Genomic DNA, 57,248 nt, shown 5'->3' on the forward strand with positions numbered 1-57,248 from the left:
CACCGGGGCGCCCTACCCCCTGGTCGGCGGGCGGCTGTACCGACCGTGAGGGGGGCTTTTCCCGCCGGACCTGAACAGCTGGTTACCAAGACTCGCGCCAACGCATCCCGGCTCATCACGCGGACGAGGACAGTCGGGCCATGAAATGGATCGCCGCAGGCCTGCCGCTGCTTGCCGCCGTCGTCGTGGCGCTGGGCATCGCGGTCATGGTCGTCGTCCTGGGCACGGACCGCCGACCGTCGGACGAAGCCCTGTTGAGCATCCTGGCCGAGCACCGGGAGGCCTTGACCCAGGTGGCGGAGGCGGTGCTGAACCGACGGGACGGCGCGCGAATCGACCTTGAGACTCGCGCGGTGGACCCAAACGACGCCTTGGCGGCCACGTTGCGCTCCACGGGGATCGGCCTGGCCGTGTCCGACCCGTCGCTCGGCGGCGTCGTGTTCCCGGTCTACGCGGCCGGGATCAGCATCTCGGGCGCCGAAAAAGGCCTGCTATACCGGGATCCCAACGGCGCGGTGACGCCGCGCGCCCGTTGGGTCCCCGACCTGGAGGACGCGTTCGCCGAGGCACGACGGACCCAGCCCCAGAACGAGGCCCTGAAGATCGTGCTGCTGCGCGCGGTCGATGACCGGTGGGCGCTGGTCCTGCAAACCTTCTGACCGGGGCCAGATCCCTTACCGGCCCAGTCCGTCCAGCCGGCGCCGTCGCTCGCGGGAACGCCACGGACCAGGAGCACGCCTCCCAGACCCACCGGAATGCCGACCCAGGTGCGAATGCCGCGTGGCGTGGCGCCGGAGGACGGCTGTCGCCCCCTGGCATTCCGCGCCGTGCCCGCTATCCTGGGGCGCCCCCTTGTTCCGAGTCGAGCCCGGCGGAGCCCGCATGACCCGAAAGCCCAAACAGCCCGGAAAGACCGGAAAGTCCGGAAAGGCCGGCACGCCACGCCCAGCCTCACCCTCGCCGGGACGGCCGGCGGGTCCCTCCGCCGGCGGCACGCTGGCGCACATGGTGCCGGGTGCCGCCCCGCCCGCGTCCTCGTCCGCCCCATCCGCCGCTTCCCCAGCCGACACCGCCCGGGCGCGCCGGCTGGCGAGCGAGGGGCAGCGAGCACTGGCCCAGGGCGACCTGCGCGCGGCCGAGGGCCGCTTCCGCCAGGCCCTGACCACCGATCCCCGGTGCGCCGCCGCGCTGGGCGGGTTGGGCGTCATCGCCGCGCGCACGGGCCACATGGAGCCAGCGGCGCGGCTGTTCGCCCAGGGCGCCGCCCTTGAGCCGCACGTCCCCGACCACGGCCTTAACGCCGGCAGCGCCCTGTGGCACCTGGGCCGCCACCGCGATGCGCTGGTGGTGTTGGCGGACACGGCCCACCGCGCGCCGCGCGATCCCCGCACCCGCATCGCCCACGGCAAGGCGCTGATGGAGACCGGCGACACCGCCGGCGCCATCAAGGAGGCCCGCGCCGCCCTCGCCCTGGCCGCCGACGATGGCCAGGCGCTGGCGCTGCACGGCCGCGCCCTGCTGCGCCACGGACGCCCGGCCGAGGCGCTGCCGGTGCTGGAGGCGGCCCGCGACAAGGCCCCCAAGGACCCGGCGGTTTGGAACGATCTCGCTTTGACGCTGTCGGGGCTCGGCCGCGCGGCCGAGGCCCTGGCCGCGCAGCGAACGGCCGTGGATCTGTCCGGTGACGGCCCCGGGCATGTGGACCGGGTCGTCACCCTGGCCGGGATGCTGATCGGTGACCAGCGCGCGGACGAGGCCGAAGCCCTTCTTGCGCCCTTGCGCGATCGCGCACCCGACCATGCCGGGGTATCCCTGACCCTGGGCGACGCCCTGCAGCGCCAGGGTCGCTTCGACGAGGCGCGGGCGGCCTATCGGACGGCGCTGGAGCGCGAGCCCGGCAACGTCATCGCCCTGCGCGGCCTGGTCAAGTCGGGCAAGGTGGCGGCCGGCGACCCGGCGCTTGATGCCCTGCGGCGGGCGGCGGCCACGGTCACGGACCGGGGCACGCGCACCGAAGCGCTGTTCGCGCTCGGCAAGGCGCTGGACGACGCCGGCGGCGACCCAGCCGAGGTGTTCACCGCCCTGTCCGAGGCCAACAGCCTGCAACGCCGGGGACGGCCGGACGACATCCCACGCCGCGACGCCCTGGTGGAGCGGTCGCGGGAGGTGTTCACGCCGGAGCTGTTCGAGTCCCTCGCGCCGCTGGGTCACGACAGCGAGCGGCCGGTGTTCATCGTCGGCCTGCCGCGCTCGGGCACGTCGCTGGTCGAACAGATGATCGCCAGCCACCCGGCCGTGGTGGGCGCCGGCGAACTGGGCCTGTGGCCGGCGATCCAGGCCGAGGTGCCGGCATATCCCGACGGCGTGGCGACCATGAGCCAAGACGCGGCGTCGGGCGCCGCCGGGCAAGTCTTGGCCGCGCTGGACGACGCGGCCGGCCGCGCCGGCAAGCCGGACGCCGCCCGGGTCAGCGACAAGCTGCCCGACAACGCCATGCGCCTGGGCCTGATCGCGCTGCTGTTCCCGAAGGCGCGGGTCATCGTCTGCCGCCGCGACCCGATGGATACCGCCCTGTCGCTGTTCCAGCAGAACTTCGCCGACGGCGTGCCCTACGCCAACGGCCTGGAGACCATCGGCCAGGCCATCCTTCAGCACGCGCGCATCATGGCCCATTGGCGCGTCGTGTTGCCGGCGTGGATGCTGGAGGTCGACTACGAGACCCTGGTGACCGACCTGGAGGGCGAGGGCCGGCGGCTGATCGATTTCCTCGGCCTGCCGTGGGACGACGCCGTGCTGCGCTTCCACGAGACCGAACGGGCGGTCTACACGGCCAGCAAGTGGCAGGTGCGCCAGCCGGTGTTCACCGGCTCGGTGGGCCGGTGGCGGCGCTACGCCGAACACCTGGCACCGGTGCGCGCGATGCTGGAGGAGGCGGGGCTGCTCGACCGCCCGGTGTGAGCCCCGCACCCATACCAAAGTTGGGCGCCAGATCACGCTTCAAGGCCTGGGCGGGGCACCACGAAGGCCGTGCCGAACGCCCAGACCAACGCCATGCCGCCGCGCGCAAGGCCCCCGCCGCCGTCCGTCCACGCGAACGGGCTTCTCCCATCCGGTCCATGATCCCTTCCCCTCCCCGAGTCGGTGGCTGGACTGCCTACGGTTTGAGCGCCGCATTGTGGCCGCCCATTTTTCTAGCTTAATTTCCCTTGTTTCCGTGTGGCAATGGGTTTTCTCGGCATGGCGGCAGGCGCGGGGCGGGCTGACGTTATACCGGTCCCCAACAGTTCCGCTTGACCGCCGGCGATCCTCGCCTCACCTGGACTCCGGGGCGCACCGCGCGGTAAAAGCGCACGGCGCCCCGGGGCTTATCCCGCACGGTGAACGGAACCACGCCAGACATGCAGACCACGACCCAGATCCGCGAGACCTTCATTGACTTCTTCCGGCGCGAGGGCCACGAGCACGTCGCCTCCAGCCCGCTGGTGCCCTTGAACGACCCGACGTTGATGTTCACCAACGCTGGCATGGTGCAGTTCAAGAACGTCTTCACCGGCAACGAGCAGCGGCCTTATAGCCGCGCCGTTACCTCGCAGAAGTGCGTGCGCGCCGGCGGCAAGCACAATGACCTGGACAACGTGGGGCACACCGCGCGCCACCACACCTTTTTCGAGATGCTGGGCAACTTCTCGTTCGGCGACTACTTCAAGGAAGAGGCCATCGATTTCGCCTGGCGTCTGGTCACCAAGGAATACGGCCTGCCGCCCGAGCGCCTGTTGGTCACCGTGCACTCGACCGATGAGGACGCCGCCGCCCTGTGGCGCAAGGTGGCCGGTCTGCCCGACGAGAAGATCCTGCGCATTCCGACGTCGGACAATTTCTGGTCCATGGGCGAGACCGGGCCGTGCGGGCCGTGCTCGGAGATCTTCTACGACCACGGCGAGCACATTCCCGGCGGTCCGCCCGGCAGCCCGGACGAAGACGGCGACCGCTTCATCGAGATCTGGAACCTCGTGTTCATGCAGTTCGAGCAGGTCACCAAGGACGAGCGCATCGACCTGCCCCGGCCCTCCATCGACACCGGCATGGGTCTGGAGCGCATTGCCGCCGTGCTCCAGGGCCAACACGACAACTACGACATCGACCTGTTCCGCGCTCTGATCGAGGCCATCGCGGCGGCCGGCGGCACCGATCCGGACGGCCCGCACAAGGTCAGCCACCGCGTCATCGCCGACCACCTGCGCTCCTGCGGGTTCCTGATCGCCGACGGCGTGCTGCCGTCGAACGAGGGGCGTGGCTACGTGCTGCGCCGGATCATGCGCCGCGCCATGCGCCACGCGCACATGATGGGCGTAAGCGACCCCATCCTGTATAAGCTGGTGCCGGTGCTGGTGCGCGAGATGGGCCAGACCTTCACCGAACTGGAACGCGCCCAGGCGCTGATCACCGAGACCCTGCGGCTGGAGGAAAGCCGCTTCCGGCAGATGCTGGACCGGGGCCTGCGCCTGTTGGCGGACGAGACGGCCGGGCTGGCCGAGGGCGGTACGCTGCCGGGCGAGGTGGCCTTCAAGCTCTACGATACCTATGGCTTCCCGCTGGACCTGACCCAGGACGCCCTGCGCGGCCAGGGCATGAGCGTGGACACCGCCGGCTTCGACGCCGCCATGGAGCGCCAGCGCGCCGAGGCCCGCAAGGCCTGGGCCGGGTCCGGCGACGCGGCCACCGAGAAGCTGTGGTTCGAGCTGTACGATGCGCACGGCGGCAGTGACTTCCTTGGCTACGCCACGGAAAGCGCCGAGGGCCGGATCCAGGCCATCGTCGTCGACGGGCAACCGGTCGACGCCGCCACGCCCGGGACTGAGGTCGCTGTCATTGCCAACCAGTCGCCCTTTTATGGCGAATCGGGCGGCCAGATGGGCGATACGGGTGTAATCTCGGTGCCCGAGAAGGGCCGCGTGCGCGTGCGCGACACGCACAAAAAGCTGGGCGAACTGATCGTCCACTGGGGCGTGGTGGAGGACGGCCCGATTTCGGTCGGCGACGAGGTCCGCTTCGACGTGGACGGCAAGCGCCGCTCCGCCCTGCGCGCGCACCACTCGGCCACCCACCTGCTGCACGAGGCGCTGCGCCGCGTGCTGGGCGAGCACGTGACGCAGAAGGGCTCGCTGGTGGCGCCCGACCGGCTGCGCTTCGACATCAGCCACCCGAAGCCGCTGCGCGACGAGGAGATGGCCCAGGTCGAGGCTATCGTGAATACGCAGATCCGCGCCAATGAAGCGGTGACCACCCGGCTGATGGAGCCGGACGCCGCCATCGAGGCCGGCGCCATGGCCCTGTTCGGCGAGAAGTACGGCGACGAGGTGCGGGTGGTCTCCATGGGCACACCGGAGGCCGGGTCCCGTCCGGTCTATTCGGTCGAGTTGTGCGGCGGCACGCATGTCGGCCGCACCGGCGACATCGGCCTGCTGAAGATCGTCGGCGAGGGCGCGGTCTCCGCCGGCATTCGCCGCATCGAGGCGGTGGTGGGCGACGCGGCGCTGGACTGGTTCAACGGCCGCAACGCCCTGCTGACCCAGGCGGCGGAGGCGCTCCGCACCGCGCCCGCCGACGTGCCGGGCCGCATCGCCGCGCTGGTCGAGGAGCGCAAGCGCCTGGAGAAGGAACTAGCCGAGACCCGCAAGAAGCTCGCCCTGGGCGGCGGCGGTGGCGGCGGTGGCCAGGCCGGCGCGGCCCCGGCCGACAAGGCCGTCAATGGCGTGACCTTCGCCGGGCGCCTGCTGGCCGACGTGCCGGCCAAGGATCTCAAGGGCATGGCCGACGAGATCAAGAAACAGATCGGCTCCGGCGTGGTGGCGCTGGTCAACACCGCCGACGGCAAGGTCTCGTTGGTCGTGGGGGTGACCGACGATCTGAAGGGCACCCATGACGCCGTGGCCCTGGTACGCGCCGGCGCGGCGGCGGTGGGCGGCAAGGGCGGCGGCGGCCGCCCCGACATGGCCCAGGCCGGCGGCCCCGACGCCGACAAGGCCGCCGAGGCGCTGGCGGCGATCGAGGCGGCGCTGGCCTCCGGCTGACCGCAGGCGGCACGCGCGGGCCACCGGCGTCCTTGACGGGTCCGCCGATTTGGCCTTTAACGATCATGGCGGTCGGCGAGGGGCGCACAAGCGTCGCGGGTGTGGGCCGCTTTCGGTCGCCAGAATGGGCGGTGCCTTCAGTCGGCTGCCCTTGGACCGCTCGGGATACGAAGGTTCGTCATGAAGTCTTGCCTGATCGTGGACGATTCAAAGGTCATCCGCATGGTGGCCAAGAAGATCCTTCAGGAAATGCGTTTCGAGACCGAGGAGGCCGAGGACGGTAAGGGCGCCCTCGAACTCTGTCAGGCTCACCTGCCCACCGCCGTTCTCCTGGACTGGAACATGCCCGTCATGAGCGGCATCGAGTTCCTGAGGGCATTGCGTGCGATGCCCGGAGGGGACAAGCCCGTGGTTGTGTTTTGCACCACCGAGAACGACATCGAACACATCCAGGAGGCCATCGAAGCCGGCGCCAACGAATACATCATGAAGCCGTTCGACAGCGAGATCCTGCAGGCGAAGTTCGCGCAGGTCGGCCTGATCGACGAGTGACGCGCGGTCCCGCCGACGTCCTGCCCACGGGGTGGCCCTTTGGGCCATTCGCTGGGGCGGCGGCCGAGGCCGGGACTGGAGCGCGCCGCTGATGGCACTGTGACATCTCCGGACGCGCCACCACGTGCGCGTCACCTCCCACCGACGGCAATCAAAGGGCTCGCTTTTTGTCTTCACCACCGTTCAGGAGCACCACGCGCACGCCCGGCGATGCGGATGATGGCCCAATCCGGGTCATGGTCGTTGATGATTCCGCCGTCGTGCGGGGCCTGGAAACGCGCATCCTGGAAAGCGATCCGCAGATCACGGTGGTCGCCTCGGTGGGCAACGGCCAGCTCGCCGTCCAGGCGCTCGACCGGCACGACGTCGAGGTGGCCATCCTGGATATCGAAATGCCGGTGCTGGACGGCCTGTCGGCCCTGCCCAAGCTGTTGGAGAAAGACCCGGGCCTGAAGGTCATCATGGCCTCGACCCTGACCGTGCGAAACGCCGAGATCAGCCTGCAGGCCCTGGAGGCCGGCGCCGCCGAATACCTGCCCAAACCCACCGCCTCGCGGGAGATCACCGCCGAGGGCGGGTTCAAGCACGACCTGGTGACCAAGGTGAAGGCACTGGGCCAGGCCCGCCGGCGCGAGAAGCGCCGCGGCGGCGGCGCGTCCACCTTCACCGCCGCCCGCGCCCGGCCGGCCGCGCCCGCCAAGCCGGCCGCCACGCTGCGGCCGCAGGCCGCGCCCCCGATCGTTCTGCGCAAGGCCCCGGCCATCGCCGAGGCCATCGACGTGATCGCCATCGGCAGTTCCACCGGCGGCCCCCAGGCCCTGTTTTCCGTTTTGGGGGCGCTGAAGGCGGCCGGCGGCGTGCGCCAGCCGATCCTCATCACCCAGCACATGCCGGCCACCTTCACCACCATCCTGGCGGGCCACATCAGCCGCGCCGCGGGCCTTGAGGCGCACGAAGGCAAGGACGGCGAGGCGATCAAGGGCGGCCAGGTCTATGTGGCGCCGGGCGACTATCACATGGTGGTCGAGGGGCGTGGCGCGCAAAAGGTGATTCGCCTCAATCAAAACCCGCCCGAGAACTTCTGTCGACCATCGGTTGATCCCATGTTTCGTAGCATCGCCAGTGTGTATGGCCGTCGCACGCTCGGCGTGATACTGACAGGCATGGGATCGGACGGGACCAAGGGGGGCGCCATGATCGTCGAGGCCGGAGGGACCATCATCGCCCAGGACGAAGCCACCAGCGTCGTCTGGGGAATGCCCGGGGCGGTCGCCCAGGCGGGGCTGTGTACCGCCGTGCTGCCGATCGGCGACATCGGCCCGTTCATCTCAAAAATCGCGAGCAAGCGCTAGTCTCATGAAACCGGACGACTTCGACTACGTCTCCAGGCTCCTGCGGGAGCGATCAGGGCTGGTCCTGACCCGGGACAAGGCCTACCTGCTCGAAAGCCGGTTGATGCCGCTTGCGCGCAAACGGGGCCTCAAGGGCCTGGACGACCTGATGATGGCGCTGAAGAAGCGGGACGCGGCGCTTGAAACCCTGGTGGTCGAGGCGATGACCACCAATGAATCGTTCTTTTTTCGCGACAACAAGCCGTTCGACCAGTTCAAGTCCATCGTCCTGCCGAACCTGATAAAGGCCCGTGCGGCCCGCAAGTCCTTCCGCATCTGGTCGGCTGCCTGCTCCTCGGGCCAGGAACCCTATTCGCTGGCCATGCTGCTGCGGGAAGAGTCGGCCCGGTTGAACGGCTGGAAGATCGATATCGTCGGCACCGACATCTCGCGGGAGATTCTGGACAAGGCCCGCTCCGGCACCTACAGCCAGTTCGAGGTGCAGCGGGGGATGCCCATGGCCCTTCTCGTCAAATACTTCAAGAAGAAGGACGAGAACTGGGTCATCGACCCCGCCATCAAATCCATGGTTCAGTACAAAGAATTGAACCTGCTGGGCGATCTGCGCGGGCTTGGCCAGTTCGATGTGGTCTTCTGCCGCAACGTCTTGATATACTTCGACCAGCCGACGAAATCCAAGGTTCTGAACGCCATTTCCCAGATCATGGCCGACGACGCCGTGCTGTATCTGGGCGGCGCCGAGACCGTGCTGGGCGTGTCGGACAAGTTCAAGCCGGTGCCCGGCCAGCGTGGCATTTACGCCCTGGCCAGGGGCGATGGCGCCTCCTCGCTGGGCGCGCCGCCGGGCTGACGCCCCGGGGTCTCGGGGGCCGCTTGCGTGGCCCTTCGCGCTGTCTTTTCCACCGCCAGCAGGGCGGCCGCCCATGACCGATCGCCCGTTCCCACCTATCGCAGCCTCCCAGCGCCCCGCCGGCGCGGGACCGGTCGGGGTTATTCTTCTCGATACACGGGTTCCCCGGCTCCCAGGCGATATCGGCCATCCGGATACCTTCGAGGGTCGCGCCCTGTACCGGTGCATCCGGAACGCGCGCGTGGGTCACGGCGCGGACGCCGTCGGCGCGTCGGTTGTCGAAGCGGTCGGCGAGGCCGCGCGGATGTTGGAGGCCGACGGTGCCCGCGTGATCGCCACCGGGTTCAGCCTCCCGCCCGACGCCCATTCCCGGCTGCGGGCGGCGGTGTCGGTTCCGGTGTTCACCAGCGCCCTGATGGTTCTGCCGCTGGTGCGCGCCACCCATGGCCCGACCGCTCACATCGGTATCCTGACCTTCGACTCCCGGACGCTGACGCCGGACCACATCGGGCTCCCGCCGGGGGACGCGACGGTCGCCATCGAGGGCATGGAGCTGTCGCGCGCGCTGTATCCGGCTCTGCGCGAGGACCGCCCGACCCTGGACGCCACCGCCGCCGAGGCCGACGCCGCCCTGGCCGCCCAGCGCCTGCGCGGCCGCGCGGGCGGACGACTCGATGCCGTTATTCTTGACTGCGCCGCCCTGGGACCGTTCGCCGCCCGCATCCGGCACGAATGCGACGCCCCCGTGTTCGATCTGGCCACCCTGGTCCGCTGGGTCGACACGAGCCTGCTCTGAGTGCCTGTCTATCGTGAGTCTTTCACCGGCCGACGACTGAAAGTCAGTTCATTCGTCGGCCGGCGGGCGCTCGCGACTCCAGGTGAGGCGAGGATCGCCGGCGGTCAAGCGCGACTGTTGGAGACCGGTATAACGTCAGCCCGCCCCGCGCCTGCCGCCATGCCGAGAAAACCCATTGCCACACGGAAACAAGGGAAATTAAGCTAGAAAAATGGGCGGCCACAATGCGGCGCTCAAACCGTAGGCAGTCCAGCCACCGACTCGGGGAGGGGAAGGGATCATGGACCGGATGGGAGAAGCCCGTTCGCGTGCACGGACGGCGGCGGGGGCCTTGCGCGCGGCGGCCTGGGTTGCCGTCGCGGTCGCTGTCCTCATCACTAGTGGGGCAACGGCGCACGCGGAGACCCTGGCCGACCTGCGCGCCGAGATGGAGGCGGCGCTCGCCGCCCAACAGGCCAGCATGGACCACATGTGGACCATGACGGCGGCCGCCCTGGTGTTCCTGATGCAGGCCGGGTTCCTGTTGCTGGAAGCCGGCATGGTGCGGTCCAAGAACTCCATCAACGTCGCCCAGAAGAACATCGCCGACTTCGTGATCGCCACCGTGGGTTTTTACGTCATCGGCTTCGGCGTCATGTTCGGCCCGTCGGTCTTCGGCGGCGGCTGGCTGGGCTGGGGCGGGCTGACGTTCGGCCAACTCGACGACTGGACCTACACGTTCTTCGTCTTTCAGGTGGTGTTCTGCGGCACGGCGGCGACCATCGTCTCCGGCGCGGTGGCCGAACGCATGAGCTTTTCGGCCTATCTGGCGGTGACGTGCTTCATCTCGATCCTGATCTATCCCGTGTTCGGGCACTGGGCCTGGGGCAACCTGCTGGACGGCGACAATCCGGCGATCCTGGCCGACATGGGGTTCATCGACTTCGCGGGCTCGACCGTGGTGCACTCGGTGGGCGGCTGGGTGGCCCTGGCCGGGGTGATCGTCATTGGCCCGCGCATCGGCCGGTTCGACCCGGAGACGGGCAAGCCGCTGCCGATCCACGGACACAGCGCGGTCCTGTCGACAGCGGGCGCGATCCTGCTGTGGGTGGGGTGGATCGGCTTCAATGGCGGCTCGACCACGACCGGAGACCCGGCGTTCGCCCACATCATTTCCAACACCATGTTGGCCGGCGCCTTCGGCTCCATCGCCTCGATGCTGATCGGCCGCCAGGTTGACGGCGTGTTCCGGCCCGACCGTGCCATCAACGGCGTGCTGGGCGGATTGGTCGGCATCACGGCGGGGTGCGACGCGGTGACGACCTACGGCGCGGTGTTCATCGGCCTGTCGAGCGGCGTGGTGGCGGTGCTGGCCGCGCACGCGTTGGAGCACCGGTTCCGCCTCGACGACTGCATCGGCGCGGTGCCGGTGCACGGCGTGTGCGGCGCCTGGGGCACCATCATGGCCGGCGCGCTGGCCACGCCGGACGCCCTGGCCGCCGCTGACCGCCTGACCCAGGTCGGCGTGCAGATGCTGGGCGCGGGCATGGCGTTCGTCTGGGCGTTCGGCACGGCCTACGTGTTCTTCAGGGTCCTCAACGCGACCCTTGGCATCCGCGTTTCGGCCGAGGAGGAACTGCAGGGCCTGAACGTGGCCGAGCACGGAACCACCCTCGGCACCGGCATGTTGCAAAAGGCGATGCTGGAACTGGCCACGGGCAGCGGCGACTTGTCGCAGCGCCTGGACGAGTCGACGGGGGATGAGGCGGGCGAACTGGCCGGTTCCTTCAATCTCCTGATGCAGAGGCTGCAGGGCATGGTCCTCAACGTGGCCGGCAATGCCCATGTCCTGCTGCAGTCCTCCATGAGCCTGCGCGGCATTTCCGACACCATGAGCCGCGACGCCGGCATCATGACCGACCGCGCCGGGCACGTCGCGGCCATGACCGACGACGTGTCCGGGCGCGTCGCGCACATGTCCGAGGGCGTCGGCAGTCTGAACGAAAACGTCCTCGACATCGCCAATGCGTCGCGCTCGATGTCCGGCCACGTGGTCGACGCGTCCAGCAATGTGGAGGAGATCGCGCGGGCCATCACGGCGATCGCCGACACCGCCCGGGCGGCGGCGCGGACCGCCGCCACGGCCTCGACGCGGGCCGGGGAAGCCGGCGGCGCGGTCGAAACCCTGAGCGGTGCCGTGGGCGAGATCACCAAGGTGGTCGACGCCATCCGTGCCATTGCCGCCCAGACCCGGATGCTGGCCCTGAACGCGTCCATCGAGGCCCAGCGCGCCGGCCCCGCCGGCAAGGGGTTCCAGGTGGTCGCCTCCGAGGTCAAGGGACTGGCCGACCAGGCCGCGTCCGCCGCCGACGACATCGCCCACCGGATCGACGCGGTGCGTGACGGCACGGCGTCCGCCGTGGCGGTCATCGACGACGTCGCGACGGTCATCGCCGAGGTCCACGCGGCCGTGGACCGGATCGACGAGTCCGTCGCCGTCCAGTCCCGCGGCACCGAGGCCATCAGCGGCGGCATGGCCCGGGCCGCCGAACAGGCGCGGACCATCTCGGACGCCATCGAGCACGTCTCCACCACGGCGCGCGGCGTTTCGGCGGACGCCCGCCACGCGGCGCAGGAGACGCGCTCGGTGTTTCATATCGTCACGCAGGTGAATGACGCCGCCCGCGAGAGCACCGCCACCGCCCATGACGTGCAGGAGGCCGCGCGCGAGGTGTTCCGCATTGCCCGCGACCTGGAGACCATGGTCGGCAAGCTGGGCGGCGCCCGCGCCGCCCTGGACCGCATGGATACCAAGGCGACGGCCCTCGCCGACCAGGAGACCACCGAGTCAGAGTGAGGGGGCGCCCGCGCCCGCCCTCGATCACGCGTCCAGATAGTCCCGGCACAGCACCTCGGCGATCTGCACGGTGTTCAGCGCCGCGCCCTTGCGCAGGTTGTCGGACACACACCAGAACGACAGGCCGTTGTCGACCGTGGCGTCGTCGCGGATGCGCGAGACGTAGACAGGGTCCTCACCGGCGCATTCGGCCGGGGTGACGTAGCCCTCGTCCTGGCGATGGTCGACCACGGTGACACCCTCGGCCGCGCGCAGGACGGTGCGGGCGGACTCGGCGTCGATCGGCTTTTCCGTCTCGATGTTGATGTATTCGGCGTGGCCGATGAACGACGGGATACGCGCGCAGTTGGCGTGCACCTTGATCTTAGGATCGAGGATCTTCCGCGTCTCGACGTTCATCTTCCACTCTTCCTTGGTGGCGCCGTCGTCCATGAAGACGTCGATGTGCGGGATGGCGTTGAACGCGATCTGCTTGGTGAACTTGGCCTGATGGTCACGCCACGGCTGGTTCATGAAGATGCCGCGCGTCTGGTTGAACAGCTCATCCATGGCCGACTTGCCGCCGCCGGACGTGGACTGATACGTCGAGACCACAACGCGGCGAATGCCGAACGCCGCGTGCAACGGCTTCAGCGCCACCACCATCTGGATGGTGGAGCAGTTCGGGTTGGCGATGATGCCCTTCGTGCGGAAACCGGCGATGGCCTCCGGATTGACCTCCGGCACCACCAGCGGCACGTCGGGGTCCATCCGGAACTGCGAGGTGTTGTCGATCACCACGCAGCCGGCCTTGCCAGCGCGCGGCGCGTGCACGGCCGAGACCTTGGCGCCGGGCGACGACAGGGCGATGTCGGTGCCGGTGAAGTCGAAGGTCTCCAGCGACTGCACCTTCAGCACCTGATCCTCGCCGAACGAGATCTCCTGCCCGGCCGAGCGGTCGGACGCCAGGGCGATGACCTCGCGGGCGGGGAAGTCGCGCTCGGCCAGGATGGACAGAATCTCGCGGCCGACGTTGCCCGTCGCGCCGATCACGGCGACGCGGTAACCGTCTTGTCGATATGCCATGGTCCTCTCGTGTCCTTTTGGCTGGGGGTCGTACCGGCAGTCGTGATGTGGCGCCGGTCCCGGATGGCCTGTGCGGAGCCACATACCGCACCCGGCCGGCCAAGGAAAGGGACCAGCGGGATCGGCGGGGCAGCGGCGCCCCCGCGTCAAATGGCCCGCGCCATACAGAAAGGGCGAACCGTGTTAGGCTCGCCCCGTCATCCCGGCCTGCCGGCGTTCCGGCGGCGCCGCGCGATCATCGATCGTTGGAGCGCGCCAACTGGTCCGTGGCTTGGTCCGATTGAGACCGGGCCTGCTCGTCCGTCCAGTCGGCGAAGGTCTGCGGCGGCGTGCCGGCCTGCAGAACGCGCGGGCCGGTCTCGCGATAGAAATAGTGATCGCCCACACGGGCCGCGAACTCCAGACGTCCGCTCCAGTCGGGATCAACGTTTCGGTTATGGTACCACAGGGCGCCGCCGGTCAGGTCGCTGATGGCGTTGTTGCGCGTCAGCAGGGACTTGGCCAGCAGGACCGACTGGCGCCACGCCTCGGTTTCCGTCGGTGTGTCGCTGCGGCCGTCGCAATACCAGGAGAACTGACACAGGCGCGGGCGGGCCGAGCGGTTCTCGGTCACGACGCCGCAGATGCTGTCCGGGTAGCGGGGATCACGGGCGCGGTTCAGCACCACCTGGGCGACCGCCACGCGGGCGCGGACGTCCTGGCCACGCGCTTCCCAGTAGTCGTTCAGCGCCAGGCACAGCAGTTCCTGCTTGGACACCACCATGCGGGTCCAGTCGACCCGCAGGTCGGAGGGGAGCGCCGCCGACGGGACGTCGGCCCATGCGGTCCGCGGGCCGGTCAACACCAGCACGGCCAGCAGCAGGGCGGCCAGGCCCGTCAGGAGATGATAGGGGTTCGACAGCAAACGCACCGGTCAACCTCGTGTCCTGGTGACCCCACACCGCAGAGCCCACACCGCCCCATCGTCGGCGGTTTCGGCCCGCTATGCGGGATCGTGCGGCAAACGCACCCTCTTGCGCGCCCGCTGGGGCAAACGCCAAGCACTGCCGTCACATTAAAGTCTGTTCAAACGTCCGCGTCGCGGGCGCCTGGCGCCCGATCGGTCAAGGTCAGGGGCCATTTTTCGACAGCGACACCCTTCTGCCCCAGACGCTGTGTATTCCGTCCGGCGTCTCGCCCCAGTCCTGTTCGCTTGGGTCCGCCACCCTTCTGGTCGAACCACACTGACCCTAATCATGCGGGCGGCGCATGGCTATCCCGATTCTTCTTGCGCCGCAACATGACAGATGGGAGGGGTCGGGGGCGAAACGCCACCCGGCATCGGCAAAAAAAATTTTGATGAAAATGCGTTCGACCCGAGTCTTGAACCCGCGTCGGGGAGGCGCGGACGCATCGGGCGGGCATCAGGGGCCGGTTGAACGGGCCGTGTCGCGGCCGCCTGTTGCCGCAGAGCAACACATTGCCAGATGTCCGGGCCAGATAGGCAAAATTTATGCGGGTATTTGGTGGGTGCCTTGGCTCGAATCGGGCGCGCCAGGGTTTTTACAGGCCGGCACGCGAACCGCTTCACGTCATGGTCCGCGCAAAAGCGGACACGACGCAAAGCGATCCACGCCATTCAGTGCGGAGGGGGGGGCGGATCAGGCCTTGATCCCGTGCGGGTCGGCGTGGGGCTGGTCGAGCTCCTCGGTGCGCGCATAGGCCTCGCTGGCCTCCGGCCCGAGCGTGGCCGCAACCTCCGCCCCTCTGGCGGCGCGTTCTTCCAGTTCGGCAATGCGTTCCGCGCGGGCCTCCTCGGCCTTTGCCGTTTCCTCGGCGTAGCGTTGGGCCGCTTCGGCGCGCCTGGCTTGCGCCTCGGCATAGACGGCGGACCCTGTGTCCGTATCGCCTTTGGCGCCGTCCTCGCCAGAGCCACCGCCGATGAGCACGCCGCCGCCCCGGGCCTGTTCAAACGACCGTTCGGACTGCACCGTCTGAATGGCATTCTCGCGTTCAATCTGGTCCAGGCGTTCGTCGCCATTGACGTCGAAGCGTTTCACCATGTCCGGCGCGCCAATGGAAATGGCCGCCGCCATGCCGATATTGACCGGCCCTTCGACCCCGGCCTCGGAATCGGCTTTGGCCGCGCGCACCTCGTCCCGGGCCTGCTGGGCTTCCTCGGCCTTGGTCTCGGCCCGCTCGCGAGCCTGGCGGGCCCTTTCGGCACCCGGGTTGTTCAGGCTGTTGGCCGCTTCAACCGGTTCGACCGGACGATCAAGCGGCGACTGCTCACGGGTCGCTTGCGGCGACAGACTCACCACGTCTTCAATCCGGCGCGTTTCATGGTCGTGGGGGTCGCCGGCTTGCCGTGTAATGGATCGCATGGTCGACGACAGCACGCCGCTCGACCCGCTGGGGCCACCTGCACCAAATGATTCCGCCATCACACGCTTCCTTTCTGGAGGTGGAGACACGCTCCGGCCGCGCCCGGGTCAACCGAACCACGTGCCGGTACCTTTTGCCAAAAAAATAGCAGGCTTCGCGCCATCTTTAAAGGGCGTTGAGACAAGCCCGAAGTCCCCGTTTGTAACCTCCTGAGATACGAGAAGAAAACAAACTGGGCAGGCGGGAATTGATGAAAATGCAAGATTGATTCGCGCCAAGGATCCGACTCGGCGGATGTCGAGTCGTTTCGAGCCAGTCAAGAGCCTATCACAGCTCTTCACCGCCCGCGCCGACCAGGGTGTCGATCACCCGGCGCGGGATCATCAGGTCGGCCAGCGCCGCGCGGCAGCGTGCGGCGAACGCCGCCGGCTCCAGGTCGGCCGCGCCGAGACGCAGGAAGTCCTCCTTGCGATGCACGGCCAGGTAAAGGTGCCGGCCCTGGAACGCGGCGGCGAGGTGCCCCCGCCCCCCCTGGAGGTCGTGGCGCAAGGCCAGCAGGGTGCGCCCGAAGGCCGGGGTGATGACCGTCCGCGCGGTCTCCACGTCGCTGGCGTAGGTGTCGTAGGCGGCCTCGACCTCCGGGTCGGGAAAGGGCAGGCGCTCCATGCCCTCGAAGCGCGCGAAGCGGCCGCGCAGCCAACCGAGCACGCCCCGGCGCGCCCGCAGGAACAGGATCGTCGGCATGTCCCGTGGGGTCTCGATGCGCATCAGCAGGCCCCGGAACACGTTCACGGTATGCTGGCCCGACCGGCGATCGTCCTGGGAACGGCGCCGCGTCAACCGGGCCTCGACCATCCGGTAGCGGACCCCGCGCCACGCGCCGTCCAGGCCGTCCTGAAGGTCGACCCCGTCGAACCAGTCGACCAGGCGCAGGTCGCGAAACGGGTGCGGGTCAAGGAACGCCAGGTCGACGCGATGCTCGAACCGGTCGATGTCCATGACCTCGCACAGGATGGGGCCGATCCGCTGGGCCATGTCGTGGTCGAACGCGGCCCTGGGGCCGCGTCGCGCGGCCACGGCCATTCCCGCCGTGGTCAACGCGATCGCCGGCAGCGCGGCGATCAGGACCGGCCCGGACGGAACAAAAACAAGGACCGCACAGGCGGCCCCCAGACCAAGCGCGCCCACCAACGCGGCCCACCGCCGGCCCTTGCGCCGGGCGGCGTCCCGTTCGCCCTGATGGGCCAAGAGCAGCGGCAGGATCTGGTCGTCGAACACCCGCGCGAAGGCCTGTTCGTGCGGGGCGCGCTCTTCGAACGTGGGGGATGACATCGGTTCCGCGAGTCCTGGGGCGATCAGTCGAGATCACACACTATCTCGGAATTCGGTCGATCGCCAACGCCCGCGCCTAACCGGTCGAATGGGCCGCCATTCCCTCCGGATACACGAACAGGCCGCCCGGGGCCTCGTCCAGCCGCTTCGTCAGCAGGTCGACGAAGGTCCGCTCGGCCTGGGACAGCGTGGTGCGCGGGTTGGTCACCAGGAACACGTCCACCGCCGGCGGCCCGCCCGGCGGCGGGGCATCGTCTCCCGGCGGCAGGCGCCACAGCAGGCCGTCGGCCACGTCTCGGGCCACGGCGTGGATCGGCAGGGCGCCGATGCCCAGGCCGGCGCCGATCATGCGGCGCACTTCCTCCAGGTTCGCGGCCGAACCGATGACGCGCCCGTTGAGTCGGTGCTGCGCGCGCAGGATGCTGACCGCCCGCAAGGCGTCCTGGGGCTTCTCGGTGACGAACGACACGAACGTCTCCTCGGCCAGGTCGGCCATGGTCAGGTCGGTGCGGCCGAACAGGCGGTGACGCGGCCCGCAGAAGAACCCGAAGTGCTCGCGGAACAGCACGCGGTAGTCCAGCTGCGGATGCGGCTGGGCCACCAGGCACAGGCCGGCGCTGGCCTGCTTGGACAACACCATCTGTGTGACCACGCTGGACGGGGCGACCTCGATATCCAGCGTCACCAGGGGGTGGCGGGCGTGGAACGCGGCCAGCACGTCGTCCAGCGGTGGGAACACCACATGGCTGGCCGTCACCAGCCGGATGTGGCCGTCCAGGTCCGCCTCGGGGTCGCTCATCAGGTGGCCCAGGCGGCCGATGGCACCGCAGATCTCCTGGCACTCGCGGAACAACACGCGGCCCTGGTCGGTCAACTCGAAGCGGCCCGGGGCGCGGTCAATGAGCCGCTGGCCCAGGCGGTCCTCCAGCCGTTTGAGGGCGTTGCTGACGCTCGGCTGGCGCAGCAGCAGGCGGTTGGCGGCGCGGGTGATGGAGCCTTCCTCGACGATCACCATGAAGGTGTGCAGGAGGTTCCAGTCGAAGTCGCGTCGGGCGAGGGGCGCTTCGGCGGAAGGCTCGGCCATTGTTCCGATGGTTGCGTCGACAGGGGCATTGGCAGTGTCGGCCACCGCACCGGAGTCGTTCATCTCGATCATGGCCGTCCCTCCCTCCCGGTCATTATAGCGACAGGTTATTCATTGCATTGTCGGTATCTATTTGCGCCGAGTCCATTGACCGGGCGTCATAGATCGAACGGCTAGGTCGGATAAACTGGACCGGCGGCGTCGCGCGACGGGTCGCGGCGGATACAGGGGCATGTCACGGCAAGGGGAGGCGCTGCGGTGACCGCGATCACCAGCCGTTTGGCCGGGTTTGACCGGCGGCCCTGGGTGCTGCTGTCGCCGGCATTGCTGTCGGTGACCCTTCTGCTGGTCATACCGGCCCTGTTCATCGTCGTCTATTCGTTCTGGCTGCGCACGGCGACGGGGGCGGATCAGGTCACCTTCTCGCTCGCCAATTGGCGGGAGGTGCTGACCGATCCGTTCTATCGGGACATCCTGATCCAGACGCTGCGCATCGCCGCCCTTTCCACGATCACCTGCGCGCTGGTGGGGTACATCCCCGCCTACTACATCGCCTACGCCCCGACGCGCCACAAGACGCTGCTGCTGGTGCTGCTGATGCTGCCGTTCTGGGTCAGCTACATCATCCGCACCATGTCTTGGATCAACATCCTCGGGGTCTCCGGCGCGGTGAACAGCGCCCTGTTGTGGGCCGGCCTGATCGATGAGCCGATCCAGATGCTCTACAACGAGGCCACGGTGATCCTGGGCCTGGTGCATTTCCTGCTGCCGTTCATGATCCTGAACATCTACGTCAGCCTGGACGGCATCGACCGCAGCCTGACCGACGCCGCGCGCTCGCTGGGCTGCACGGGATGGCAGGCGTTCAAGGAGGTCACCCTGCCGCTGTCGGTGCCCGGGCTGGCGGCGGGCTCGCTGCTGTGCTTCGTGCTGGGGGCCGGCACCTACATCACGCCCATGGTCCTGGGCGGGCCGGGCGACGCCATGTTCGCCAACCTGGTGTTCGAGGCCATCGTCACGCAGTTGAACTGGCCGCTGGGCTCGGCGCTGTCGCTGCTGCTGCTGGCGCTGCTGAGCGCCCTGGTCCTGGTCTACAGCCGGTTCCTCGGCATCGACCAGATCGCCAAGAGCTTCCGCTAGGGACGGGGAGGACACGCCATGACCCTCGCCTGGACCGCCATCCGCCTCGGCACCGTGCTGGTCTATCTGTTCATGTTCGCGCCGGTGGCGGTGGTCATGCTGCTGTCGTTCAACGCCAACCAGTTCGGCAGCTTCCCCATGGAGGGCCTGTCGCTGCGCTGGTTCGTCGAGCTGATCCAGAACGACGCCATCGTGCGCGCGTTCCAGACCTCGCTGGTGCTGGGGGCGTTGACCAGCGTGATCTCGACCAGCATGGGGGTGCTCGCGGCGCTGGCCATGGTGCGCTACGACTTCCCGGGCAAGCGCCTGATCTCGACCGCCCTGATCGCGCCGATCCTGGTGCCGGAGGTGGTGCTGGCGGTGGCCCTGCTGCTGTTCCTGCGGTTTCTGGATGTGCCGCGCAGCTTTTTCCTGCTGCTGATGGGGCACGTCATCTTCACTCTGCCGTTCGTGGTGCTGGTGGTGCAGGCGCGGCTGGTGGGCATCCGCCGCGATTACGAGGAAGCCGCGCTCAGCCTGGGCGCCAATGCCGTCCAGACCTTCCGCGAGATCACGCTGCCCTTGATGCTGCCGGCGGTGCTGGCCGGCATGTTGTTCTCGTTCACGATTTCCTTCGACGACATCACCGGCACGCTGTTCTGGAAGCCCGGCGGGGTGGAGACGGTGCCGACCCAGATCTTCGCCATGCTGCGCAACTCGATCAGTCCGGAGATCAACGCGCTGGGCACGGTGATGGTGGTGTTCACGGTGGCCCTGCCGCTGCTGGGAGCGGCGCTGGCGCGCCGGCTGTCGGCGCGCATGACGGGGCGATAAGCCCGCGCGAGTCCATCCGCGGGACACAGATTTCACAACAGGGAGAGTTGACCCATGGACCAGACCAAACGCCTCGAACGCCTGCTGGAGCGGTACCGCAACGGCGACATCGACCGTCGCGGCTTCCTCGGCCTGCTGGGCGCGGCCGGCCTCGGCGCCGGACTCGCCGGCGGCCCGATGGCCCTGATGGCCAGGCACGCCCGCGCCGCCGATCCCGCCCAGGTGCGTTTCGACGGCTGGGGCGGCGTCGTCTCCGAGGCCTTCCGCGAGTACGCCTTCCAGCCATACACCGAAAAGACCGGCATCGAGGTGGTGGACGGCACCTTCGGCGGCGCCGATGAGTACCTGGCCCGGGTCAAGGCCAGCCAGCCCGGCGAGTTCAACATCGCCCACCTGTCGGGCGTGTTCGACTACGCGCGCTATCACGGCCTCGACCTGTCGACGACGCTGAACGAGGACAACATCCCCAACCTGGACCTCGTCATCACCACCCTGCAGGAGCCGTTCCGCAAGATCACCGGCGGCAACCTGTCGGCCGTGCCCTACGACTACGGCACCACCGGCATCGCCTATAACCGCAAGCACGTCAGCGACGACGAGGCCAAGGCCCAGGGCGCCGACCTGCTGGTCAACCCGGACTTCAAGGGCAAGATCGGCGGCTGGGGCGAGTGGAAGACCCGCATCTGGTACGCCGCGTTGCAGACCGGCCAGGATCCGAACAACATCCAGGACATGGACGCGGTCTGGGAGAAGCTGCGCGAACACCGCGCGCTGTTGTTGAAATACTGGAATTCCGGCGCGGAACTCATGAGCCTGCTGGCGGAAGAGGAAATCTACGTCACCGAGGCCTGGTCCGGCCGCGTCAAGGCCTTGCAGGAGCAGGGCCACGACATCGGCTATCTGGATCCGCCGGGCGGGCTGGCGTGGCAGGAATGCCTGTTCGTCATCAAGGGCAGCCCCATGGAGGCGTGCGAGGAACTGCTGAACTTCATGCTGGAGCCGGAGGTGGCGATCGCCGTCGCCGAGGGGCAGAACTACCCGCCGGCGCTCGACCCGAACAAGGTCGACCTGCCGGAGAGCGTGACATCGCTGCCGGCGTTCGATCCGACGGGCACGCTGGAGTCGCTGAACTTCTTTGATCCGGACTACTGGAACAGCAACGAGCAGGAGTGGTCGAAGACCTTCGGCCGCGTACAGAAGGGGTATTGAGGCCGATCCTTTCATCCTGAGGATTGTAGGGTGCGCCTGAGAGGCCGCGCGGCGGCCGACGGCGCACCGTCGAACGGCCAGACGGTGCGTCGTCGGATGCAAGAGTGCCGTAGGGTGCGCCTGAGAGGCCGCGCAGCGGCCGACGGCCCGCCGCTGAACGGCCGGACGGTCCGTCGTCGGATGCAAGAGTGCCGTAGGGTGCGCCTGAGAGGCCGCGCAGCGGCCGACGGCGCACCGTTGAACGACCCGACGGTGCGTTGTCGGCGGTTTCACCGCCTCCAGACGCACCCTACGATCTGTTTCCGCACCGCTGGATCGGAACAGCCATGGACCCGAAAGACTCGATACACAACACCCAGGTCGGGATCCGGTAATATAATTTAGAAACATCAGAGATAACGATCGACATTAATGCAAAAGTAATATTTTCTTGAACTTTTTATTTTGAGAGAACCCGTTCCTTCTAGTGCCAGGCATTTCTATAAAATTTTGGTCAATATTTTTCCTTGCTGGGCCCCTTGAATTTCCTTTTCCTACCAACGAACTCTGATTGTAGTGCTTCCAACATGCGAAATGGCGCGACGGTGTGAACGGACGGCGATCTGTTGCGGTTCGTTCAAGGAAAGCGCTGACCTTCAACCCGAAAAATCCAAAATATCGCCCACTCCTCGGCAGAACGCTGGCCGAGAGGAGCAAGGAGTGCTTTGCTATGCTCAAGTCAGTCCGCATTGGCCCAAAGCTTTATGGTGGTTTCGGAATCGTGTTGCTCCTGCTCGTCCTTGTGGGCGCGGCGTCGACGCTTCAGTTCCTCACCGTCCAGGATATGTTCAACCAGTACCGCAACGCCGCCAAATCGGCCCATACCATCAGCGAACTGCAGTACGAGTTCCTGCAAGCCCGGCTGAACGTCAAGAACTACCTGATCGACAATGACCCGGCGGTGGCCGACTCGGTCGTCCAGCAACTGGAGTCCGTCCAGACGCTGGTCGACACGGCCCTGGACGAAGCCAGCGACCCGGGGGCCGAGGCGCGCCTGCGCGATATGGCCGGCCAGGTCGAGCGCTATCGGGCCGGGTTCGACCGCGTGATCGAGCTTGAAGGACGACGCCAGGACCTGACCCAGGTGTTTGTGACGGTGGGGCCGGAGGTCGAGGATGCTCTCAGCGACGTGATGCAGGCGTCGGACACCGCCAACAATGCCGATGGCGCCTACCGCGCCGGCGTGATGCTCCAGACCCTTTTGAAAGCCCGCATCCACGGCAGCAAGTTCCTGGGCAACGGGGATGCCGGAGAAGCCGCCAGGACACGCGAAGCCCTTGCGGCCTTTGACACCGCCACGCCCGCCCTGATGGCCGCCCTGCAGGACCCGACCCTGCGCGGCCGCGTCGAAACGGCGGCCGCGCGCAAGCAAGACTACCAGGACGCCTTCGCCGACGTCGCCGACGTGATCGGCACGCGTGACGAGATCGTGCACGACACCCTCGACGTCGTCGGGCCGGCCGTCGCCGAGCAGATCGTCGGCTTCATAACCGACACCAAACAGGTCCGCGACACGCTCGGCCCCAAGGCCGTGGCGATCATCGGCCAGACCGTGGTCATCACCCTCGTCCTGTCCGTGGTGGCCGTTCTGATCGGCTTCGCCGCCGCGTGGATCCTCAGTGCCGGCATCGCCCGCCCGATCCGCGCCATGACCGGCGCCATGGGCCGCCTGGCCAACAAGGATTACGCGGTCGAAATCCCGGCGCAGGATCACGGCGACGAGGTGGGCGACATGGCCAAGGCCGTGCGCACCTTCAAGGACGGCATGGAACAGGCCGACCGTCTGGCCGCGCAGGAACAGGAGGCCGCGCGCCGTCGTGACGCGCGCGCCGAGCGGATCGAAAGCCTGAACGCCCAGTTCGATCAGGGCGTGGGCACGGTATTGCAGGCGGTCGCGGCGGCGGCGTCTCAGCTTCAGTCCACCGCCAAGAACATGTCTTCCATCGCCGAGGAAACCAACGCCCAGGCGACGACCGTGGCCGCCGCCTCGGAACAGGCGTCGACCAACGTGCAGACCGTGGCCTCGGCCGCCGAACAGTTGTCGTCCTCGATCAGCGAGATCGGCCGGCAGGTGCAGCAGTCCAACGACATCGCCCAGCGGGCCGCGACCCACGCGGACCGCACCAATCAGGTGGTTTCGGGCCTGTCGACGGCCGCCCACAAGATCGGCGAGGTGGTCAATCTGATCACCGACATCGCCAACCAGACCAACCTGCTGGCCCTGAACGCGACCATCGAGGCCGCCCGCGCCGGCGACGCCGGCAAGGGCTTCGCCGTGGTGGCCAACGAGGTTAAGAGCCTGGCCAGCCAGACGGCCAAGGCCACAGAGGAGATCGGGCAGCAGATCGGCGCCGTGCAGACCGAGACCCAGACGGCCGTGTCGGCCATCGGCGCCATTTCCGATATCATCAAGGAAATCAACGAAGTCGTCTCGACCATCGCCTCGGCCGTGGAAGAGCAGAACGCCGCTACCCAGGAAATCGCCCGAAACGTGCAAGAGGCCAGTCAGGGCACCACCGAGGTCTCGTCCACCATCACCGGCGTCACCCGCGCGGCGCGCGACGCGGGCTCGGCGGCGGACAGCGTCCTGGAGGCGACCGGCTCGCTCAACGAGCAGTCCGGCCACCTGAAGGCGATGGTGGAATCCTTCCTGGCGGACGTCCGCGCCGCCTGACGGGACCCTCCGCCTGAACCCGCTCCCAACCTCCCCCATTTCATAGGGGAGGAGTCAGGCAAGCACCTTCCGATGGGCTGGAGAGCAGACCGGAAAGGGGGTGCGGCCCGGCCTTCCTCTCAATGAAATGGCGGTTCGATTCACACATCTTCACTTATGCTCGTCATTGCGAGAAGCGCAGCGACGAAGCAGTCCAGGGCGAATGCTGGTGTCCTACGCTCTGGATTGCTTCACCCTCTTCTTGCGACGAGGGTTCGCAATGACGAGTCACTTTTCCGCCAGGGCGTAGGTCCCCAGCTTGGCGGCAAAAGAAGTCTGAACATGACAGATTCATGGGGGAAGGTTGAAGTGGGGGGCTTGTGCCGCCTCCTTATTCCGCCGCGTGCAGGCCCGTGACGGTGGCTGACGCCGTCCGGTTGGCCCGGGGTTCGCGCAGCACGCTGGTGCGGCGGCCCGCGTGCGCCGGTTGGGGCGTCGCGTGGCGTGGCGTGTGCTTAATGTAGGGGCGCAGCTTCTCGCTGGTCATGAACTTGTGCATGGCGATCTCGTAGCCCTCCTGCCGGCAGCGGGCGATGTTCTCATGCGTCCAGAAGGGCTTGGCGTCCGACTGGGCCTCGATGACGATCCATTCCGTGTCGCGGCCCTTCTGCTTCTGGTAGGCCATCGCCTGCTTGATGTCGTCGTCGCCGATGGTGGCCACCATCTCGGTGACCTGCAGGGCGTAGTTGTTGTGGTTGCCGTTGTCGATGGACAGCATGTCGGTGTCGTTGCTGTCCATGATCTGCACGCAGATGCACACGTCCAGCGACGGCAGCGAATCGAGCGCCGTCGGGGTCAGGGTGGCCACATCGCGGACGGCGCTTTCGCGGTAGTAGCTGCCGTCGATATAGGTCTCGGCGATCAGCCACGGCAGGTTGCTGCCGGAGGCCAGGCGGCGGCCGTCGACGGGCGCGAACGCAGGGTGGTCGGCACAGTTGGTCGACTGCACGACCTCGGCCGCGCCCACCTTCAGCAGGCTCATGATGTAGATCGGCGACGTGTCACTATAGACGCTGCCCCAGTTGATCGCCGGGTCAATCCAGCCGTCGGGGTCCTGCGGGTTGTACAGCTCGGCGAAGGGGCCGATCGGGGCGAAGAAGTAGCCGCCAAGCAGCAGGCGGGCCATGGGATTGCAGACGCAGGCGTTGCGCGTGAAGATCCCCAGGTTACGGTCGGTCGGGTTCATCATGTAATCCATCCCGGCCTTCATCATGTTGGGAATGAACTCCGGCGCGAACAGGTTCTGGTAGGCCTGGGGCGTGGTGTAGTACTGGGCGAAGCCGCGCATCCACTGCGCCACGCGCATGGCGAAGAACGGCGGGATCGGCGCCTTGACGTAGTCCTTTTCCCACAGCAGGCCGTTCTTGGAGAACTGGTCGATGTAATATGTGGGGTGGCGCCCCTCCACCAGGGCCATCAGGTAGTACATGCCGATGAAGTCGCCAATGCAGCCGGGCAGCATGGCATCGGGCACGATGCCGAGTTCGTGCATGGCGTCGATGACGCCGACCTCATAGCCGTAGTAGGGACCACCGCCGAAGGGCACGAAGGCGACCTTGGCGGCGTCGGCGCGCGTCTTCCAGTTCTGGTAGTCGCGCAATGTCATGCTGGCGTAATTGAAGTCGACGTCCATGGAAGGGTCCTCCTTCTCGTCTGGCCCGTGTCTCGGGGCCGGGGCGTGGCGTAGGGGTGTCGGCGCTTTGAGCGCGGCGGGCCTGATGATGCGCGGTTGGCCGAGCGTGCGGACCGGAGCGGGCGCTGGGCACGGGGCGACCGCCGCGCGACCGTTCCGTGCGGCCCTCTCCACCGTGTCCGTTCGGTGTGCCCCCGTCATGGCCCCATGCGGATCAGCTGTGGGGAACTATACCGGAAAAGGACGCGGGCGCACAACGCACTATCGCAACGCAACATCACTATTCCGGCGCAAGGCGGGCCATATGAATCAATGCATGTAAAATAGGCGCAAATATGTTACCGAAACGATCCGATATCGAGCAAAGTGGCGCCAGAATGATTGAGCGCCGCGCGATTTGGTTGCGGTGCCACAGGAGGGGGGGCGGGGCTCCCGGTCCCCGCGATCGCGTGAGACGGAGGTGTCTCCGCCGTCAATCGAACCGACGCGCGGCCTTCCTGGCCTTCTTGCGATGGGACTGAAATTTCAACTCTTCGCGCCGCAGCTCGACGCCATCGTTGATCGTCCACTTCACAGCCCAGCACTCACGAGGTCGCGCCTCTCGAAGCTTGGCTTCGATGCGAGGCCACCACATCAGGATATTCGCGGTCTGGAGTTCCAGTTTGGCGTTGCCGTGAGGCGGGGCAAACCAGATGACTCTCAGGCCCGTGTCCTCAACGGCCAGAACCTGTTGGGGTTTCTTGAGGAAGTCGGTATCCGTGGAGAGGATGGCGTGGCCGCCTTCGTGGGCGAACGCCGTGATCCAGTGGTGATCGGCCATGCCTTGGTGGCCGGCCTCGCGGACGGTCGAGAGGTCGACGTCCGAGTTGATGAGCGCGACCGCCTTGACGGTTTCGATGAGCTTCGGAGAAAAATGCTCGTTGGCGCGTACCCTCACGCAGCCAACTCCCGCTCGAAGGCGACAGCTTCCCTGATGAAGGCAGGCTCCACCTCCCACCAAGACGCCACCCGCGCCACGTCGCCGTCCTCAGCATCGAACTGGCGGCGCAAGGCAGCGGTCGGCACCCTGTCGGGACCAATCGTGGGCTGACCGAACGCATACCGCGGGTTGACGACCACGTTCGGGGACGTGTCGGGCCGGGGGCGCCACGCTGTGGCCAAGCATGAAACGGGGTCAAACGTCAAATCAGCAGCAAGTGACTTCTCGATGATGTCATACATTTCGAGCTGGCCGGTCAAGATATTGCTGATACTCAACCGCTCTTCGTCAGCGACAAGCCGGAATATGTTTTTTCGATCTGTCAGGTATTTTGCGTGCGACAGGGCAAACGGGTGGCGGGCCCCAAAATACTTGCGGGCCGCTTGCGCAACCTTTCGCAGGAACTGCAGGCTGAAGCCTTTGCTGCGGAAATGCTCGACGAAGCGCACCTCGATCAGGTCCAGGAAGCTCAGTTCCTGGGGTCCGCCGTCGGGCGAATAGTCGCGCAGGACGACAGGTGGCCTCGCACTATCATTGGCTGGCCCGAGCCACCGCCGGATCCGATCCTTGCGCGCGATGCCGAGCAGGCGCGCCGCATCGCTCACGGTGTAGAACCCGCGCAGCAAGGGATCAGCGCTCGTGCCGGACCCATCCATCGGCATTCACCGCTTTTTGTTGCCGTCGCGATCATCGTAGCAAACGCGAGTCTCGCAGTGAATCCCTCAAATGAATCGTGCTCGTTTTTGGCGAGGGGATTGCCGCCTCACCCCTCCTTCACACGCAGCGCCTTGATGGTTGAATGAAGGTCCGGCAGGCGGGTGCAGACATTGCGCCAGACAAGGCGATCATCACGGATCATGCGCCATACACCCGCTCCCGTGTCCGCTCGATCGACTCCCGGACAGAGGGGTTGCGCACGGCGTCGGGCATGACGAGATCGACGCGTCGGCCGAACAAGGCGCCCAGGTCGGATTGCAGGGCAAAGAACGCGGTCAGGTCGGGCGCGGCGGTGTCGTGGAACGTCACCAGAAAATCGATGTCGCTGCGGTCGGGATCGAAATCACCGCCGCGTCCGGCCGAGCCGAACACCTCCAGCCGGGCCACGCCATAGGTCTGGCACAGCGCCGTCAGGGCCTCGCGTTTGGCGGCGATCTCGGCGTTCACGCGACCTGCTTTACTCGGAAAGTCTGTCGACGGAGCACCAAGGATAGCACACCCCGCGCGGCGAGGCGTCACCCCTCCTTCATGCGCAACGCCTCGATGAAGGCGGACTGGGGGATTTCCACCTTGCCGAACTGGCGCATCTTCTTCTTGCCCTCTTTCTGCTTCTCCAGCAGCTTGCGTTTGCGCGTCACGTCGCCGCCATAGCACTTGGCGGTCACGTCCTTGCGCATGGCGGAGATGGTCTCGCGCGCGATCACGCGCCCGCCGATGGCCGCCTGCAGCGGGATCTTGAACATGTGGCGCGGGATCAGGTCCTTCAGCCGCTCGCAGATCTGGCGGCCGCGGAACTCCGACTGGGTGCGGTGAGCGACGAACGACAGCGCATCCACCGGTTCGTTGTTGACCAGGATGGAGACCTTGACGAGATCGGACTCGGTGTATTCGTCCATGTCGTAGTCAAAGCTGGCATAGCCGCGCGAGATCGACTTCAGGCGGTCGTAGAAGTCGAACACGATCTCGTTCAACGGCAGCTTGTAGACCGCCATGGCCCGCGCGCCAGCGTAGGTCAGATCGAGTTGCTCGCCGCGCCGCTCGGTACACAGCTTGAGCACCGGCCCAAGGTACTCGTCCGGGACGATGATGGTGGCCTTGACCCACGGCTCCTCGATCGAGTCGATGGTCACCGGGTCCGGCATGTCGGCCGGGTTGTGCAGTTCCAGGTATTCGCCGTTGGTCAGGTGCATCTTATAGACCACGCTGGGCGCGGTGGTGATCAGGTCCAGGTCGAACTCGCGGGTCAGGCGTTCCTGGATGATCTCCATGTGCAAGAGGCCCAGGAACCCGCAGCGGAAGCCGAAGCCCAGCGCCGCCGAGGTCTCCATCTGGTATTCAAAGCTGGCGTCGTTCAGGCGCAGCTTGGCGAGGCTGTCGCGCAGGGTCTCGAAGTCCGAGGTATCGACCGGGAACAGCCCGCACCACACCACGGGAACGGAGGGACGGAAGCCCGGCAACGGCGCCGCGCACGGCTTGCGGTCGTCGGTCAGGGTGTCGCCGACCTGGGTGTCGGCCACCGACTTGATCCCGGCCATGATGAAGCCCATCTCGCCGGCCGACAGGCTCTCGGTTTCGACCAGCTTGGGGGTAAACACGCCCACCTTGTCGATGGGATGCACGGCGCCGGTGCGCATCATGCGCATCTTCATGCCCTTGCGGAACGTGCCGTCGATGACCCGCACCAGCGTAATGACCCCCAGGTAGGGGTCGTACCAGCTATCGACCAGCAGCGCCTTGGGCGGGTTGTCCACCGCGCCCTGGGGCGGCGGCAGGCGCTGCACCAGCGCCTCCAGCACGTCGGTCACACCCTGGCCGGTCTTGGCGGAGATCATCAGCGCGTCGGTCGCCTCGATGCCGATCACGTCCTCGATCTGCTCCTTGATACGGTCTGGCTCGGCCGCCGGCAGGTCGATCTTGTTCAGGACCGGCACGATCTCCAGATCATTCTCCAGCGCCAGATAGACGTTGGCCAGCGTCTGCGCCTCCACCCCCTGCGACGCGTCCACCACCAGCAGCGCGCCCTCGCACGCCGCCAGCGAACGGGAGACCTCGTAGGAAAAGTCCACGTGCCCCGGCGTGTCCATCAGGTTGATGGCGTACGTCTTGCCATCCGACGCCTCGTAGGTCAGGCGAACCGTCTGCGCCTTGATGGTGATACCGCGCTCGCGCTCCAGGTCCATGCTGTCGAGCACCTGCTCCTTCATCTCGCGGTCGTCCAGCCCGCCGCACATCTGGATCATGCGGTCGGCCAGGGTCGATTTGCCGTGGTCGATGTGGGCGATAATGGCAAAGTTGCGGATGTGCGAAAGGTCGGTCATTGAGGGGCGAGTCCAAGGAACAGTTGCAATGGCAGGTCCGGGCGCGCGAACAATAGAAGCAATTCGAGCCCGGTTCAACACGCCCCCCACACGCCACGTCACGCGGCGTCACGCCAGGGCGCCGCCACATCGCTTTCGGCATTTCCAATGAGGGCCCGTTAACAATTCAGTATAGACTACCGTATAACATTTGGCATAGTTGACCAGCCGAGGGTCGGATGCCGGTGTGTGTTTCGGTGTCCGCCCCGGGTTTCCGCGCGCAAACGAGGCCGATCCATGGCGCCGTCCGAAGAACATGGGCAGACCGAAAGTCTTGATGCCCCCTACCTTCTGGCCCTGGCCCGGCAGAAGACCGTGGCATCCCGCACCGCCCTGGCCGAGACCATCGCCGCCCTGTTCGCCAAGGGGGCCGACAGCCTGAACGACCGCGAGTTCGCCCTGATGGCGGACATTCTGCGCCGGGTTCTGAAGGAAATCGAGCTTTCCGTGCGCCGGCGCATCGCCGCCGAGTTCGCCAGCCGGCCGGACGTGCCGCGCGACCTGTTGACCTTCCTGGCCAATGACGAAATCGACGTCGCCTATCCGGTGCTCAGCCAGAGCCCCGTGCTGCGCGACGCCGACCTGATCGAGGTCATCCGCAACCGCACCCTCGAACACCAGCTCGCCGTCGCCGTGCGATTCGAGGTCAGCGAGGCGGTGAGCGAGGAACTGGTCAGCACCGGCAACGAGACGGTCATCACCGAACTGTTGAAGAACCCCGACGCGCGCATCTCGCGTGCGACGCTTGCCTATCTGGTGGAGCAGTCGCGCCGCGTCGGGGGCTATCGCGAGCCGATCCTGTCCCGCCGCGAACTGCCCGAGGACCTGGCCAAGCGCATGGTGCTGTGGGTCTCGGCCGCATTGCGGAAGACCATCGTGGATCGCTTCGGCCTCGACCCGACCGAGGTCGACGCCCTGATCGAGAACGCCGTGCTGCACGCCGATCCGACCGACGAGGCCCCCGACTCGGGTCCCACGGCGGCCGAGCGCCTGGCCGAGGAACTGAGCGCCGCCGGCCGCAACGACGCCGACCTGATGATCTCGGCGTTGCAGAATGGCGAGGTGTCGCTGTTCGTCACGCTGTTTTCCCGCGCGTCCGGGATGCGCGAGATCCTGGTGCGTCGGATGCTGTTCGAGCCGGGCGGCGAGGGCCTGGCCATTGCCTGCAAGGCACTCGATCTGGCGCGGGAGGATTTCTCGGTCATCTTTCTGTTTTCGCGTAAGGCGCGCCCGGTGTCGGCGACCGTGCTGCGCGACGAACACAAGGCGGTCATGGACCTGTATGACCGGCTGACCCAGGACGCCTGCACCAAGGTGCTGGCGCGGTGGCAGCGCGACCACAACTATCTGAAAGCCCTGTTGGCCGTCGATCTGACCGAGGCCCAGGGGATGGACAGGCCGTTGCCGACCGACCCGCTCGACCCGACGGACCGGTGAGGGTCCCGCCGGGTGGCGCCCTCTCTGATTCACACATTTGGATGATGGCGCCGGCCGGCACCCGCCGCTCGGAGTCCCTCCCCATGAAATGGCTATCAGATTGTCGACGGGGGGAGGACCACTGCTATCCATCCATATTGAGAACTGCTGCAGCCGCCCAAGGATGGTTGACCATGCGCTGTTGCACAACCTAGCCTCCCGAACGTCCATAAACGCGCGGCAGGGAGGGGGCGCGCATGAACAGCCACCACACACGGATCCTCGGCAGGGCGGCGGTGCTGTCCCTCGCGGTCGTGATCGTCGCCATGGTCGCGGTCGCGTGGACGGCGGCGTCGGCGCGGACTGAGTGGCCGGAACGGCCGGTCACGCTGATCGTGCCGTCCGGGGCCGGCGGCGGCACCGACCTGACGGGGCGGATGCTCGCCGAACGCCTGGAGGCCCGCTTCGGCCAGCCGTTCACGGTCATCAACCAGGGCCAGGGCGGCGGCGTGGTCGGCATCGGCGCCATGACCGGCGCGCGGCCGGACGGCTACACGCTGGGCATTCTCTACAACTTCGCCCACTACAAGGCGCTGGGGCAGGCCGATTTCGACGTCGACGATGTCACGCCCATCGCCCAGTACAACTTCGATCCGGCCGGCTTCCAGGCGCGGGCCGACAGCCCGTGGCCGGATCTGCCGGCGGCGCTGGACGCCATCAAGGCCGACCCGACGGGGGTGACCATCGGCTGCGCCGGCGGCTGTGGCGGGTCGTGGCCGATCGCCGTCGCCTCGCTGCTGGCGGCCTGGGACATCGACCCGGCGCGGGTGCGCATGATTCCTAGCCAGGGCGCCAACGCCTCGTTGCAGGATCTGGCGGCCGGCGGGCTGGACGTGGTGCCGTGTTCGCTGCCGGAGGCGCGGGCTTTTCTGGACGCCGGCCTGGTGCGAGCCCTGGCGGTGTTCGCCGACCAGCGGCTGGCCGCGTTCCCGGACGTCCCCACCCTGGAGGAGGCGGCCGGCCTGACGCTGACGCTGGGGGCGTGGCGCGGCGTGGTGGGTCCCGCCGACCTGCCCGAGGCCATCACCCGGCGGCTTGAGGCGGCCCTGCGCGACATCGTCCACGATCCGGATTTCCGGGCCGAGATGGCGGCGCACGGCTTCGGCCTGCGCTGGCGCGACGCGGCGGCGTTCGAGGCCTTCATGCGCGCCGAGGAGCAGCGTGTTCACGCCATGATCCGGGATCTGGGGTTGTGATCGCCGGCGCCGCCGCCGTTCTTGTCGGCGCGGGGCTGATCGGCGTGGCGATGCAGGCGCGGCCGGTGCCGCCCCTGCCGATCGGGCCGGGGGTGCTGCCGGCGGTGGTCGGCCTGGGCCTGCTGGGCGTGGGCGCGGCGCTGATGGTGGCGCGGCGCGAACCGCATGACCCGGCGCCGTCCCGGCCCGACCGCACCGGGCTGACCGGCTTGGCGCTGGCCATCGCCCTGCCGCTGGCGCTGGCCGCCACGCTGGAGACCGTGGGCGTCGCGCTCGGCCTGCCGTTGGTGCTGGCGCCGCTGCTGGCCTGGCACGGAATGCCCCCCGGGCGCGCCATGCTGCTGGCGGTGGCCATGACGGGGGCGCTGTTGGCGCTGCTGGGCGGCCTGCTGCGGGTGCCGCTGCCACTCGGTCCGCTTGCGGGCGTCCCGCCGTGGACATGACGCCGGCGGCGCTGGGCGCGGCGCTGGCCCTTCTTCTGACGCCGCAGGTGCTGGCGGTGATGGCCGGCGCCGCCGTGTTGGGCTTGGTGGTGGGAGCGCTGCCCGGCCTGACCGCGACGCTGGGCGTGGCGCTGCTGGTGCCGTTCGCCCTGCTGCTGGAGCCGCTGCCGGCGCTGGCCGGGGTCGTCACCCTGGCGGCCGTGGCCATCACCGCCGGCGATCTGCCGGGGGCGCTGCTGCGGGTGCCGGGCACACCCGCCTCGGCCGCCTACGCCGAGGCGGCGCATCGCCTCGCCCGACGCGGCCGGGCCGGGCTGGCGCTGGGCACCGGCCTGGTGTGCGCCGCCGTGGGCGGCGTGGCGGGCGCCCTCGTGCTGCTCCTGGGCGCGCCGGCGCTGGCCGGCCTGGCGCTGCACATGAGCACCGTCGAGCGCTTCTGGCTGGCGGTGCTGGGCCTGAGCGCCGCCGCCGTGGTGGCCGGGCCGTCGCCCCCGCGCGGCGCGCTGGCGGTGCTGATCGGGCTGGCGCTGGCGCTGGTGGGGCTGGATCCGGTGTCCGGACAGCCGCGCCTGACCTTCGGCCTGACGGACCTGAGCGGTGGGCTTGGCCTGATCCCGGTCATGATCGGTCTGTTCGCGGTTTCGCGCGTGCTGGCTCACGCCCTGGACCCGAAGACGGACGAGAGGGCGCCGCCCCGTATTGGCCCCGTGTTCGCCGGTCTCGGTCAAGCGCTCGGTCGGCGGCGCCGCGCCATCGCCCTGGGCGGCGGCGTCGGGGTGGTGATCGGCGCGATCCCGGGCGCCGGGGCCGACATCGCCGCCTATGTGGCCCAGGCCGTGGCCCGCCGGCTGACACCCGGTCGCACCAAAGGCGAGGACGACCATGACCTCGACGCCATCGCCCCGGCCGGCGCCGCCAACAACGCGGCCATCGGCGGCGCCCTGGTGCCGGCGACCGTGCTCGGCATTCCCGGCGATTCCCTGACCGCCATCGTCATCGGCGTGCTGATGCTCAACGGGATCACGCCGGGACCGGCGGCGTTCCTGCTGCACGGCGACACCATGGCGGCCGTGCTTCTGGCCTTTCTGCTGGCCAACCTGCTGCTGGTCCCCGCCGGCCTGTTGGCCCTTGCCCTGGCGCGGCCGCTGCTGGCGGCGCCGCCGGTGGTGCTGATGCCGCTGATCCTGGGCGTCTGTCTGGTGGGAAGCTACGCCGTCGAGCGCACGACGACGGCCCTGGTGGTGACCATGGCCGCCGGGGTGCTGGGCCTGCTGATGGAGCGGGGGCGGGTCCCCCTGGCGCCGGTTGTCCTGGGGCTGGTGCTGGGGCCGCTGATCGAGGAAATGGCCCTGACGTCGCTGATGAAGGCGGGCGGCGACCCGGCCGTGCTCGTCGAGCGGCCGGGGGCGCTGGGGCTGGCCCTGGTGACCGCCGCCGTGTGGGGTGTTCCGGCGGTGCGCGCCGGCATTGCGCATGTACGGCACCCACGCGACTCGGACTGACCCGGGTGACCCGCGTCCCGACACGTCCGACCGGCACCGCACTCCACGCGGTTGCTCGGAATTTCGCTAGACACCACTGGTTCTCGCGACCCGGCGGACCGGACGGCGCGACAGGGCCGGATTCGCGATCGCGGTGGGTCGAGGGGCCATGACCCTTGATTTTCATTTGTCGCGGGATCGGAACAAGCGCATGATCCGTTGAATACCCGTGTGCACCAGTGGGGGATTGGGCGCGGGACAGGGCTGCCGCCGTGACCTCGACCATGCGTCCCTCGAGTCCCGTCTCGCAGGAGGACCGTCCATGGCCTGGTTCAGTCGCTTCACCCGCTTCGGAGACGTTCACCTGGTGTACGGCCAGGAAAACAACATGTCGTGCGGCATCGCCAGCGTGCTGATGTGCGTGTTCAAGATCAACAAGCTGCGGCCCGGCACCCAGGCCGTGCATGTCAACACGGCGATCTACAACGCCTATTCTCGGGCGTCGGGCGGGCGGTACCAGCCGGCGACACAGGGCACCCACCCGAACCACCTGGTGACGGTGCTCAACAGCCTGAACTGCGGCCGCTGGACCTGGAGCCAGCTGTCCGCCGCCCAGGCCTCGCGCAGCATCATCAATTGGGTGGGCGTGGTCGCCGCGCCCGGGCCGACGGTGACCGTCAATCCCGTCATCATCGGCGTGGACTGGGATGCCGGCGGCGCCCACTGGGCGGTCATCGACACAGTGCGGACGTTCATGGGCACCAGCTACGCCACCGTCTGCGACCCGTGGGACGCCAACGTCCACGTCCAGGAGATCAGCGGCAACCGTCCCTTTGTCTACAACGCCGGTCAGGGTGGGTTCTCGGTGGACTTCTGGGGCTCCCACATGGGGCAGACACGGCCCTTCGCGCCCGGCGCCCGGGGTCGCATCCAGAACTGGGGCATCATCCATCGCACGTGACGGCCGGCTTGCGTGCCCTCGCCGCCGGTGCGACAGTGAGGGTCATTTGCGACAACCACCTAGGTAGCGGTTCATGACCCCCGTGCAGGCCCGCACGGCGCTGAGCTTTTCCTGCGTCGGGCATTCCATCAGCCATGTGTTCGAGCCGATCTTCTACGTGGTCGCCCTGGTGCTACCGGCGTACTTCGACATCTCCTACGAGGCGGCGCTGGCCCTGATCCTGGTCGGCAAGCTGCTGTTCGGCATCGCCGCGCCGTTCGCGGGGTGGCTGGGCGACCGCTGGAGCGCCACCGGCATGATGGCCGCGTATTTCCTGGGCATCGGCGCCAGCGCCATCTGGGCCGGGCTGGCGGGCAGTCCGCTGGAAATGGCCATCGCCCTGGGCTTCCTGGGGCTGTTCGGATCGATCTACCACCCGGTGGGCATCGCCTGGCTGGTGCGCAACGCCGTCAACCGGGGCCAGGCGTTGGGTGTGAACGGCGCTTTTGGTGGTTTCGGACCGGCGGCCGGCGGCCTGATGGCCGGCCTTCTGATCGACGCCTTCGGCTGGCGCTCGGCGTTCCTGATCCCCGGGGTCGTGACCGTGGGCCTCGGCTTGGCGTTCCTGTGGCTGGTCTGGCGCGGCGTGATCATCGAGACCAAGATCGACGCGCGGAGCGATCCGCCGCCAGACAAGCGCGATACGGCGCGGGTCTACATGATCATCGCCCTGACCATGCTGGTCGGCGGGATCATCTATCAGGCCACGCAGGCCAGTATGCCCAAGGTGTTCGAGGAACGCCTGGGCGACCTGTTCGGCGAGGGTGCCAGCGGCATCGGCGTGGCGGTAATGCTCGTTTACGCCATCGCCGGGATGTTTCAGATCGTCAGCGGCCACCTGGCCGACCGCTACCCGCTGAAAGTCGTCTACGTCGGCATGTACGTGGTGCAGGCGCCGTTCCTGGCGCTGGCGGCGGCGGCGACCGGTTTGCCGCTGCTGCTGGTGATGCTGATGATGGTGACCTTCAACACCGGCGCCCTGCCGGCCGAGAACAGCCTGCTGGCCAAGTACACGCCGCCGGCGTGGCGTTCCCGCGCCTACGGCATGAAGTTCGTGCTGGCCTTCGGCATCAGCGGACTGGCGGTGCCGCTGGTGGCCTGGGTGCGGGCCACGACGGGCGACTTCAGCGCGCTGTACCTGCTGCTGGCGGCGCTGGCCGCGCTGGTCATCGTTGTGGGCATCCGCCTGCCGCGTGAGCGGCCGCTGCCGGCCGCCGAGGCCGCGCCCGCCGAATAGCGCGCGCGGCCGGCGGACCGCTTGTGAGCGGCGCCCCCTCCGCCCATATGCGAACGACCGAGAGTGACTCCGGTCTTTCGTATAGGGAGAACCGCACACATGCCCACACACACCGCCACCTTCGGCGCGGGCTGTTTCTGGGGGGTGGAACAGACATTCCGCGACACCGAGGGCGTGACCGGCACGTCCGTCGGCTATGCCGGCGGGCACGTCGACCACCCCACCTACGAGATGGTCTGCTCGGACACGACGGGACACGCCGAGGTCGTGCGGGTCGAATACGACCCGGCCGTCATCACGTATGACCAACTGCTGGACGTGTTCTGGCAGACCCACGACCCCACCCAGGTCAACCGCCAGGGGCCGGACGTCGGCAGCCAGTACCGCAGCGTCATCTTCACGCACGACGCCGAGCAGGCGGCCACGGCGCAGAAGAGCCGCGCGGCGCTGGACGCCTCCGGGCGGATGCGCCGGCCGGTGGCCACCGAGATCGAGCCCGCCGGCCCGTTCTGGCCGGCCGAGGATTACCACCAGCAATACGTCGAGAAACAACGGGGGGGTGGGTCGCTCGGCGGACTGCTGCGGGCGTTCACGGGCCACCGGTAACCGGCCGCCCGCGCCGTCAGCTTGTCGGCCCGCAAACCCGACTTGTCCGGCACGTGCCGCCGATGCAGGTGCGCTCCCATCGGCACGCGTCAGTGGCGCCCGGTGGCGCCGTTTGCGGCGGTTCGGCCTCGGTCATTGGGGCCTCGATCGCCGGTGGCTCGGCGTCGGCGGCGGGCGCCGGCCTGCCCTGTTCGGCGGCCAGCCAGGGGTGACGCGAGACGTCCGCCGGGCCGATGATGTCGGCGGGCGGGCGGACGCTTGCAAATGATGGGGGCGCGGGCCGCACCATGCGCGGGCCATCCGGTGTGACTTCCAAAACGTTCAGGCCGCGTTCGTTCAGGCCGCTGGGCAGCAGCCGGAACAGCCCGGAAAACCCCCGGAACCCCGCCGGATCGACCAGGAACGCGTCGGTACCGGCGGACGCGGCACCGGAGGACCGCTCGGCCGCCCAGGCGGCGGCCAGGGCGACGGCATCCATCATCAGCCGGTCAAGCGGACCGGGGCCGGCCGTCAGTTGAAGGGGCGGGGTGTCGTCCTCTTCTTCTTCCGCCTGTTCGTCCCCCGGCTCGTCCGCCGGCTTGTCTGGGGCCGCCTCGGCGTCGTCCGTATCCCCGGCCTCCGCCGCGCCCTCGGACGGGGCGGGCGCCACGTCGTTGCTCGTCTCGTCGGACATCTCGTCGGACGTCTGGTCGGGGGCCGTACCGCCCGACGCCTCGGGATCCCCCGCGTCGGCGCCAGCGTCGGCGTCGGTTTCGGTGTCCTCCGACGTTTCCTCGACTGCCTCGTCGACCGTGCTCGGCGGTATGGTGGCCGTCACGTACCAGGCGCCGTGCAGCGAGCCTTCGGCGTAGGTCTCGGCCCGGTGCCACAGATCGGTGCCCAGAAGCCGCACCTCCGGCGGCACGGCATCATAATACGTGAACAAGGCAGACAGTCCCGCCAGGGACAGGCCGCTGGTGGGAATGATCACGCCGGTGGGGCCGATCTCGGCCACCTCGCGCACCAGGTCCACCTGGCTGTCGTACTCCGTCTGTGGCGGAAACAGGCGGCTGTCCACGAGTTGGACGCGACCCCGCGCGGCATGGCGGCGGGTCTCGTCGGCCACCAGTCGGGCGTAGGCGGTATCCGGGCCGACCAGGGCGATCCGGCCGTGGCCCTGGGCGGCGGCGTAATCAAGCAGCACCTCGGCCTGCTGACCCGGCAGGTGTCCGAGCAGGAACAAGCCCTCACCCGCCACCGCCGGGTTGTTGGACAGGGCCAGTATGGGGATGCCCGCGCCCGCCAGGATGGGCTTGGCGGCCTGGGCGGTCACCGAGTAAACCGGGCCGAGCACCACCTTGGCCCCCTGGGCCACGGCCGCGTGGGCGGCGGCGCGGGCGCCCTCGGGCGTCGAAGCGGTGTCATGCACGTCCAGGCGCACCACGGCCGCCCGCTCCGGTGTCAGCGCCTGCATGGCGGCCGCGCGCAGGCGCGCGCCGGTGTCCGCCTGCGGACCGCTCAGCGGCACCAAAAGGGCCACCGGCGTCGGGCCGACCGGTTTCGGCGGCGCCGGCTTTTGCGCCTCGGCCTGGGCGTCGGGCTCGGGAGGTGGCGCCGAGGCGGGATCCCGCGCCGTGCCGCCCGGCATGGTTTCGCAGCCGGCCAACAGGCCGGCCGCCAGCGCCAGCCCGACCAGGCGCCCCCACGCCGCGCGATTTCCGTTGAACAGGCCCATGCCCTTGCCTCCCCTGCGTGTCGACCGTCGGCGAGCATATCGCCCCGAGCGCCACCGGGCCACTGTACGGCGCGCCCGGCCCAAAAAGTTTCATGCCCGCCCAGGCTCACGCCGCGTCGGGCCGCGCCCGGGTGCACAGCGCCAGGGCGTCCAGGATGACCTCGGGGCCGGCGCCGGGGCGGTGCGCGTGCTCGCTCAGGTGGCGGCGCCAGGCGCGGGCACCCGGCACGCCGTGGAACAGCGGCAGGATGTGGCGGGTGATGGCCTGCACCGGCACGCCCCGCGCCACCACCTCGGCCGCATAGGCGGCCATGGCTTGTGCGACGGCCGCGCGGTCCGGCATCGAGGTGCCGGCGTCGCCGAACACGGCACGGTCGGCCTCGGCCAGGATCCACGGCGTTTCATAGGCGGCGCGGCCGATCATGACGCCGTCCAGGTCGGCCAACAGCGGCCCCACCGCGTCCAGGGACCGGACCCCGCCGTTGTGGACGAAAGTCAGGTGCGGAAACGCGGCCTTCAGGCGCCGCACGCGCTCCGGCTGCAACGGCGGGATCTCGCGGTTTTCCTTCGGGCTCAGGCCGTTCAGCCAGGCCTTGCGGGCGTGGACAATGAACACCCGGCACCCGGCGTCGGCCACGCGGGCGACGAACCGGTGCAGGAGGTCGTCGCTGTCCAGGTCGTCGATACCCAGGCGGTGCTTGACGGTGACCGGACGGTCCGTGGCCTCGGCCATCGCGGCCACGCACTCGGCCACCAGGTCGGGTTCGGCCATCAGGCAGGCGCCGAACCGGCCGCTGGACACGCGGTCGGAGGGGCAGCCGACGTTCAGGTTGATCTCGTCAAAGGCCCAGGGCGCCGCCAGCCGCACGCAGGCGGCCAGGGCCTCCGGGTCGCTGCCGCCCAGTTGCAGCGCCAGGGGGTGCTCGGCCGGATGGTGGTCCAAGTGGCGCGCCGGGTCGCCGAACAGCAGGGCGCCGGTGGTGACCATCTCGGTATAGAGCAGGGTACGCCGGCTCAGCAGCCGCAGGAAAAAGCGGTCGTGCCGGTCTGTCCAGTCCATCATCGGCGCGACGGACAGGCGCCGGTCGAGCGGAGCGGGCGGGCGCGGGGGGGATGGGGTGTTCGGCGTTGCCTGATGTCCGCTCGTCGTCATGGAGCCATTCATGCTTGGGTCTGAGTTGGTCACGAGCCGCGCCAGGGTCGCCCGATCAGGGAATATGGGCCGGGCGGGAACGGGCGTCCACCCGCCACCCGGCGTTTGGCCTGCCGTCGCACGAAGGGAACGCCATTTTGGCCGCTTTGTCTTGAAAGGCGGCCATTCTGGCGCTACAACATCGTCGTTAGGATTGAGGGGCGGAGATGGTGAAACTGGCGAGTATTGGGGGCGTGATCATCCGCATCTACAGCGGCGACCATCCCCCAGCCCATGTTCATGTCTACGCGGCGTCGGAACGGGCCGTGGTGGACATTGAGACGGGCACGATCCTCGCCGGCGCCCTGTCCAACAGGACCCGCAAGATCGTCGCCGAATGGCTGGCGGAAAACCGGCACCAAGCCAGGGCGGCGTTTGACCGCCTGAACCCACTTAGGACCTAGGGAGAAGGCAATGCCCAGCATTTACGACGACGCTGCGGACACGATGATGCTCGGCCCCGGTCCCTCTGATCCGGAAGACTGGCACCCCACGATCCTGTCGGTCGATGCCGGACCGGATTACACGCTCACGGTGACGCTGACCCGGGGCCGGGTTCTGTGCCTGGACATGACGGGCGTTGTGTTCGGCGATCCGGTGTTCGAACCGGCGCGCGATCCGGTTGTCTTTGCCACGGCGCACCCGGGCGAGGATGGCTTTTCCATTGTCTGGGGCGATGACGACACCAGCCTGATGGACATTGCCAGCGATACCGTGCTGGAGATGGCGGAGGCCCAACGCCCGCTGTCGGGCGCCGATCTTCGCGCGTGGCAGGGACGCCATGGCCTGAACAACCGAGAGACCGCTGCCATGCTGGATACCAGCCCGCGAACGATTCAGCGGTACCACGACGCGGACCGCCTCCCGTCGCCCATCCGGCTGGCGCTGCGGGCGATGGACCAACGCCCGGCCGTGTTTAGCGCTCTTTACCGCCCGTCCATGTCCGGGCGTCCCCGGCGTCCCGGCACGTCGCTGCGACCTGGGCGCCCTGCGAAAGGCTGACCGCCCAGGCTGCGTCCCCCTTTGCCTACCACAGCATCACGGTTGCCAGGATGATGACACCCACAACCACGATGCCGGCGGTGATCCCTGGCCCTATGACACCCCCGGCCGGCACCGAGGATCCCGGGGACGAAGGCTTTGGCCTGTACGTGCACTGGCCGTGGTGCCTGTCGAAGTGCCCCTACTGCGACTTCAACAGCCATGTGATCGACCAGCCCGACCAGACCCGCTGGGCGCGGGCCTACGTCCGCGAACTGGAGACCCTCGCGGCCACCGCCCCGCGCCGGCCGCTGACCAGCGTGTTCTTCGGCGGCGGCACGCCGTCATTGATGGAACCGGCCACCCTCGCGGCGGTGCTGGACGCGGCGGCGCGGCTGTGGCCGCTGGCGCCCGATCTGGAGGTCACCCTGGAGGCGAATCCGGGCGCGGTGGACCAAGTGCGCTTCGCCAGCGCGCGGGCGGCCGGGGTGAACCGCCTGTCGCTGGGGGTACAGGCGTTGGACGACGCGGCCTTGCGCGCGCTCGGCCGGCGCCACGATCGGGCCGAGGCGCTGGCGGCACTGGACCACGCCCGCGCGGTGTTCGACCGTGTGTCGGTGGACCTGATCCATGCCCGTCCGGGCCAGACGCCCGAGGCCTGGGCGGCCGAACTGGCCGAAGCCCTGGCCCTCGGCCTGGATCACCTGTCGCTGTATCAGTTGACCATCGAGCCGGGCACGGCCTTTTTTCAGGCGCTGCGCGACGGCACGCTGACGCCGCCGGACGAGGACACGGCGGCCGACCTGTTCGAGGTGACGCAGGAGGTCACGGCGGCGGCCGGACGGCCGGCCTACGAGGTCTCCAACCACGCCCGCCCGGGGGCCGAATGTAGGCACAATCTGGTGTACTGGCGCGGCGGCGACTATGCGGGGATCGGTCCGGGGGCGCACGGGCGCCTGGGCGGGAGCGCGACGCGGTGCGTCGCCAGCCCCGCCGCGTGGCTGGCCCGGGTGGAGGCGCGCGGCGACGGTCTGGCGGCGCGCGAGACGCTGGCGCCCGACGACCGGGCCACCGAACTGCTGCTGATGGGGCTGCGCCTGACCGAGGGCATCAACGCCGCGCGCTTCGAGCTTCTGTGCGGACGGGCGCTGGCGGACAGCCTCGATCCCGCCGGTCTGGCCGAGACGGTGGACCTGGGCCTTGTGACCTGGGACGGCCCTTGGCTGCGCGCCACGCCCACCGGTCGCGCGTGCCTGAACGCGGTGATCAGGCGGCTTGCCGGCGGCTGACCCGCTATCCCGTGGTATCGAGCAGGTAGAGGATATCCCCGCCGATGGAGTCCCGTAGCGCCTTCACCAGCAGGCCGTCGTCCGTATACCAGAGGTCGATGACGTCGTCGGTCTTGAAGCGAGACCGGGTGGCCTTGACGGTGCCGCCGATGAACTCGACCGTCTCGCGGCCCAGGGTCGTGGTCTGAACCGGCTCCAAAGCGCCGCGCTTGGTGGTGATCACGTGCGACGCCGTCAGGATGTCGCGGTTCCAGAAGCTCTTTGCGGGAACCCCGGCCGGCACGGTGTACGCGCCGGCCGCTCCCGACACGCGCAGCCCCTCGGGGCCGTAGGTGCTGGAGACCTCGAAGGCTTCGCCGTCGTCATTGGTCCGGGTCTTCAGCGCGACCAGCCGGCCGTTCTCCCAGACCTCGGTGGCGGCGTGCCGGCTGGTGTACGAATAGAAGAACACCGCGACGTCGATGCTGGTGCGGGTGACGATGGCCCGGTCGGCGCCACGCGCATAGACCTCGACCGTCGACGTGCCGATGGGGTCGTCGCCCCGGAAAATTCGGTAGGTCAGGGCATGGGTGTAGGCGTAGCCGTCCGGCACCCCCGGCGGCGCGCCGGCCGCCGGCCCTGCCACCGCCCCCACCGCCAACGCCAGCATCACCAGCACGGCCAGCCGGTTCAGCCAGGACCGGATGCCGCTGTCGCGCGGCAGCCGTCGGTTCCTGTTCGCCTGCATCCCTCCGCCGCTCGGCATGGTGACGGTCTCCTCGGCTGTCCGGGGAACGGCGGTTCGGCCGTGACGCTTCCCCCGACGATGGTAGAAAAAACCGGGCCGGTGCGCCAGTCGGCGCCGCCCGGCGACTCGCGTGTCGGGGTGGGTCGCGCCAATGGCTATACAAACCGGCCGGCTCGGATTACGGTCTTCTGAGGGCGCCGCGAACACTGGCGCGTTGATCGTCCCGACACGGCACCCGGACCGCCAGGATACGACAGGGCTCGTATGACAGACCCTCGGGCGGGTGCCGCACAAGGAGTGTGGAGCAGACGACGATGACGGACCACAGACTGTCGATCGAGGACGTCAACCGCTTGCTGGCCGACCCGTCCGACCAGACCCGTGTTCAGACGGCGGAAAAGCTGGCGCGCCAGTTCGACGATACCTCGCTGACCGCGTCCGAACGCCGCATGGCCGAGGACATCCTGCGGCTGATGGCCCGCGATGCTGTCGCCCGCGTGCGTCAGGCCCTGTCCGAGAACCTGAAGGACAACCCGCTGGTGCCGCACGACCTGGCCAAGACGCTGGCCGGCGACATCGACGTCGTCTCGGTGCCGATGCTGCAGTTCTCGGAGGTGCTGACGCCCGAGGACCTGATCGAGATCGTGCGCGGCCACGACGAAACCAAACAGACGGCCATCGCAGGGCGCAAGGTGGTGCAGGCCGATGTGGCCGACGCCCTGGCGGCGGAAGGCGCCGAAAGCGCCGTGACGGTGCTGGCCGGCAACACCGGGGCCGAACTGACCGAAACGTCCATGATGCGCATCGTCGACCGCTTCAGCGACAGCGAGGCGGTTCACGACGGACTGATCAAGCGTGACGTGCTGCCGATCACCATCGCCGAGAAGCTGGTCAACACGGCCTCCGAATCCCTGCGGGAGCGCCTGCTGGAGCGCCATGCCCTGTCGGCGTCGACGGCCGCCGAGCTGGTGTTGCATTCGCGCGAGCGGGCCACGATCGGCCTGTCCACCGGCTCGTCCGAGGACAGCGTCCTGCGGCTGGTTCGGCAGTTGCGCCAGCACCAGCGCCTGACGCCGTCGATCATCGTTCGTGCCGCCTGCATGGGCGACTTCATCTTTCTGGAATGCGCCATGGCCGAACTGGCCGGTGTCTCGCTGACCAACGCGCGTGAGCTGATCCACGATTCGGGCGAACTGGGCCTGCGCGGCATCCACGAACGCTCCGGCTTGCCGGACAGCGTGTTCCCGGCGCTGCGCGCGGCCGTCGACGTGTTCGGCCATACCACCTACGACGGCCTGGAAAACGACCGCGAGCGTTTCAGCCGGCGCATGATCGAACGCGTGCTGACCCAGTACGGCGACCTGGGCGTGGATTTCGAGTCCGACGACCTGGAGTACCTTTTGGGGCGCATGGGCCAGCTTCCGGCGACCCTTTAGGGCCTTTTGTGCCCCGGGGGGCGGGCCTATCATATTCACACTTCTTTCCGCCGAAGCGGCGGCACTTCGCTCGCGCGGTGATACGACTCGTCATTGCGAACCCTCGTCGTAAGACGAGGGTGAAGCAATCCAGAGCGAAAAATGCAAGTATCCGCTCTGGATTGCTTCGTCGCTACGCTCCTCGCAATGACGAAGAAGAGTAATGATGTGTGAATCAGATAGGGGGGCGGGCGAGGGGGCACTAAGCCCGAGACCACACCCCCAAACACCAAACACCGCCCCCGGCCGATGCCGGGGGCGGTGCTGATGGATCTCCCCTTGTGTGTGTGGGGGGGGGAGAGACGTGCCGGTTACGCGGCCTGCTGCGCGCCGCGACGGCCCTTCAGCCAACGCGAGCCGAACAGACCACCGAGGGCGGTCAGCATGAACCACGCGGCGGCCGGCAGCGGTGTGACGCCGACCTGATCCACGTCGAACCCGTCAAACGAATTAGAGCCAGAGTCGGTGGTATCGACCAAGACCAGGTGCGTGAAGGCGGTCCCGACCGTGAACTTAAAGCCGTCCTGGGCTTCCGCGTTCGGAATGGTTGCCACCTTCGCGAAGTCCGTCTCGCCGCTGTACTCATCATCAAACGGATTGGTAGTCCTGCCTGTCTTCACGTAATCTCCCGCACCAAAGCCGAGATTGTTGAAGGCGTAGACATCGGCCTTTTCGCCATGGCTCGGGCACACGCCGGAGTCAGTGCCGCAGTTGAACGTCACCTCGACGACGATGCCGGCCGTGAATTCGCCGCTGAAGTCGAACACGGCGTTGCCGCCCAGGCCGAGACTGAAGAAGTCGCCGTCCTTGTCTTTCACCGTCGCGACAGTCGCGCTGTCACGACCCGAACCGACCGTCCCGTTGTTATCCCAATAAACGGCGGTCGGCGCGACATACGCCGCCTGGGCGCTGCCGACGCTTGCAACCGCAAAGGCAACCCCGAGCGCGGCCGCGCTGAGACCGCCGAGAAGAGTCTTGTTCAAGCCCATGAGCCTTTCCTCCTTACCTGGCACCAAAGCTCTCGCCCTGATGGTCGCTGATCGTTGGTTTGGTCACAGTTGAAAGGCAATCCACCCCCTTCTGGGCCACCCCTTTCTCGGCATCTCACGCCTCGTCGGTGTGGACACCCTTCCGGTGGCGATGGTTGACCGATCCGCTTGGCCGCTTGCCTTGATCCCAAACGCCTTGCCGGACGGAAAACCGCAACGCCACAGTCTGATAAATTTCGACATAACATTTGCCTAAATATCGTCTTCTGTAAACCCGTTTTCTCCGCCTTACCCATCTGATGGAGGGTGCCGGGCCACCCCACCTCCCCTTTCGATGGAGGCGGCGATTTTCTGCCCTCCCCCATTTGGTGGAGGCCGGCCACCAAGCGAGCGCTCATTGGTTTCAAGTGCGCAACGAGGCCGATCTTATATCGCGGTCCGGCGCCCCGTTTTTCCAAGCCCTGTTTTGAATTCAGGGGCTGGCCATGCCGGATGCGGCGAATCGCCTATTCTGGCCGGTGCGGCCCACGGCCTGTCCGCGTGGCTGTCCGCATCGTTCCCTGGGAGTATCTTTAGGTGTCCGCCGGACAGCGCAACGCCCCATGCGGGCGCGCGCTCAGGCCGCGTCCCGCGTGAGCTGGAGAAAAATGTCCTCCAGGTCGGTTTCCTCGGTCACCAGATCGCGGATCTCCAGGCCGGCCGCGCGGAAGGCCTCCAGGATCGCGCCGACCGGCGTGCCGCTGGGTTTGTAGCGCACGACGATCTGGTCCGTGCCCTTGGGACACGCGTCCAACGCCGCCAGCGCCGGCGGCAGGGGCGCCGGCACCGGCTCGCCGACGGTCACCGTGATGGTCTTCGAATCCAGCCGCCGCAACAGATTGCGCGTGGTGTCAAACGCCGCCAGCCGCCCCTTGTTGATGATGGCGGTGTGGTCGCACAGCGTTTCCGCCTCTTCCAGATAGTGCGTGGTCAGCAGGATCGTGGTCCCGCGCGCGTTCAAGCCCTTGATCATCGTCCACAGGTGCTGGCGCAGTTCGATGTCCACGCCGGCGGTGGGCTCGTCCAGTACCAGGATGGGCGGGCTGTGCACCATCGCCTTGGCCACCAGCAGGCGCCGGCGCATCCCGCCCGACAGCGTGCGGGCGTAGGCGTCGGCCTTGTCGGCCAGGCCGACCGAGTCCAGGATCTCCATCGTGCGCCGCTCGCGTCGGGACAGGCCGTACAGGCCCGCCTGCACTTCCAGCAATTCGCGCGGCGTGAAGAACGGATCGAGGTTCAGTTCCTGCGGGACAATCCCGATGGCGGCGCGCGACTGGCGCGGATTGCGGTCGATGTCGGTGCCCCACAGGCGCACGGTCCCGGCGCTCTTCAGGACCAGCCCGGCCATGACGTTGATCAGCGTCGACTTGCCGGCCCCGTTCGGCCCCAGCAGCGCGAAAAAGCTGCCGCGCGGAATGGACAGCGAGACCTCATCCAGGGCCTTGCGGGGCGGCTGGCCGCCGCTGGCGCGGTAGACCTTGGTCAGGCGCTCGATCTCGATGGCGTTGTCCGGGGCGGTCTCAAGGGCGGTGTCCGAAGCCGGGGCGGTGGTGTCGACGGTCAAGGCAAGCCTCGCAGGGGCTGAGGGCGGCGGGTTTGGTGAGGCGGTCATGCGTCCGCGATGTTGCGCGCCGGCCGGGCCGAGCTATGATGCCTAAGGTCCTTGAACCCGACAGTCGTTGGGGCCTGGGCGGGCGCAGCCCGGCGGACGGCGGCCCCGCCCCCAACATAGGACGCCATGAGCAGAAGTCGAGGAGCCGCGCGATGGCGCACACACCCACCTTCCCCGTCAGTGAAACCGTCGAGGTGACCAGCCCCGATGTGGCTTGCGATGGCATCGGCATCGCGCTGGGTCATCCCCGCGTGTATCTGCAGATCAAGCCGGGTGAGCGTGACGTGGTGTGCCCCTATTGCTCGCGCCGATTCGTGCTGGTGGAGGCGGCCGAGGCCACGGCGGCCCAGTAGAGAAATGGCCGCCGGCCCGGCCGGCGTCAGCCCCGCCCGGTTTTCGACGGCCTTGACGGGCCACGATTTCGTCCGGGCGTGGCGCCTCGCTCCCTGAATGGTATCGTATTCGGACTTCTCCGCCAGCGTTCACGCAAGCTGACAGAGCGGCGCAAGACCCCTCCCCAACCCTCCCCGTGAACGGGGAGGACTCCGAGCGGCATCCACCGCTCGGAGTCCTCTCCCATTCATGCTACCGTACTCACACGTCTTTCCGCCGAAGCGGCTGTTCTTCGCTCGCGAGGCGATGTAACTCGTCATTGCAAACCCTCGTCGCAAGAGGAGGGTGAAGAAATCCAGAGCGTAAAACGCAAAAATACGCCCTAGATTGCTTCGTCGCTTCGCTCCTCGCAATGACAAGAGGGAGTAAAGATGTGTGAATCGGATAGATTTCATGGGAAGGACTCCGGCCGGAGCCCGCCGCCCGGACTCCTCTCCCATTTATGGGGGAGGTGGGGAGGGGGTTCAGGCGGAACGCGCCGCCGTCCGACGTGTGTGACAGTGATAGGTCTTGCGACAGGGGTGTCGCGGTGACCGCGTTGACGACCGATGGGCCCTGGCCCATTCGGTCAGCAAAAAAGGACCCTGCCATGTGCCTCGCCGTGCCCGCCCGCGTGGTCGAACTGCTGCCCGAAAACATGGCGCGTGTCGATGCCGGCGGCGCCACCAAGGAGGTTTCGGTCGCCCTGGTGGATGACCTGGAGGTCGGGGACTACGTGCTGCTGCACGTCGGTTTCGCGCTGTCGCGGCTGAAGCCCGAAGAGGCGCAAAAGACCCTCGACCTGATCGCCAGCCTGACAGAGGAGCCCGCGCCGTCATGAAGTACGTCGACGAATTCCGCGACCCCGCCCGGGGCCGCGACCTTGCGCGGGCCATCGCCGACGCCGTCGAGCCCGGCCGGCGCTACCATTTCATGGAGTTCTGCGGCGGCCACACCCACGCCATCGCCCGGCACGGACTGGCCGACCTGCTGCCCGAGGCGGTGCGTCTGGTGCACGGGCCGGGCTGCCCGGTGTGCGTGCTGCCGGTGGGGCGCCTGGACATGGTCCTGGCCCTGGTGCGCGAGCACCGTGTGACCCTGTGCACCTACGGCGACATGATGCGCGTGCCCGGCTCCGGTCGCGACAGCCTGCTGAAGGCGCGCGCCGACGGCGGCGATGTGCGCATGGTCTACTCGACCCTGGACGCGCTGGAGATCGCCCGCGCCAACCCCGACCGCGCGGTGGTGTTCTTCGCCATCGGCTTCGAGACCACCACGCCGCCCACGGCCCTGGCCCTGAAACAGGCCGAGGCGGAGGGGCTGGGCAACTTCTCCGTCTTCTGCAACCACGTCCTGACGCCGGCGGCTCTCAGCGCCATCCTCGACGCCGAGGACGACGGCGTCAGTCTGGACGGGGTCATCGGCCCGGCGCACGTCTCCACCGTGATCGGCGCCGAGGCCTATGCCTTCGTCGCCGAGGGACACCGGACCCCGGTGGTCATCGCCGGGTTCGAGCCGCTCGACATCCTGCACGGGGTGCTGATGCTGATGCGGCAGGTGAACGCCGGCCGTCACGATGTCGAGACCCAGTACATCCGCGCTGTGACACCGGCCGGCAACACCGCCGCCAAGGCGCTGATGGCCGACGTGTTCGAGATCCGGCCGTCGTTCGAGTGGCGCGGCCTGGGCGCGCTGCCCCGCTCGGCGCTGCGATTGCGCGAGCGCTACGCCCGATGGGATGCCGAGCGACGCTTCGCGCTGGGCGACCGGCGCGGGCTGGAACACCGCGCCTGTCAGTGCGGCGCGGTGCTGCGCGGGGTTCTGGACCCGCGCGACTGCGGCCTGTTCGGGACCGCCTGCACGCCCGACACGCCCCTGGGGGCCTGCATGGTCTCGTCCGAGGGGGCGTGCGCCGCCCAGTGGACCTATGGGCGGACCTATGGCCGCCTTCGCCAGACGCCATCGAAAGGGAGAGAGAATGCCGCCCCATCCCCCGCTTGACCTGACCAAGGGCACCGTCGAGATGGCGCACGGCGCCGGGGGCCGGGCCATGGCCCAACTGGTGCGGGATGTCTTCGTCGCCGCCTTCGACAATGCGGCGCTGCGGCGGGGCGACGATCAGGCCACCGTAGCCATGCCAAAGGGCCGCCTGGTGATGACGACGGACGGCCATGTCGTCACGCCGCGCGCCTTTCCGGGCGGCGACATCGGGTCATTGGCGGTGCACGGTACGGTCAACGATGTGGCCATGGGGGGCGCGGTGCCGCTGTACCTGACCGCCGGCTTCATCATCGAGGAGGGCTTCGCCCTGGGCGAACTGGCCTGGATCGCCGGATCCATGGCCCGCGCGGCGCGCGACGCCGGCGTCTCCATCGTCACCGGTGACACCAAGGTGGTGGAGCGCGGCGCTTGCGACGGCCTGTTCATCACCACCGCCGGGGTGGGCGTCATCACCGATGACCGCCTGGACATCTCCGGTGATCGGGCGCGGCCGGGCGACGTGCTCCTCATCAACGGTCCGATCGGCGACCACGGCGTGGCCATCCTGTCGAAGCGGGAGAACCTGGCCTTCGAAACGCCGATCCACTCCGACAGCGCGCCCCTGAACGGGCTGGTGGCGGCGATGGTCGCCGCCGCGCCTGGCATCCGGGTGCTGCGCGATCCCACCCGGGGTGGGCTGGCGGCGACCCTGAACGAGATCGCCCACCAGTCCGGCGTCGGCATGGTCGTGCGCGAGGCCGACGTGCCGGTGCGCGAGGAGGTTCGCAACGCCTGCGAACTGCTGGGGCTCGACCCGCTGACCGTGGCCAACGAGGGCAAGCTGGTGGCCATCTGCCCGCCCGAGGACGCCAAGACTCTGCTCGCCGCCATGCGAGCGCACCCACTGGGCGAGGCGGCGGCGATCATCGGCACGGTGACGGACGATCCGGACCGCTTCGTGCAGATGGAAACGGCGTTCGGCGGCCGGCGCATCATCGACTGGCTGGCCGGCGAGCAGTTGCCCCGGATCTGTTAGGCATCTGGTAGGGATCTGTTAGAAAACCGTCAAAGGCTGAGGGTTTCGACGCCCATGGACGCGGTGGAAAAACATCGCTAAAAATTACTGTGTTATAATTGCAGTTCGCAACTCGCGACAGCACCGGGGTCTGACGGGTGCGGCGACATGGAAGACGTGGAACAGGAGAGATCCCCATGCCACCGAACAAATCGATGGCCGCGGCGCAGGCCATGGCCAAACTGCCGGCCCGTCCCATCAACGCCCCGGCGCAGATGACGTCCCCCACGGCGGGGCGGTCGAATGGCGGCGGTCTCGGACGCAAGCCCCCGCCCGGCAAACCGTTGCCGCAGGCCGGCGCAAACAATCAGGCCGAAGTGATGGCGGCCATGTCCGCGCGCATCGCGGAGCTGGAGGGCCGTTTGAGCGTCCTTGAATCCCGTCTCATGATCGGGCCATCCGGCATCACGCTCAACTGCGCCGGGTCCCTTTCAATCAATGCGGCCATGACCAGCATTAACGCATCCAGCATTCAACTCAATGCCGCCGTGACGATGTCCACCGGCATCATGCAGTGTGATACTTTGGTCGCGACTCATGTGGCCGGGGGGAGTTACACACCCGGCCCGGGCAACGTCTGGTAGCGCCAGAGCATCCCATTTTGTGGGCCCATCATGTGGGCAAAAATTTTTGGCGAACACACCCTTTATAGGGAGCCGGACGGGGTTTCCGATTCCGTCCGGCTCCTTTTCGGGTCCATCACCGGCCTTCGAAAAAGCGGTTCGGCGAGGGAATGCAACGCCCGCCCGGCCGCTCACCCGCCCAGGCACCAGGCCAGCACCCCCTTCTGTGCGTGCAGGCGGTTCTCGGCCTCGTCCCAGACCGCCGACTGCGGGCCGTCGATGACGCCGTCGGTCACCTCGTCGCCCCGGTGCGCCGGCAGGCAGTGCATGAAGATGGCATCGGGCGCGGCCCGGGCCATCAGCGCCTCGTTGACCTGGAACGGGCGCAGCATGTTGTGGCGGTTGGCCGCGTCCTTGTCGCCCATCGACACCCAGGTGTCGGTCACGACGCAGTCGGCACCGGCCACCATCGCCTCGGGATCGGCGCCCTCGCTCAGGCGGGCGCCGTTGGCGCGCGCCCAGGCCATCACCTGGCGGTCGACCCGCAGGCTTTCCGGGCAGGCCAGCCGCAGTTCAAAGCCGAAGCGGGCCGCCGCTTTGACCCATGAGGTGGCAACGTTGTTGCCGTCGCCGCTCCAGGTCACGACGCAGCGGCTGAGGTCCTCGCCCTTGTACTCGCGCAACGTCATGACATCGGCCATGAGCTGGCACGGATGCGCCTTGTCGGTCAGGCCGTTGATGACCGGCACGGTGGCGTGGCGCGCCATCTCGCCCAGTTTCTCGGCCGAGGTCGAGCGCAGCATGATGGCGTCGACGTAGCGCGACAGCACGCGGGCGGTGTCGGCCACCGTCTCGCCCCGGCCGAGCTGGCTTTTCTCGGCGTCCAGCATGATCACGTCGCCGCCGAGCTGGCGCATGGCGACCTCGAAGGACACGCGCGTTCGCGTCGAGTTCTTCTCGAAGATCAGGGCCAGGGTCTTGCCGGCCAGGGGCTTGTCGGTCCCCATGGCCGGGCTCGGCCCGTCCGCCTTGATGGCGCGGGCCAAGCCGAGAATGCCGTTCAGCGTGGTCGCGTCCAGGTCATCCAGGTCCAGGAAATGACGGGGGTGTCCGCCGGCCCGGGGATCGCCCGGGGCGGGCTTCAGGCTGGGCATGGTGGTCATGTCATGTCGTCAGCGTTGCGCAGGCGGCCCGCAGCTTGGCGATCGCGGCGTCCACCTCGGGGGTGTCGATGATCAGCGGCGGCAGCAGCCGCGCCACGTTGCCGGAGGCCGGAACCAGCAACAGACCCTGGTCGCGGCAGGCGGCGATGAGATCGGTGTTGGGGACCGTGCAGACCAAGCCCCACATCAGGCCGAGGCCGCGCGCCTCGGCCAGCACGCCGGGATGGTCGGCCACCACCGCGTTGAGCGCCTCGCCCAGGGTGGCGCCGATCCGGCGCACGTGCTCCAGGAACCCGGGGGCCAGCACCTCGTCCAGCACCGCCTCGGCCACCGCCATGGCCAGCGGATTGCCGCCGAAGGTGGTGCCGTGGCTGCTGGGGGTGAGAACGCGCGCGCAGCGTTCGGTGGCCAGCAGGGCGCCAACCGGAAACCCGCCGCCCAGTCCCTTGGCGGCGGACAGGATGTCCGGGGTGATGCCAGCGTGCTCGTGCGCGAACAGGGTGCCGGTGCGGCCGATGCCGGTCTGGATCTCGTCCAGGATCAACAGCAGGCCGCGCTCGTCACACAGCGCCCGCAGGCCCCGCAGGTATCCCTCGGGCGGCGGGCGCACACCGCCCTCGCCCTGCACCGGCTCGACGAAGATCGCGCCCGTGCGGTCGGTGACGGCGGCGCGGGCGGCCTCCAGGTCGCCGAAGGGCACGCGGTCGAAGCCGTCCAGCAAGGCACCGTATCCGGCCATGTGCTTCGGGTTGCCGGTGGCCGCCATGGACGCGAACGAGCGGCCGTGGAAGGCGCCGGTGGCGACGATGACGCGGTCCTTGTCGGGGTGGCCCTCGTCGTGCGCCACCTTGCGGGCCATCTTCAAGGCCGCCTCGTTGGCCTCCAGGCCGGTGGAGCAGAAGTAGACGGAGTCGGCGAAGCAGTTGGCCACCAAGCGCTCGGCCACCCGTTCCTGCCCCGGCACGCGGTACAGGTTCGACGTGTGCCACAGCTTGCCGGCCTGTTCGCGCAGGGCGGCGACCAAGCGCGGGTGGGCGTGGCCCAGCCCGCAGACGGCGATGCCGGCGGCGAAGTCGAGGAAGCGGCGGCCGTCGGTGGCCGTCAGCCAGGCGCCTTCTCCGTGATCGAAGGCAAGGTCGGTGCGGGCATAGTTCCGCATCAGGGCGGGGGTGGCCATGGACCTGATCCACCTGTCGGAGCCGGGGGAGCCGCCGATCGGGAATCGCTTGGCCGCGCCGCACCCCTTGGGTGCCGCGGCTCGCCGATGTCCTGACCGAAGGGACCCGGGTGAAAAAACCAACGGGCCGCACGCTGCCCACGCACGGCCCAAGGAAGAGGGGATAGTGACCAACGCCACTCGGTTTGTCAACGCGCGCGAGCATGACGTTTGCGAGACAGGCGCACCCATGGGCCACTCGGTCGGGCCGCAGGATCACTCACACCCGACGTGCCCATCCGGTTGCCGTGACGGTGCCGGCTACGCCGCCCCCAGGTCCGTCAGCACCTCGGCCAGCGTGTCGGGCCAGGGGCGCGGGGTGATGCCGAAGGTCTCTTCCAGCCGGGCTGAGGACAGCACCGAATTCGCCGGCCGTCGCGCCGGGGTCGGGAACTCGGCGGTGGTGATGGGATGCACCGGCGGGCGCGCGCCGGTGCGTTCGGCCTGGGCGGCGACGATGGCCTCGGCGAAGCCATGCCACGTGGTCGGGCCGGCGCCGGCGAAGTGGTACGTGCCCCAGGCGTCGTTCCGCCCTTCCAGCACGATCTGGCGGGCGATCTCGACCAGGACGCGGGCGATATCGTGCGCCGCCGTCGGGCTGCCGTGCTGGTCGGCGACCACGCGCAATTCGGGCTTTTCGGCCGCCAGCCGCAGCATGGTCTTGACGAAGTTCTTGCCGTGGGCGCTGAACACCCAGGCGGTGCGCAGGATCACATGACGCGCGCACTCGGCCCGCACCGCCACCTCTCCCGCCAGCTTGGAGCGACCGTAGGCGCCCAGCGGGGCCACCGGGTCGTCCTCGGTGTACGGGCCGTCCTTGGCGCCGTCGAACACGTAGTCGGTGGAGACGTGGATCAGCGGAATGCCGGCGTCGGTGCAGGCCATGGCCAGCGCGCGCGGCCCCTCGCCGTTGATGTGGACCGCGAGATCTTCTTCCTCTTCCGCCTTGTCCACGGCGGTATAGGCGGCCGGGTTGATGACCAGCGCGTACCCGCCCGTGCGCACCACCTCGGCGGCGTGCTCGGGATCGGCGAGGTCCAGGGTCTCGCGCCCCACGACCTCCGGCACCAGTCCGGCCGGCCAGGGGGCGCGGGCCAGTTCGGTGCCCACCTGTCCGGTGCGGCCGGTCACCAGGACGCGTGCCGTCATTTTTTCGTCCCCAGGCGTTGGCCGTCGTAAACGCTGGCGCGAAGCGGTCGCCACCACGCCTCGTTGTTCAGATACCAGTCGACCGTTTGCCGTATGCCGCCGGCGAAGTCGTGCGTCGGCGCCCAGCCCAACTCGCGCTTGATCTTGGTCGCGTCGATGGCGTAGCGGAAGTCATGCCCCGGCCGGTCGGTCACATAGGTGATCAGGTCGCGGCGCGGCCGCTCGGCGGGGCGCAGGGCATCGAGCGTGTCGCAGATGGTTTCCACCACCTCAATGTTGCGCTTCTCGCTGTCGCCGCCGACGTTGTAGCTCTCGCCCACCCGGCCGGTGGTCAACACCAGCCACAGCGCCCGGGCGTGGTCCTCGACATGCAGCCAGTCGCGCACGTTCTCGCCCTTGCCGTAGACCGGCAGCGGCTTGCCGTCGAGCCCGTTCAGGATCATCAGCGGGATGAGCTTTTCCGGAAACTGGCGCGGACCGTAGTTGTTGGAGCAGTTCGACGACACCACCGGAAGGCCATAGGTGTGGTGCCACGCCCGGACCAGATGATCCGACCCGGCTTTTGACGCCGAGTACGGGCTGTTGGGGGCGTAGGGCGTTTCCTCGGTGAAAAGACCGGTCTCGCCCAGGGTGCCGAAGACCTCGTCGGTGGAGACGTGATGGAAGCGGAAAGCCGCCTGGCGCTCCGGCGTCAGCCCTTTCCAGTGCGTCCGCGCCGCCTCCAGAAGCTGATAGGTGCCGACGATGTTGGTGTCGATGAAGTCCGCCGGGCCATCGATGGAGCGGTCGACATGGCTTTCGGCCGCCAGATGCATGACCGCGTCGGGATCGTGCGCGCGGAACACCCGCTCCAGCGCCGCGCCGTCGCGGATATCGACCTGCTCGAAGGCATAGCGCGGATCGTCGGCGCGGTCCGCCAACGAGGCCGGATTGGCGGCATAGGTCAAGGCATCGACGTTAACCACCTGGGCGTCCGTGGACTCCAGGACATGGCGGACCACGGCCGAGCCGATGAAGCCGCACCCGCCGGTGACAAGTACTTTCAAGACCCCGCCTCCTCTGCACACCTGTCGCGTCTGGGGGTATAGCGGACCCGGAGCCTTGGTGTCATGCGGTTTCGGGGTTGTCCCGGCCGCGCATGGGGCCTAAACCGACCCGCGAACGGCAGTCGCGCGAGGGAGGCACAACGATGCAGGTCGAGGCGCTGGAGATCCCGGAGATCAAGATCATCCGGCCGAGGAAGTTCGGCGACCACCGCGGCTTCTTCTCCGAGACCTACAACAAAAAGGCCCTGGCCGACGCCGGCATTCACCTGGACTTCGTGCAGGACAACCATTCCATGTCGGCGACGCCGGGTACGCTGCGTGGCCTGCACTTCCAGATCCCGCCCATGGCCCAGGACAAACTGGTGCGCGTGGTCAAGGGCGCGGTGTTCGACGTGGCGGTAGATATTCGCACTGGCTCGCCCACCTACGGCAAATGGGTCGGCGCCACCATCAGCGCCGCCGAGTGGAACCAGATCCTGGTGCCGGTGGGGTTCGCGCACGGTTTCCTGACCCTGGAGCCGGACACCGAGGTCGAATACAAGGTCACCAACCTGTACGCCCCCGACTGCGACAAGGGCATCGCCTGGAACGACCCCGACCTGGGGATCACGTGGCCGCTGCCGGACGGACTCGACGCCCCGGTGCTGTCCGACAAGGACGGCCGCCAGCCGTTGCTGCGCGAGTGTCCGGACTGGTTCACGTTTGGAGCGTGATAGCCTGCACGCTGGCCGTCGGCACACGGGAAACGCGGCCAGCCGGTATCATACGAAGTCCGTTTGATCCGTTCCAGTTCGGTTGGCGTTGGCCGTCACCTCGCCCCGTTGGCTATCTGATTCATACACATCCAACGCCGCTGGTTTCCGCCAGAATCGTACATCATGCCGGCGCGTGCGAATGGATCATCCGGTTTTCGGATCACTGGCCTGCGTGGCCCCGGATGCGATCACGCAATGCCTCGAACCACGCCGCATCGGCCGGGGTATCTGGTTCGGACGCCGCGCCGGCCAGCAATAGGCCACGAAGGCGCTGCCTGTCGCGTTCCTTGCGGATCAGGTCATGAACAGAGTCGCTGCCGCTCTCGTATCCCCGTTCGGTCATCTGCTCGCCGACAAAGGCCGTCAGGTCCTCGGACAGGGAGACCGTCAGTCTGCTCATTGCGTAGGTCCCTCCCTCGCCAACGTCGTGCCACTGGCGATATGGGGATCGGTGATGGGTGGGGCGAGCCTTTGGCGGAGCGGGACGGGATCGTCGCCCCGCTCCGCCCCGCCGGACGCCGGTTTTACTCCACCGTCACATACTTCAGCTCAAAGATGTTGTCGGCGCGC

At 68.2% G+C, this 57,248-nt stretch carries 50 protein-coding genes (1 of these 50 running past the window's edge); 29 read left to right on the plus strand and 21 right to left on the minus strand.

The window, feature by feature from the left end; genetic code table 11:
- Positions 1-140: 140 nt before the first annotated feature.
- The 8 genes from Q0309_RS00445 to amt all read left to right on the plus strand — a co-directional run bounded on the left by Q0309_RS00445 (position 141) and on the right by amt (position 12,457).
- Positions 141-659, plus strand: coding sequence for a hypothetical protein (locus Q0309_RS00445; RefSeq protein WP_299436075.1), 519 nt, complete (start codon positions 141-143; stop codon positions 657-659).
- 223 nt (positions 660-882) lie between these two features.
- Entirely contained in the window at positions 883-2,958 is a 2,076-nt protein-coding gene (locus Q0309_RS00450; RefSeq protein WP_299436078.1) for a sulfotransferase, read from the plus strand.
- 440 nt (positions 2,959-3,398) lie between these two features.
- Positions 3,399-6,071 carry an alanine--tRNA ligase gene (gene alaS, locus Q0309_RS00455; protein ID WP_299436081.1) on the plus strand — a complete coding sequence of 891 codons (2,673 nt, stop codon included), beginning with the start codon at positions 3,399-3,401 and terminating at the stop codon, positions 6,069-6,071.
- Positions 6,072-6,251: 180 nt separating this feature from the next.
- Positions 6,252-6,623, plus strand: coding sequence for a response regulator (locus Q0309_RS00460; protein ID WP_299436084.1), 372 nt, complete (start codon positions 6,252-6,254; stop codon positions 6,621-6,623).
- A 236-nt stretch (positions 6,624-6,859) separates the two neighbouring features.
- A complete protein-coding gene (locus tag Q0309_RS00465; protein ID WP_299436087.1) occupies positions 6,860-7,975 on the plus strand; it encodes a chemotaxis response regulator protein-glutamate methylesterase in 1,116 nt (371 codons plus the stop codon).
- A 4-nt stretch (positions 7,976-7,979) separates the two neighbouring features.
- Complete coding sequence (locus tag Q0309_RS00470; protein WP_299436090.1) at positions 7,980-8,825, plus strand: protein-glutamate O-methyltransferase CheR; 846 nt, start codon at positions 7,980-7,982, stop codon at positions 8,823-8,825.
- Between the two features lie 241 nt (positions 8,826-9,066).
- Positions 9,067-9,621 (plus strand): hypothetical protein, encoded by a 555-nt coding sequence (locus Q0309_RS00475; protein ID WP_299436093.1) that lies wholly within the window; start codon positions 9,067-9,069, stop codon positions 9,619-9,621.
- A gap of 280 nt (positions 9,622-9,901) precedes the next feature.
- Positions 9,902-12,457 (plus strand): ammonium transporter, encoded by a 2,556-nt coding sequence (amt, locus tag Q0309_RS00480; protein ID WP_299436096.1) that lies wholly within the window; start codon positions 9,902-9,904, stop codon positions 12,455-12,457.
- A 24-nt stretch (positions 12,458-12,481) separates the two neighbouring features.
- On the opposite strand, the gene Q0309_RS00485 is transcribed toward amt, so the two are convergent.
- The 5 genes from Q0309_RS00485 to Q0309_RS00505 all read right to left on the minus strand — a co-directional run bounded on the left by Q0309_RS00485 (position 12,482) and on the right by Q0309_RS00505 (position 18,374).
- On the minus strand, positions 12,482-13,522 hold the full coding sequence (locus Q0309_RS00485; RefSeq protein WP_299436099.1) for an aspartate-semialdehyde dehydrogenase: 1,041 nt from the start codon (positions 13,520-13,522) through the stop codon (positions 12,482-12,484).
- 235 nt (positions 13,523-13,757) lie between these two features.
- Positions 13,758-14,432: a cell wall hydrolase gene (locus tag Q0309_RS00490; protein ID WP_299436102.1), complete on the minus strand. Its 675-nt coding sequence runs from the start codon at positions 14,430-14,432 to the stop codon at positions 13,758-13,760.
- Positions 14,433-15,162: 730 nt separating this feature from the next.
- On the minus strand, positions 15,163-15,945 hold the full coding sequence (locus tag Q0309_RS00495) for a hypothetical protein (protein ID WP_299436105.1): 783 nt from the start codon (positions 15,943-15,945) through the stop codon (positions 15,163-15,165).
- Between the two features lie 268 nt (positions 15,946-16,213).
- Positions 16,214-17,218 carry a DUF3137 domain-containing protein gene (locus Q0309_RS00500; RefSeq protein ID WP_299436108.1) on the minus strand — a complete coding sequence of 335 codons (1,005 nt, stop codon included), beginning with the start codon at positions 17,216-17,218 and terminating at the stop codon, positions 16,214-16,216.
- 76 nt (positions 17,219-17,294) lie between these two features.
- Entirely contained in the window at positions 17,295-18,374 is a 1,080-nt protein-coding gene (locus Q0309_RS00505) for a LysR family transcriptional regulator (RefSeq protein ID WP_299436111.1), read from the minus strand.
- A 186-nt stretch (positions 18,375-18,560) separates the two neighbouring features.
- Between Q0309_RS00505 and Q0309_RS00510 the strand changes: the two genes are divergently transcribed.
- The 4 genes from Q0309_RS00510 (at position 18,561) to Q0309_RS00525 (ending at position 24,177) form a co-directional block, all read left to right on the plus strand.
- Positions 18,561-19,442, plus strand: a complete 882-nt coding sequence (locus Q0309_RS00510) for an ABC transporter permease (RefSeq protein ID WP_299436113.1) — start codon at positions 18,561-18,563, stop codon at positions 19,440-19,442.
- Positions 19,443-19,460: 18 nt separating this feature from the next.
- A complete protein-coding gene (locus tag Q0309_RS00515) occupies positions 19,461-20,255 on the plus strand; it encodes an ABC transporter permease (protein WP_299436115.1) in 795 nt (264 codons plus the stop codon).
- A 54-nt stretch (positions 20,256-20,309) separates the two neighbouring features.
- A complete protein-coding gene (locus Q0309_RS00520; protein ID WP_299436117.1) occupies positions 20,310-21,464 on the plus strand; it encodes an extracellular solute-binding protein in 1,155 nt (384 codons plus the stop codon).
- Between the two features lie 709 nt (positions 21,465-22,173).
- Complete coding sequence (locus tag Q0309_RS00525; RefSeq protein ID WP_299436120.1) at positions 22,174-24,177, plus strand: methyl-accepting chemotaxis protein; 2,004 nt, start codon at positions 22,174-22,176, stop codon at positions 24,175-24,177.
- Positions 24,178-24,547: 370 nt separating this feature from the next.
- On the opposite strand, the gene Q0309_RS00530 is transcribed toward Q0309_RS00525, so the two are convergent.
- From Q0309_RS00530 to lepA, 5 genes are all read right to left on the minus strand, one after another.
- Positions 24,548-25,849 (minus strand): alpha/beta hydrolase, encoded by a 1,302-nt coding sequence (locus tag Q0309_RS00530; RefSeq protein WP_299436122.1) that lies wholly within the window; start codon positions 25,847-25,849, stop codon positions 24,548-24,550.
- 472 nt (positions 25,850-26,321) lie between these two features.
- Positions 26,322-26,786 carry a DUF5615 family PIN-like protein gene (locus Q0309_RS00535; protein ID WP_299436124.1) on the minus strand — a complete coding sequence of 155 codons (465 nt, stop codon included), beginning with the start codon at positions 26,784-26,786 and terminating at the stop codon, positions 26,322-26,324.
- Positions 26,783-27,484, minus strand: coding sequence for a hypothetical protein (locus Q0309_RS00540; protein WP_299436126.1), 702 nt, complete (start codon positions 27,482-27,484; stop codon positions 26,783-26,785). Before Q0309_RS00540 ends, Q0309_RS00535 begins: the two co-directional genes overlap by 4 nt.
- 199 nt (positions 27,485-27,683) lie before the next feature.
- Positions 27,684-27,992 (minus strand): nucleotidyltransferase domain-containing protein, encoded by a 309-nt coding sequence (locus Q0309_RS00545; RefSeq protein WP_299436128.1) that lies wholly within the window; start codon positions 27,990-27,992, stop codon positions 27,684-27,686.
- Between the two features lie 68 nt (positions 27,993-28,060).
- Positions 28,061-29,863, minus strand: a complete 1,803-nt coding sequence (lepA, locus tag Q0309_RS00550; protein WP_299436130.1) for a translation elongation factor 4 — start codon at positions 29,861-29,863, stop codon at positions 28,061-28,063.
- A gap of 276 nt (positions 29,864-30,139) precedes the next feature.
- On the opposite strand from lepA, the gene Q0309_RS00555 reads away from it, so the two are divergent.
- The 7 genes from Q0309_RS00555 to msrA all read left to right on the plus strand — a co-directional run bounded on the left by Q0309_RS00555 (position 30,140) and on the right by msrA (position 37,341).
- The gene (locus Q0309_RS00555; protein ID WP_299436132.1) at positions 30,140-31,339 is read left to right on the plus strand and encodes a DUF2336 domain-containing protein; all 1,200 of its coding nucleotides are present in this window, start codon (positions 30,140-30,142) and stop codon (positions 31,337-31,339) included.
- 236 nt (positions 31,340-31,575) lie between these two features.
- Entirely contained in the window at positions 31,576-32,574 is a 999-nt protein-coding gene (locus Q0309_RS00560; protein WP_299436134.1) for a tripartite tricarboxylate transporter substrate binding protein, read from the plus strand.
- Positions 32,571-33,017, plus strand: a complete 447-nt coding sequence (locus Q0309_RS00565; protein WP_299436136.1) for a tripartite tricarboxylate transporter TctB family protein — start codon at positions 32,571-32,573, stop codon at positions 33,015-33,017. The genes Q0309_RS00560 and Q0309_RS00565 overlap by 4 nt, the downstream gene beginning before the upstream one ends.
- A complete protein-coding gene (locus tag Q0309_RS00570; RefSeq protein ID WP_299436217.1) occupies positions 33,014-34,519 on the plus strand; it encodes a tripartite tricarboxylate transporter permease in 1,506 nt (501 codons plus the stop codon). Before Q0309_RS00565 ends, Q0309_RS00570 begins: the two co-directional genes overlap by 4 nt.
- A 301-nt stretch (positions 34,520-34,820) precedes the next feature.
- A complete protein-coding gene (locus Q0309_RS00575; RefSeq protein WP_299436140.1) occupies positions 34,821-35,459 on the plus strand; it encodes a hypothetical protein in 639 nt (212 codons plus the stop codon).
- 73 nt (positions 35,460-35,532) lie between these two features.
- Positions 35,533-36,735, plus strand: coding sequence for an MFS transporter (locus Q0309_RS00580; protein ID WP_299436143.1), 1,203 nt, complete (start codon positions 35,533-35,535; stop codon positions 36,733-36,735).
- A 99-nt stretch (positions 36,736-36,834) separates the two neighbouring features.
- Complete coding sequence (msrA, locus tag Q0309_RS00585) at positions 36,835-37,341, plus strand: peptide-methionine (S)-S-oxide reductase MsrA (RefSeq protein WP_299436146.1); 507 nt, start codon at positions 36,835-36,837, stop codon at positions 37,339-37,341.
- Positions 37,342-37,357: 16 nt separating this feature from the next.
- On the opposite strand, the gene Q0309_RS00590 is transcribed toward msrA, so the two are convergent.
- The gene (locus Q0309_RS00590; RefSeq protein ID WP_299436149.1) at positions 37,358-39,055 is read right to left on the minus strand and encodes a penicillin-binding protein activator; all 1,698 of its coding nucleotides are present in this window, start codon (positions 39,053-39,055) and stop codon (positions 37,358-37,360) included.
- A 106-nt stretch (positions 39,056-39,161) separates the two neighbouring features.
- A complete protein-coding gene (gene dusA / locus Q0309_RS00595) occupies positions 39,162-40,208 on the minus strand; it encodes a tRNA dihydrouridine(20/20a) synthase DusA (protein ID WP_299436152.1) in 1,047 nt (348 codons plus the stop codon).
- 206 nt (positions 40,209-40,414) lie between these two features.
- Here dusA and Q0309_RS00600 point away from each other — a divergent pair, with 206 nt between their 5' ends.
- The 3 genes from Q0309_RS00600 to hemW all read left to right on the plus strand — a co-directional run bounded on the left by Q0309_RS00600 (position 40,415) and on the right by hemW (position 42,517).
- Positions 40,415-40,651 (plus strand): DUF4160 domain-containing protein, encoded by a 237-nt coding sequence (locus Q0309_RS00600; RefSeq protein WP_299436155.1) that lies wholly within the window; start codon positions 40,415-40,417, stop codon positions 40,649-40,651.
- A 10-nt stretch (positions 40,652-40,661) separates the two neighbouring features.
- Positions 40,662-41,249, plus strand: a complete 588-nt coding sequence (locus Q0309_RS00605; protein WP_299436158.1) for a DUF2442 domain-containing protein — start codon at positions 40,662-40,664, stop codon at positions 41,247-41,249.
- 95 nt (positions 41,250-41,344) lie between these two features.
- Positions 41,345-42,517, plus strand: a complete 1,173-nt coding sequence (hemW, locus tag Q0309_RS00610) for a radical SAM family heme chaperone HemW (RefSeq protein ID WP_299436161.1) — start codon at positions 41,345-41,347, stop codon at positions 42,515-42,517.
- A gap of 4 nt (positions 42,518-42,521) precedes the next feature.
- Here the strand turns inward: hemW and Q0309_RS00615 are convergent, their stop codons facing one another.
- The gene (locus Q0309_RS00615; protein ID WP_299436164.1) at positions 42,522-43,262 is read right to left on the minus strand and encodes a DUF6134 family protein; all 741 of its coding nucleotides are present in this window, start codon (positions 43,260-43,262) and stop codon (positions 42,522-42,524) included.
- Between the two features lie 296 nt (positions 43,263-43,558).
- Between Q0309_RS00615 and Q0309_RS00620 the strand changes: the two genes are divergently transcribed.
- Entirely contained in the window at positions 43,559-44,680 is a 1,122-nt protein-coding gene (locus Q0309_RS00620; protein ID WP_299436167.1) for a DUF2336 domain-containing protein, read from the plus strand.
- Positions 44,681-45,030: 350 nt separating this feature from the next.
- On the opposite strand, the gene Q0309_RS00625 is transcribed toward Q0309_RS00620, so the two are convergent.
- The gene (locus tag Q0309_RS00625) at positions 45,031-45,708 is read right to left on the minus strand and encodes a VPLPA-CTERM sorting domain-containing protein (protein ID WP_299436170.1); all 678 of its coding nucleotides are present in this window, start codon (positions 45,706-45,708) and stop codon (positions 45,031-45,033) included.
- 616 nt (positions 45,709-46,324) lie between these two features.
- Positions 46,325-47,359, minus strand: coding sequence for an ABC transporter ATP-binding protein (locus Q0309_RS00630; protein WP_299436172.1), 1,035 nt, complete (start codon positions 47,357-47,359; stop codon positions 46,325-46,327).
- A 152-nt stretch (positions 47,360-47,511) separates the two neighbouring features.
- On the opposite strand from Q0309_RS00630, the gene Q0309_RS00635 reads away from it, so the two are divergent.
- From Q0309_RS00635 to Q0309_RS00655, 5 genes are all read left to right on the plus strand, one after another.
- On the plus strand, positions 47,512-47,712 hold the full coding sequence (locus Q0309_RS00635) for a zinc-finger domain-containing protein (RefSeq protein ID WP_299436175.1): 201 nt from the start codon (positions 47,512-47,514) through the stop codon (positions 47,710-47,712).
- 629 nt (positions 47,713-48,341) lie between these two features.
- The gene (locus Q0309_RS00640) at positions 48,342-48,572 is read left to right on the plus strand and encodes a HypC/HybG/HupF family hydrogenase formation chaperone (RefSeq protein WP_299436178.1); all 231 of its coding nucleotides are present in this window, start codon (positions 48,342-48,344) and stop codon (positions 48,570-48,572) included.
- Positions 48,569-49,732, plus strand: coding sequence for a hydrogenase formation protein HypD (gene hypD / locus Q0309_RS00645; RefSeq protein ID WP_299436181.1), 1,164 nt, complete (start codon positions 48,569-48,571; stop codon positions 49,730-49,732). Before Q0309_RS00640 ends, hypD begins: the two co-directional genes overlap by 4 nt.
- The gene (gene hypE / locus Q0309_RS00650; RefSeq protein ID WP_299436184.1) at positions 49,710-50,747 is read left to right on the plus strand and encodes a hydrogenase expression/formation protein HypE; all 1,038 of its coding nucleotides are present in this window, start codon (positions 49,710-49,712) and stop codon (positions 50,745-50,747) included. The genes hypD and hypE overlap by 23 nt, the downstream gene beginning before the upstream one ends.
- 176 nt (positions 50,748-50,923) lie before the next feature.
- The gene (locus tag Q0309_RS00655) at positions 50,924-51,370 is read left to right on the plus strand and encodes a hypothetical protein (RefSeq protein ID WP_299436187.1); all 447 of its coding nucleotides are present in this window, start codon (positions 50,924-50,926) and stop codon (positions 51,368-51,370) included.
- A gap of 170 nt (positions 51,371-51,540) precedes the next feature.
- Here Q0309_RS00655 and argF read toward each other — a convergent pair whose 3' ends face one another.
- The 4 genes from argF to rfbB all read right to left on the minus strand — a co-directional run bounded on the left by argF (position 51,541) and on the right by rfbB (position 55,923).
- A complete protein-coding gene (argF, locus tag Q0309_RS00660; protein ID WP_299436190.1) occupies positions 51,541-52,512 on the minus strand; it encodes an ornithine carbamoyltransferase in 972 nt (323 codons plus the stop codon).
- A gap of 1 nt (position 52,513) precedes the next feature.
- A complete protein-coding gene (locus tag Q0309_RS00665; RefSeq protein ID WP_299436193.1) occupies positions 52,514-53,689 on the minus strand; it encodes an aspartate aminotransferase family protein in 1,176 nt (391 codons plus the stop codon).
- 300 nt (positions 53,690-53,989) lie between these two features.
- The gene (gene rfbD / locus Q0309_RS00670; RefSeq protein ID WP_299436196.1) at positions 53,990-54,877 is read right to left on the minus strand and encodes a dTDP-4-dehydrorhamnose reductase; all 888 of its coding nucleotides are present in this window, start codon (positions 54,875-54,877) and stop codon (positions 53,990-53,992) included.
- Positions 54,874-55,923: a dTDP-glucose 4,6-dehydratase gene (gene rfbB, locus Q0309_RS00675; protein ID WP_299436199.1), complete on the minus strand. Its 1,050-nt coding sequence runs from the start codon at positions 55,921-55,923 to the stop codon at positions 54,874-54,876. Before rfbB ends, rfbD begins: the two co-directional genes overlap by 4 nt.
- 143 nt (positions 55,924-56,066) lie before the next feature.
- On the opposite strand from rfbB, the gene rfbC reads away from it, so the two are divergent.
- Entirely contained in the window at positions 56,067-56,636 is a 570-nt protein-coding gene (rfbC, locus tag Q0309_RS00680; protein WP_299436202.1) for a dTDP-4-dehydrorhamnose 3,5-epimerase, read from the plus strand.
- A gap of 202 nt (positions 56,637-56,838) precedes the next feature.
- On the opposite strand, the gene Q0309_RS00685 is transcribed toward rfbC, so the two are convergent.
- Both Q0309_RS00685 and Q0309_RS00690 read right to left on the minus strand, forming a co-directional pair.
- On the minus strand, positions 56,839-57,078 hold the full coding sequence (locus Q0309_RS00685; RefSeq protein WP_299436205.1) for a type II toxin-antitoxin system ParD family antitoxin: 240 nt from the start codon (positions 57,076-57,078) through the stop codon (positions 56,839-56,841).
- A gap of 124 nt (positions 57,079-57,202) precedes the next feature.
- A protein-coding gene (locus Q0309_RS00690) for an ABC transporter substrate-binding protein (protein WP_299436208.1) crosses the window boundary here: on the minus strand, positions 57,203-57,248 show its 3' end. The gene runs 1,550 nt beyond the window's last position; only the last 46 of its 1,596 coding nucleotides appear in the window; its start codon lies beyond the right edge, outside the window — the gene reads right to left on this strand; it ends in the stop codon at positions 57,203-57,205.

The organism is uncultured Rhodospira sp., assembly GCF_937138205.1.
In the GTDB taxonomy this organism is placed as follows: domain Bacteria; phylum Pseudomonadota; class Alphaproteobacteria; order Rhodospirillales; family Rhodospirillaceae; genus Rhodospira.

Excerpts from the sequence above, each read along its gene's own strand:
- Q0309_RS00605 (WP_299436158.1), top strand. The coding sequence starts at position 40,662 with ATGCCCAGCATTTACGACGACGCTGCGGACACGATGATGCTCGGCCCC.
- Q0309_RS00530 (WP_299436122.1), bottom strand. The coding sequence starts at position 25,849 with ATGGACGTCGACTTCAATTACGCCAGCATGACATTGCGCGACTACCAG.
- Q0309_RS00450 (WP_299436078.1), top strand. The coding sequence starts at position 883 with ATGACCCGAAAGCCCAAACAGCCCGGAAAGACCGGAAAGTCCGGAAAG.
- Q0309_RS00600 (WP_299436155.1), top strand. The coding sequence starts at position 40,415 with ATGGTGAAACTGGCGAGTATTGGGGGCGTGATCATCCGCATCTACAGC.
- Q0309_RS00525 (WP_299436120.1), top strand. The coding sequence starts at position 22,174 with ATGCTCAAGTCAGTCCGCATTGGCCCAAAGCTTTATGGTGGTTTCGGA.
- Q0309_RS00555 (WP_299436132.1), top strand. The coding sequence starts at position 30,140 with ATGGCGCCGTCCGAAGAACATGGGCAGACCGAAAGTCTTGATGCCCCC.
- Q0309_RS00625 (WP_299436170.1), bottom strand. The coding sequence starts at position 45,708 with ATGGGCTTGAACAAGACTCTTCTCGGCGGTCTCAGCGCGGCCGCGCTC.
- Q0309_RS00505 (WP_299436111.1), bottom strand. The coding sequence starts at position 18,374 with ATGATCGAGATGAACGACTCCGGTGCGGTGGCCGACACTGCCAATGCC.
- Q0309_RS00630 (WP_299436172.1), bottom strand. The coding sequence starts at position 47,359 with ATGACCGCCTCACCAAACCCGCCGCCCTCAGCCCCTGCGAGGCTTGCC.
- Q0309_RS00500 (WP_299436108.1), bottom strand. The coding sequence starts at position 17,218 with ATGTCATCCCCCACGTTCGAAGAGCGCGCCCCGCACGAACAGGCCTTC.
- argF (WP_299436190.1), bottom strand. The coding sequence starts at position 52,512 with ATGACCACCATGCCCAGCCTGAAGCCCGCCCCGGGCGATCCCCGGGCC.
- amt (WP_299436096.1), top strand. The coding sequence starts at position 9,902 with ATGGACCGGATGGGAGAAGCCCGTTCGCGTGCACGGACGGCGGCGGGG.
- Q0309_RS00580 (WP_299436143.1), top strand. The coding sequence starts at position 35,533 with ATGACCCCCGTGCAGGCCCGCACGGCGCTGAGCTTTTCCTGCGTCGGG.
- rfbD (WP_299436196.1), bottom strand. The coding sequence starts at position 54,877 with ATGACGGCACGCGTCCTGGTGACCGGCCGCACCGGACAGGTGGGCACC.
- Q0309_RS00560 (WP_299436134.1), top strand. The coding sequence starts at position 31,576 with ATGAACAGCCACCACACACGGATCCTCGGCAGGGCGGCGGTGCTGTCC.
- Q0309_RS00685 (WP_299436205.1), bottom strand. The coding sequence starts at position 57,078 with ATGAGCAGACTGACGGTCTCCCTGTCCGAGGACCTGACGGCCTTTGTC.
- Q0309_RS00515 (WP_299436115.1), top strand. The coding sequence starts at position 19,461 with ATGACCCTCGCCTGGACCGCCATCCGCCTCGGCACCGTGCTGGTCTAT.
- Q0309_RS00465 (WP_299436087.1), top strand. The coding sequence starts at position 6,860 with ATGGTCGTTGATGATTCCGCCGTCGTGCGGGGCCTGGAAACGCGCATC.
- lepA (WP_299436130.1), bottom strand. The coding sequence starts at position 29,863 with ATGACCGACCTTTCGCACATCCGCAACTTTGCCATTATCGCCCACATC.
- Q0309_RS00665 (WP_299436193.1), bottom strand. The coding sequence starts at position 53,689 with ATGGCCACCCCCGCCCTGATGCGGAACTATGCCCGCACCGACCTTGCC.
- Q0309_RS00635 (WP_299436175.1), top strand. The coding sequence starts at position 47,512 with ATGGCGCACACACCCACCTTCCCCGTCAGTGAAACCGTCGAGGTGACC.
- Q0309_RS00655 (WP_299436187.1), top strand. The coding sequence starts at position 50,924 with ATGCCACCGAACAAATCGATGGCCGCGGCGCAGGCCATGGCCAAACTG.
- Q0309_RS00445 (WP_299436075.1), top strand. The coding sequence starts at position 141 with ATGAAATGGATCGCCGCAGGCCTGCCGCTGCTTGCCGCCGTCGTCGTG.
- Q0309_RS00520 (WP_299436117.1), top strand. The coding sequence starts at position 20,310 with ATGGACCAGACCAAACGCCTCGAACGCCTGCTGGAGCGGTACCGCAAC.
- rfbC (WP_299436202.1), top strand. The coding sequence starts at position 56,067 with ATGCAGGTCGAGGCGCTGGAGATCCCGGAGATCAAGATCATCCGGCCG.
- Q0309_RS00460 (WP_299436084.1), top strand. The coding sequence starts at position 6,252 with ATGAAGTCTTGCCTGATCGTGGACGATTCAAAGGTCATCCGCATGGTG.
- hemW (WP_299436161.1), top strand. The coding sequence starts at position 41,345 with ATGACACCCCCGGCCGGCACCGAGGATCCCGGGGACGAAGGCTTTGGC.
- hypD (WP_299436181.1), top strand. The coding sequence starts at position 48,569 with ATGAAGTACGTCGACGAATTCCGCGACCCCGCCCGGGGCCGCGACCTT.
- Q0309_RS00590 (WP_299436149.1), bottom strand. The coding sequence starts at position 39,055 with ATGGGCCTGTTCAACGGAAATCGCGCGGCGTGGGGGCGCCTGGTCGGG.
- Q0309_RS00620 (WP_299436167.1), top strand. The coding sequence starts at position 43,559 with ATGACGGACCACAGACTGTCGATCGAGGACGTCAACCGCTTGCTGGCC.
- Q0309_RS00485 (WP_299436099.1), bottom strand. The coding sequence starts at position 13,522 with ATGGCATATCGACAAGACGGTTACCGCGTCGCCGTGATCGGCGCGACG.
- Q0309_RS00470 (WP_299436090.1), top strand. The coding sequence starts at position 7,980 with ATGAAACCGGACGACTTCGACTACGTCTCCAGGCTCCTGCGGGAGCGA.
- Q0309_RS00570 (WP_299436217.1), top strand. The coding sequence starts at position 33,014 with ATGACGCCGGCGGCGCTGGGCGCGGCGCTGGCCCTTCTTCTGACGCCG.
- msrA (WP_299436146.1), top strand. The coding sequence starts at position 36,835 with ATGCCCACACACACCGCCACCTTCGGCGCGGGCTGTTTCTGGGGGGTG.
- hypE (WP_299436184.1), top strand. The coding sequence starts at position 49,710 with ATGCCGCCCCATCCCCCGCTTGACCTGACCAAGGGCACCGTCGAGATG.
- Q0309_RS00495 (WP_299436105.1), bottom strand. The coding sequence starts at position 15,945 with ATGGCGGAATCATTTGGTGCAGGTGGCCCCAGCGGGTCGAGCGGCGTG.
- dusA (WP_299436152.1), bottom strand. The coding sequence starts at position 40,208 with ATGACGACGAGCGGACATCAGGCAACGCCGAACACCCCATCCCCCCCG.
- alaS (WP_299436081.1), top strand. The coding sequence starts at position 3,399 with ATGCAGACCACGACCCAGATCCGCGAGACCTTCATTGACTTCTTCCGG.
- Q0309_RS00575 (WP_299436140.1), top strand. The coding sequence starts at position 34,821 with ATGGCCTGGTTCAGTCGCTTCACCCGCTTCGGAGACGTTCACCTGGTG.
- Q0309_RS00615 (WP_299436164.1), bottom strand. The coding sequence starts at position 43,262 with ATGCCGAGCGGCGGAGGGATGCAGGCGAACAGGAACCGACGGCTGCCG.
- Q0309_RS00640 (WP_299436178.1), top strand. The coding sequence starts at position 48,342 with ATGTGCCTCGCCGTGCCCGCCCGCGTGGTCGAACTGCTGCCCGAAAAC.
- Q0309_RS00540 (WP_299436126.1), bottom strand. The coding sequence starts at position 27,484 with ATGGATGGGTCCGGCACGAGCGCTGATCCCTTGCTGCGCGGGTTCTAC.